The 45560-nt window shown below is 61.2% G+C and carries 41 protein-coding genes and 1 pseudogene (1 of these 42 only partly in view); 27 read left to right on the top strand and 15 right to left on the bottom strand.

The features are described from left to right. Positions 1–819: 819 nt before the first annotated feature. Both GIW28_RS10540 and GIW28_RS10535 read right to left on the bottom strand, forming a co-directional pair. On the bottom strand, positions 820–1227 hold the full coding sequence (locus GIW28_RS10540; protein ID WP_017136715.1) for a response regulator: 408 nt from the start codon (positions 1225–1227) through the stop codon (positions 820–822). Positions 1228–1287: 60 nt separating this feature from the next. Then, a complete protein-coding gene (locus GIW28_RS10535; protein ID WP_017136716.1) occupies positions 1288–1482 on the bottom strand; it encodes a Flp family type IVb pilin in 195 nt (64 codons plus the stop codon). A 331-nt stretch (positions 1483–1813) separates the two neighbouring features. Between GIW28_RS10535 and cpaB the strand changes: the two genes are divergently transcribed. The 8 genes from cpaB to GIW28_RS10495 are packed head-to-tail and all read left to right on the top strand — an operon-like array spanning position 1814 to position 9226. After that, positions 1814–2740: a Flp pilus assembly protein CpaB gene (cpaB, locus tag GIW28_RS10530; RefSeq protein WP_099488030.1), complete on the top strand. Its 927-nt coding sequence runs from the start codon at positions 1814–1816 to the stop codon at positions 2738–2740. Between the two features lie 15 nt (positions 2741–2755). Then, complete coding sequence (locus tag GIW28_RS10525; protein WP_236446654.1) at positions 2756–3976, top strand: type II and III secretion system protein family protein; 1221 nt, start codon at positions 2756–2758, stop codon at positions 3974–3976. Beyond that, positions 3973–5166: a pilus assembly protein gene (locus GIW28_RS10520; RefSeq protein WP_138449927.1), complete on the top strand. Its 1194-nt coding sequence runs from the start codon at positions 3973–3975 to the stop codon at positions 5164–5166. Before GIW28_RS10525 ends, GIW28_RS10520 begins: the two co-directional genes overlap by 4 nt. Then, positions 5163–6425 (top strand): CpaF family protein, encoded by a 1263-nt coding sequence (locus GIW28_RS10515; protein ID WP_017136720.1) that lies wholly within the window; start codon positions 5163–5165, stop codon positions 6423–6425. The genes GIW28_RS10520 and GIW28_RS10515 overlap by 4 nt, the downstream gene beginning before the upstream one ends. Positions 6426–6444: 19 nt before the next feature. After that, positions 6445–7326, top strand: a complete 882-nt coding sequence (locus GIW28_RS10510; protein ID WP_026013678.1) for a type II secretion system F family protein — start codon at positions 6445–6447, stop codon at positions 7324–7326. A gap of 1 nt (position 7327) precedes the next feature. Continuing rightward, complete coding sequence (locus GIW28_RS10505; protein WP_236446653.1) at positions 7328–8221, top strand: type II secretion system F family protein; 894 nt, start codon at positions 7328–7330, stop codon at positions 8219–8221. Positions 8222–8231: 10 nt separating this feature from the next. After that, positions 8232–8954 carry a tetratricopeptide repeat protein gene (locus GIW28_RS10500; protein WP_017136723.1) on the top strand — a complete coding sequence of 241 codons (723 nt, stop codon included), beginning with the start codon at positions 8232–8234 and terminating at the stop codon, positions 8952–8954. A gap of 2 nt (positions 8955–8956) precedes the next feature. Then, positions 8957–9226 carry a DUF3613 domain-containing protein gene (locus tag GIW28_RS10495; RefSeq protein WP_017136724.1) on the top strand — a complete coding sequence of 90 codons (270 nt, stop codon included), beginning with the start codon at positions 8957–8959 and terminating at the stop codon, positions 9224–9226. Positions 9227–9414: 188 nt separating this feature from the next. Here the strand turns inward: GIW28_RS10495 and GIW28_RS10490 are convergent, their stop codons facing one another. Both GIW28_RS10490 and GIW28_RS10485 read right to left on the bottom strand, forming a co-directional pair. After that, positions 9415–10197: a response regulator transcription factor gene (locus GIW28_RS10490; RefSeq protein WP_017136725.1), complete on the bottom strand. Its 783-nt coding sequence runs from the start codon at positions 10195–10197 to the stop codon at positions 9415–9417. 126 nt (positions 10198–10323) lie between these two features. Then, entirely contained in the window at positions 10324–10797 is a 474-nt protein-coding gene (locus GIW28_RS10485) for a prepilin peptidase (RefSeq protein ID WP_138449923.1), read from the bottom strand. 72 nt (positions 10798–10869) lie between these two features. On the opposite strand from GIW28_RS10485, the gene GIW28_RS10480 reads away from it, so the two are divergent. After that, positions 10870–11310 carry a TadE/TadG family type IV pilus assembly protein gene (locus tag GIW28_RS10480; RefSeq protein WP_017136727.1) on the top strand — a complete coding sequence of 147 codons (441 nt, stop codon included), beginning with the start codon at positions 10870–10872 and terminating at the stop codon, positions 11308–11310. Beyond that, on the top strand, positions 11307–14036 hold the full coding sequence (locus GIW28_RS10475) for a PAS domain-containing sensor histidine kinase (protein ID WP_236446650.1): 2730 nt from the start codon (positions 11307–11309) through the stop codon (positions 14034–14036). Before GIW28_RS10480 ends, GIW28_RS10475 begins: the two co-directional genes overlap by 4 nt. On the opposite strand, the gene GIW28_RS10470 is transcribed toward GIW28_RS10475, so the two are convergent. The 5 genes from GIW28_RS10470 to GIW28_RS10450 form a co-directional block, all read right to left on the bottom strand. Further along, positions 14033–16009 carry a pilus assembly protein TadG-related protein gene (locus GIW28_RS10470; protein ID WP_236446648.1) on the bottom strand — a complete coding sequence of 659 codons (1977 nt, stop codon included), beginning with the start codon at positions 16007–16009 and terminating at the stop codon, positions 14033–14035. The genes GIW28_RS10475 and GIW28_RS10470 overlap by 4 nt on opposite strands. 418 nt (positions 16010–16427) lie before the next feature. Beyond that, positions 16428–16985 (bottom strand): DUF4136 domain-containing protein, encoded by a 558-nt coding sequence (locus GIW28_RS10465; RefSeq protein WP_099548144.1) that lies wholly within the window; start codon positions 16983–16985, stop codon positions 16428–16430. Between the two features lie 45 nt (positions 16986–17030). Next, positions 17031–17633 carry a DUF4136 domain-containing protein gene (locus GIW28_RS10460; protein ID WP_138452494.1) on the bottom strand — a complete coding sequence of 201 codons (603 nt, stop codon included), beginning with the start codon at positions 17631–17633 and terminating at the stop codon, positions 17031–17033. A 24-nt stretch (positions 17634–17657) separates the two neighbouring features. Continuing rightward, positions 17658–18407 (bottom strand): methyltransferase, encoded by a 750-nt coding sequence (locus tag GIW28_RS10455; RefSeq protein ID WP_017136731.1) that lies wholly within the window; start codon positions 18405–18407, stop codon positions 17658–17660. Beyond that, a complete protein-coding gene (locus tag GIW28_RS10450; protein WP_017136732.1) occupies positions 18400–18708 on the bottom strand; it encodes a MazG-like family protein in 309 nt (102 codons plus the stop codon). The genes GIW28_RS10455 and GIW28_RS10450 overlap by 8 nt, the downstream gene beginning before the upstream one ends. A gap of 154 nt (positions 18709–18862) precedes the next feature. On the opposite strand from GIW28_RS10450, the gene GIW28_RS10445 reads away from it, so the two are divergent. The 4 genes from GIW28_RS10445 (at position 18863) to GIW28_RS10430 (ending at position 22725) form a co-directional block, all read left to right on the top strand. After that, complete coding sequence (locus GIW28_RS10445; protein WP_017136733.1) at positions 18863–19156, top strand: hypothetical protein; 294 nt, start codon at positions 18863–18865, stop codon at positions 19154–19156. A 3-nt stretch (positions 19157–19159) separates the two neighbouring features. Further along, complete coding sequence (locus GIW28_RS10440; RefSeq protein ID WP_017136734.1) at positions 19160–20509, top strand: MATE family efflux transporter; 1350 nt, start codon at positions 19160–19162, stop codon at positions 20507–20509. A gap of 124 nt (positions 20510–20633) precedes the next feature. Further along, positions 20634–22166, top strand: a complete 1533-nt coding sequence (locus tag GIW28_RS10435) for a M91 family zinc metallopeptidase (RefSeq protein ID WP_236446646.1) — start codon at positions 20634–20636, stop codon at positions 22164–22166. A gap of 130 nt (positions 22167–22296) precedes the next feature. Further along, positions 22297–22725 (top strand): hypothetical protein, encoded by a 429-nt coding sequence (locus GIW28_RS10430; protein WP_099548141.1) that lies wholly within the window; start codon positions 22297–22299, stop codon positions 22723–22725. An 8-nt stretch (positions 22726–22733) separates the two neighbouring features. On the opposite strand, the gene GIW28_RS10425 is transcribed toward GIW28_RS10430, so the two are convergent. The 5 genes from GIW28_RS10425 to GIW28_RS10405 all read right to left on the bottom strand — a co-directional run bounded on the left by GIW28_RS10425 (position 22734) and on the right by GIW28_RS10405 (position 27987). Next, positions 22734–23597 (bottom strand): alpha/beta hydrolase, encoded by an 864-nt coding sequence (locus tag GIW28_RS10425; protein ID WP_017136737.1) that lies wholly within the window; start codon positions 23595–23597, stop codon positions 22734–22736. A 181-nt stretch (positions 23598–23778) separates the two neighbouring features. Next, complete coding sequence (gene speA, locus GIW28_RS10420) at positions 23779–25692, bottom strand: arginine decarboxylase (RefSeq protein ID WP_017136738.1); 1914 nt, start codon at positions 25690–25692, stop codon at positions 23779–23781. Positions 25693–25904: 212 nt separating this feature from the next. After that, the gene (locus tag GIW28_RS10415; RefSeq protein ID WP_012722004.1) at positions 25905–26276 is read right to left on the bottom strand and encodes a translation initiation factor Sui1; all 372 of its coding nucleotides are present in this window, start codon (positions 26274–26276) and stop codon (positions 25905–25907) included. A gap of 194 nt (positions 26277–26470) precedes the next feature. After that, positions 26471–27007 carry an NUDIX hydrolase gene (locus GIW28_RS10410; RefSeq protein WP_026013681.1) on the bottom strand — a complete coding sequence of 179 codons (537 nt, stop codon included), beginning with the start codon at positions 27005–27007 and terminating at the stop codon, positions 26471–26473. A gap of 2 nt (positions 27008–27009) precedes the next feature. Then, entirely contained in the window at positions 27010–27987 is a 978-nt protein-coding gene (locus GIW28_RS10405; protein WP_370589438.1) for a DUF2333 family protein, read from the bottom strand. A 389-nt stretch (positions 27988–28376) separates the two neighbouring features. On the opposite strand from GIW28_RS10405, the gene GIW28_RS10400 reads away from it, so the two are divergent. From GIW28_RS10400 to GIW28_RS10340, 13 genes and pseudogenes are all read left to right on the top strand, one after another. Next, the gene (locus GIW28_RS10400; RefSeq protein ID WP_017136741.1) at positions 28377–30047 is read left to right on the top strand and encodes a response regulator; all 1671 of its coding nucleotides are present in this window, start codon (positions 28377–28379) and stop codon (positions 30045–30047) included. A 1499-nt stretch (positions 30048–31546) separates the two neighbouring features. Beyond that, positions 31547–32062: pseudogene (locus tag GIW28_RS30775) on the top strand (methyl-accepting chemotaxis protein); the annotation flags it as partial. Positions 32063–32334: 272 nt separating this feature from the next. Further along, positions 32335–32790, top strand: a complete 456-nt coding sequence (aroQ, locus tag GIW28_RS10390; protein ID WP_017136743.1) for a type II 3-dehydroquinate dehydratase — start codon at positions 32335–32337, stop codon at positions 32788–32790. Positions 32791–32814: 24 nt separating this feature from the next. Further along, positions 32815–33276, top strand: a complete 462-nt coding sequence (gene accB, locus GIW28_RS10385) for an acetyl-CoA carboxylase biotin carboxyl carrier protein (RefSeq protein ID WP_017136744.1) — start codon at positions 32815–32817, stop codon at positions 33274–33276. Between the two features lie 17 nt (positions 33277–33293). Continuing rightward, positions 33294–34655 carry an acetyl-CoA carboxylase biotin carboxylase subunit gene (gene accC / locus GIW28_RS10380; RefSeq protein ID WP_017136745.1) on the top strand — a complete coding sequence of 454 codons (1362 nt, stop codon included), beginning with the start codon at positions 33294–33296 and terminating at the stop codon, positions 34653–34655. Between the two features lie 198 nt (positions 34656–34853). Next, the gene (gene prmA, locus GIW28_RS10375; protein WP_017136746.1) at positions 34854–35732 is read left to right on the top strand and encodes a 50S ribosomal protein L11 methyltransferase; all 879 of its coding nucleotides are present in this window, start codon (positions 34854–34856) and stop codon (positions 35730–35732) included. 30 nt (positions 35733–35762) lie between these two features. Beyond that, entirely contained in the window at positions 35763–36977 is a 1215-nt protein-coding gene (locus GIW28_RS10370; protein WP_236446644.1) for a DUF3426 domain-containing protein, read from the top strand. Between the two features lie 185 nt (positions 36978–37162). Beyond that, the gene (gene dusB, locus GIW28_RS10365; protein ID WP_099548135.1) at positions 37163–38176 is read left to right on the top strand and encodes a tRNA dihydrouridine synthase DusB; all 1014 of its coding nucleotides are present in this window, start codon (positions 37163–37165) and stop codon (positions 38174–38176) included. After that, positions 38173–38493, top strand: coding sequence for a DNA-binding transcriptional regulator Fis (gene fis / locus GIW28_RS10360; RefSeq protein ID WP_003221275.1), 321 nt, complete (start codon positions 38173–38175; stop codon positions 38491–38493). The genes dusB and fis overlap by 4 nt, the downstream gene beginning before the upstream one ends. 81 nt (positions 38494–38574) lie before the next feature. Continuing rightward, on the top strand, positions 38575–40182 hold the full coding sequence (purH, locus tag GIW28_RS10355; protein WP_236458937.1) for a bifunctional phosphoribosylaminoimidazolecarboxamide formyltransferase/IMP cyclohydrolase: 1608 nt from the start codon (positions 38575–38577) through the stop codon (positions 40180–40182). A 125-nt stretch (positions 40183–40307) separates the two neighbouring features. Beyond that, a complete protein-coding gene (gene purD, locus GIW28_RS10350; RefSeq protein ID WP_017136750.1) occupies positions 40308–41600 on the top strand; it encodes a phosphoribosylamine--glycine ligase in 1293 nt (430 codons plus the stop codon). A gap of 115 nt (positions 41601–41715) precedes the next feature. Then, the gene (locus GIW28_RS10345; protein WP_099548133.1) at positions 41716–44487 is read left to right on the top strand and encodes a hybrid sensor histidine kinase/response regulator; all 2772 of its coding nucleotides are present in this window, start codon (positions 41716–41718) and stop codon (positions 44485–44487) included. A gap of 162 nt (positions 44488–44649) precedes the next feature. Beyond that, positions 44650–45246, top strand: a complete 597-nt coding sequence (locus GIW28_RS10340) for a MarC family protein (RefSeq protein ID WP_017136752.1) — start codon at positions 44650–44652, stop codon at positions 45244–45246. Here GIW28_RS10340 and GIW28_RS10335 read toward each other — a convergent pair. After that, positions 45243–45560, bottom strand: the end of a protein-coding gene (locus tag GIW28_RS10335; protein ID WP_017136753.1) for a hypothetical protein. 459 nt of this gene lie beyond the right edge of the window; the window shows 318 of its 777 coding nt (coding positions 460–777); its start codon lies beyond the right edge, outside the window; its stop codon occupies positions 45243–45245. The genes GIW28_RS10340 and GIW28_RS10335 overlap by 4 nt on opposite strands.

The following is a 45560-nucleotide window of genomic DNA, read 5'->3' as shown; positions in this document are numbered from 1 at the left end:
GGGGGGCCGCCGCGATGGGCCATCCTTGGCCCAGCGCGGCTAAACCGGCATCCCTGCCGGTTTACCCCCCAAATCCCTGTCAGATTCCGGCCATCGTGTTTGACGGGGCGATTTCAGATCAAGATCACGATCAAAAGCTCAGATCAAAAGACCGCTGACTTCGTCAGCGAAAAGGATGTAAGAGCCGGAGCAACAGCAACAGCAACAGCAACAGCAACAGCAACAGCAACAGCAAATCCATGCTCGGTCTAATGTGGGAGCTGGCTTGTCGAATCGTCGCACCGCTGCGATGGCATCAACTCGGTGTGCCTGATGTACCGAGGTGTCTGCATCGCAGGCAAGCCAGCTCCCACAGAAAAGCAGCTCTTCAGTGTATGCAAATCCGCAGCCGACCTCATATTCAAAACTGCATGCGCTCCCACATTCAGACCGAGTTGTATCAAGTAGATAGGCTTTGGCTTTGCACTTGATCTGGCTTTTGCTTCAACCACTCAGGTCGGCTTTCAGGCCGCCGTGCTCTGCTTTTGATCTTGCTTTTGATCTGAGGCGCCCCGTTAACCACGATGGCCGAACGCAGGCTTGAATCTGTGGGTAACCCGGCAGGACGCCGGGTTAGCCGCGCTGGGCCAAGGATGGCCCATCGCGGCGGCCCACGGATTCAAGCCGGAGTGAGGGCACACCGAGCCTAAGCGAGGTGCCGAGTGGTGGGGCACAGACCTTTTGGTTACTTTTGGGGCGTTTGCCAAAAGTGACCCGCTGTAAGAGCGGAACCATAGGCCGCCGTTACCGCAGCAACGGATATGTACTCAACAACCCCCGCTACAACCGAGACTTGCGCAAAGGAAAAAGACTGTTAAGCGTATCAATCAAGCGCACCAGATAAATGGGCTTGCGAAACAAATCCAACACCTGCAACCGCAGCATGTCACTCACATCATCCATCTCCGCATGCCCAGACATCACAATCACCGGCAAATGCTGACGATCCGTGTGCTCACGCAAGCGCTTGATCAACGATATCCCACTCTCCTCTGGCATACGCAGGTCAGTGATAACCAGGGCAATGTCAGGATTCAGCGTCAGTTCCTGCAATGCGTAAGTCACAGAGCTGGCGGTAAAACAAACGAAGCCCTCGTTCTCCAGCGACTCCGCCAGTTCTACGAGGGCATCTTCTTCGTCGTCCACCAACAGGATTTGTTGACGGAAAGGTACAGCTGCAGCATTCATGGGCACTACCTGATGTCACCACTCAAAACCATCTGAAATCAACAGCAGGCCGTCCCAAACTCACAACGCGGTGATCGCCGCCTGAATTCTGGCAAAGAAGGCCGTAATCTGAGGCCCCAGCGTCGTCCCGGCTGCCAGTATCACCAATGCTACAATCGCCACGAGAATGAGGTACTCAATCGCGGTCGCGCCCTCTTTGCGATGAAAAAGTAGCTGAAGTTGAACATGGAGTTTAATCAACAGTTCGAGGATCATCGTACTACTCCTATGGGCGACCAGACGCCCTAGCTCGGTGCTGCACAGTAATTGCCATGTGCCACCTGAGCATTGTCAACAAACCCCACCCTCACAACTGTAAGAACTGATTAATCACAAAGTAGTGGTCGTTTTGCTGGCGCCTGAATCCCTTGTTTTCAAGGCTATCGAGGCGCGCCACGAAGAAATCTTTCTGTCAGTAATGGCATTTTGTCCTAGCTGAACTACCTTCAAATAGCGAAATAGTTAGTCACTGTTCATAGCAGCCGAGTTGCGGAATTAGCCTGTTGGGATCGACGGGTTTTGGTGCAACAGGAAAAGGAGAGCCGTCATGAACACGCGTCTCAGCATGGTACTTGCCGGTGTGCTCTTGGTCGGTGCGCTGTTTGCCGGTTATTGGGGGTTGGTGCTCAGCCGCGAACCTGCCCCGGCGCCGCCACCGCCGCCCACCGCACCGGTAGAAAAAGCCGTCGCCGTGGTCGAGGACCAGACCCGCCAATCGGTGGTGGTGCTGGCCCACGATGTACCGCCCTTTATTGCCCTGACCGCCGCAGACCTGAGCATCGAAAAACTGCGCACAGCGCCAGCGGGCAGTATGACCAGTGTTGACCAGGCCATCGGCCGCACTCCGTGGCGCGCCTTGCAGGCCGGCACCTGGCTCAACGATGAGAGCTTCAGCCCCGGTGGCCCACTGGCCCGCATGATCCGCCCAAACGAACGCGCCCTCGCGGTTGCCGTCGATGAAGTGATTGGCGCTGCCGGCCAATTGAGCCCAGGCGACTATGTGGACGTGTTGCTGTACCTGCGCCAGGACGTCGCCAACGTCGAACAATCCGCTCAAGTGGTGATCCCTGCCATGCGCCTGCTCAGTGTCGGCGATCAAATGGGCCTGACCAACGACGGCGTTCCCGCTTCACCACCAGCAATGACCGCCGAAGAAAAAGCCCAACGCCATGCCCCCTCTCGCACCGTGGTGCTGGCGGTGCCCGAACAACTGCTGAGCCAACTGATGCTGGCGACCCAGGCCGGCACCTTGCGCCTGGCGGTGCGCAGCGCCGATGAACGCTTGCTGAGCCACTACTGGGCCGGTGAGAGCGATGCACCGGGCAAGCTGCAAAGCGCTAACCGCGACCTCTACCAATTCACCCAGTTGGCCTTCGTCCAGGCGCCCAAAAAAGTCGCCCAGGGTGGCCCCGCGCGCCGCACCGGTGTTGAGGTGATACGCGGTAATCAAGCAACCCAACAAACACCCGACTGAACAAGGATGCTGTGCATGAACCGACGTTTCGCACCGGTGTTCACGCTGAAAATCGCCTGTGCCCTGATGCTGTCGAACTTGTCTGTGGGGCTCGTTGCAGCCGCCCCGGGCAACTGCGGCAGCCTGGGCCAATTACCCGCAGCACTGTCGGTGGGCGAGGGCCTGCAACAGGAGCTGCAATCCCCTGTCGCCATCACACGCCTGGCCATTGGCGACCCGAAAATTGCCGACGTACACCTCAATGGCGATCGCGGTTTCCTGCTCACCGGCGTGGCCTCCGGCACCACCAGCCTGATGGTCTGGACCGCCTGTTCGAACACGCCGCGCCAGAGCATGGTGTTCGTCAAAGGCAAGGCTACCTCGGCATTGACCAGCCTGTCGCTGTCGCCGTCAGAAGACCCGACGCTGCCCAGCCAGGTACAGACCGATATCCGCTTCGTCGAAGTCAGCCGCTCCAAACTCAAGGAAGCCAGCACCAAGATCCTCGGCATCGGCAGCAACTTTTTCCTTGGTAGCCCAAAATTGCTCTCGCCTACCGTCGACACGTTCAAGCTGCCGGTGAGCACCACCAACTTCAATATCGGCTTTGGCGGCGGGCGGGTTTCTGCCCTGATCAATGCTCTGGAAAGCAGTGGTTTTGCCTACACCCTGGCGCGCCCAAGCCTGGTGGCCATGAGCGGGCAAAGCGCGACGTTCCTGGCCGGCGGCGAAGTGCCGATCCCGGTGCCCAGCAGCGGCAGTAACAACATCTCGATCGAGTACAAAGAGTTCGGCATTCGCCTGACACTCACCCCGACCGTGATCGACCACAACCGCATTTCCCTCAAGGTAGCGCCGGAAGTCAGCGAGCTGGACTACACCAACGCCGTGGTCATCCAGAACATCCAGGTGCCGGCGCTGACCATCCGCCGCACCGACACCAGCGTGTCACTGGCCGACGGCGAAAGTTTCGTGATCAGCGGCCTGATCAGCAGCACCAACACCACCAATATCAGCAAGTTTCCAGGCCTGGGCGATATCCCGATTCTTGGTGCGTTCTTTCGTGATTCCTCGGTCAACCGCCAGGACAAAGAGCTGCTGATGATCGTCACCCCGCACCTGGTGCAGCCGCTGGCCGCCAACGCCCAACTGCCGTCCTTGCCCGGCGAGAAGCTGCGCAACTACGACCCGAACTGGTACCGCCTGTACTTCCTGGAAAACGGCAATTTCGACCGACTCAATGGGTTGTCTCAATGAGCGATAGCCTGAGCCAGACGTTTCTGGCAATCACCCGCAACAGCACCGACCTGGAATGGCTGCAGGGCGCGCTGGCACCGCTTGGCCAAGTGGTCAGCGCCGGCAGCGGCACCCTCGACGAGCTGCTCGCGCTGGTGGACGTGACCTTCGCCAACCTGGTGTTTATCGGCCTCGACCGCGAACACGTGGTGGCCCAAAGCGCGCTGATCGAAGGCGCGCTGGAGGCCAAGCCGATGCTCGCCATCGTCGCCCTCGGCGATGGCATGGACAACCAGCTTGTACTCAATGCCATGCGCGCCGGCGCCCGCGATTTTGTCGCCTATGGCTCACGCTCCAGCGAAGTCGCCGGGCTGGTACGTCGCCTGAGCAAACGCCTGCCGCCGGTGACCACCAACACCCAACTGGGTGGCCTGACCGTGCTCTACGGCACCCAGAGCAATGCCGACGGCGCATTGCTGACCAGCCACTTGGCGCTGGTGGTGCAAAAGAGCGGCCAGCAAACCCTGTTGCTAGACCTGGGCCTGCCGCGCGGTGACAGCCTGGCGTTGCTGGGGCTGGAAAGCTCGTTCAATTTCGGCGATGCCTTGCGCCACCTCAGGCGCCTGGACAGCACCTTGATCAACAGCGCGTTTACCTGCGCCGAAGAGGGCCTGCGCATCCTCGCCTACGCCCCCAACGACGAGCCCCTGGCACAGACCAGCGCGGCCGAGCTGTACATGCTGCTCAGTGCCTTGCGCCAGCACTTCCAGCACATCGTGGTGAACCTCGCCGGCCAGCCCGACAGCGAAGCGCTGCGCACCTTTGTCAGCCATTGCGACAAGCTGTTGTGGTGCACCGACCAGAGTGTGCTGGACTGCCGTCGCAACCTCGGCGTGCTGAACCAGTGGCGCGAAAAAGGCATGAAGCTGGAACACGCCAAGCTGCTGGTCGACCGCTACATCAAAGGTTGCGCGCCCGACGCCGAAGCCCTGGGCAAAAGCTATGGGCTGGAGGTGATCGCGGTGCTGCCGCTGAGCCCGGAGGTGCGCCTGAATGCCAAGAACCAAGGGCAAACCCTGTTCGCCCTGGCCCCACGCGAAACCCTGACCCACAACCTCAAAGCTTTGGGCGAGCGCCTGGCAAAGCGCTCCGAAGGCATGAAGCAACCCTCGCACACCTGGTTTGAACGCCTGCTGAGGGCTGGCAAATGAACGGTGAAAAACTCTTCGGCGCCCCCGCTCGCGGCCTCGGTGGCAACACTGACCACGACGGGCTCAAGCTTGTGCTGCATCGCTACATCATCGATGCCATCGAGGAGTCAGGCAAAAACTTGCTGGAGGGGTCACGCCCGCTGTTGGCGCAGTTTGTCATCGACAAAGTGGCCGAATACATCAACCGCATGCACCTGGCGATTTCCCGTTATGAGATGGAGCGCCTGGCCGAAGAGATCGTCGATGAACTGACCGGTTTCGGCCCGCTGGAAGTGCTGCTGCGCGACCCGTCAGTGACCGAAATCCTGGTCAACGGCCCGCACCGGGTGTTTATCGAACGTGACGGTTTGCTGCATCAAAGCGACCTGCGCTTTATCGATTCGCACCACGTTGAACGCGTGATGCAACGCATCCTCGCACCGCTGGGTCGGCGCCTGGATGAATCGTCGCCGATGGTCGACGCACGCCTGCCGGATGGCAGCCGGGTCAATGCAATCATCCCGCCGATTGCCCTGGACGGGCCGTGCCTGTCGATTCGTAAGTTTCGCAAGGACATGCTCAAAAGCAGCGACCTGGTGGCGATGCAGACCATCGACCAGAACATCTTTGACTTCTTCCAGGAAGCCGTGGGCAAGCGCTGCAATATCCTGATCAGCGGCGGTACCGGCACCGGTAAAACTACGCTGCTCAATATTCTCAGCCAACTGATCAACCCCCATGAACGCCTGGTCACCATCGAAGACGTGGCCGAGCTGCAATTGGGCCACCCCCACGTGGTGCGCCTGGAAACCCGCCCGCCGAATGCCGAGGGCCACGGCGAGGTCAAGGCCAGCGACCTGATTCGCAACGCCCTGCGGATGCGCCCCGACCGCATCATCCTTGGTGAGATCCGTGGCGTGGAAGTGCTTGATGTACTCACCGCCATGAACACCGGCCACGACGGTTCCATGAGTACCGTGCACGCCAACAACGCTGCCGATGCATTGCTGCGCCTGGAAACCCTGGTGGGCTTGACCGGCCGTGTGGTGGCGGAGAAAACCCTGCGGCAAATGATCTGCGCGGCGCTCGATGTGGTGATCCAGTTGACCCGTTTGCCGGACGGGCGTCGTTGCGTCAGCGAAGTGGTGGAGGTGGTGGGTATCCGCGAAGACGTGTACGTGACCAATACCCTGTTCCGCCATGACCGGCGCACTGGCTTCGGCTTCTTGCGCGAGGCGGTCAACCCTGCCGGCGATAAACTGCGCCGCGAACCGGCTTAGCCTTGAAAGGGACATGACCATGACCGGGGCCATCCTGCTACTCATCTGTTTGATCCTGATCGGCCTGTCGATCCGCTCCTTTCAGAACGGCCTGCGCCGTGCCCAGACCGAGCGGGTACTGAGCCGGCTCGCCGAGGGCCAGCCGCAGCTCACCGAAGAAGCCAACCAGTGGAGTGGCGTGGAGCGGATGTTTCTGCGCGCAGGCCTGGGCAAACCCACGGACAGCCTGGGCCTGTGGCTGGCGATCTGGGCCCTGGGCGTGGCGTTGGGGCTGCTGGTGGCCGGCTGGCTCGGCCTGCTGGTGATGCTGGTGCTGCCGCCGGTGCTGCTGCGCCTGTACATCGCCTGGCGCTACCAGCGGCGCATCAAGCGCATGATCGAACAGCTGCCGCAATTGCTCGACCACACCGTGCGCAGCCTCAAGGCCGGGCGCACCCTGGCCGACTCGGTGCTGGGCGGTATCGAGATCACCGAAGACCCGCTGCAACAGGCCATGGGCCGTATCCAGCGCAATGTGCAGTTGGGCGTAAGCCTGCCGGAGTCGACCCACGACTTTGCCGAGTTCTACGAGCGTGATGAGTTTCGCCTGTTTGCGCTGGGCTTGAAGATCAACCATCGCTATGGCGGCAATGCCAGCGAACTGTTGGAAAACCTGATCAAGATGATCCGCGAGCGCGAGCAGGCCGCCCGCCAGTTGCGCGCCCTGACCGGCGAAACCCGCGTGACCGCCTACGTGCTCGGCGCCCTGCCCATCTCGATGATCGGCTACTTCCTGGTGGTGAACCCGGCATACCTGATGACCATGTGGAACGACGGCACCGGGCGCACGCTGTTGTTCGTGGCACTCGGCATGCAACTGCTGGGCTGCTTCACCTTGTGGCGCATGCTGCGGAGTGTATGAGATGGCTATCCCACTGCTGATCAGCGCCGTAATGCTCCTGGCCGCCCTGGCGCTGGTGCTGGCCAACCTGCTCAAACACCGGCGCGGCCAGCGCCTGGTCGCCCAGCGCTTGCAGGGCCAGATGGGCCGTGAACGCACGCTCAATACGTTGATGCGCCAATTGGGCAACAGCCCTATCGCGCAACGCTCGGTCAGTCTGGACAACGAAACCCAACTGCTGCTCAGCCGCGTCGGTTGGCGCCAGGCCAGCCAACGTTCCATGTTCGCCGCCCTTCAGGTCGGCACGCCGCTAGTGGCGCTAGGCGTGGTGCTGTTGGGCCAGGAGCTGCTGTTTCCCCGCACGGCCTCGCCGTGGCTGGCGCCCGCAATCGGTATGGGCATCGGTTACCTGTTGCCCAAACGCATCCTGGCCTGGGCCGCCAAGGCGCGTCAGCAGCGCATTTCCCGTGAGGTCTCGACCTTCATTCCGCTGCTGCGCATCCTGTTCGAGTCCGGCATGGCGGTTGAACAAGCGCTGCGCGTGCTGAGCATTGAAGCGCAGCGCCTGCTGCCGGACCTGACTTATGAACTGCGCCTGATCCTGACGCGTGTCGACTCCGGCCTGGAGCTGAGCGAAGAACTGGGCAAGACCGCACGGATGCTGGCCGTGGATGAATTCACCGACACCTGCACCATCCTCCAGCAACTGGTGCAGCAAGGCGGCGGTGCGATGAAATCGCTGCTGGCGCTCAAGCAATTGCTCGACGACCGCCGCCTCACGCGCATTCAGGAATTCGTGTCGAAGATGTCGGCAAAGATGTCGGTGGTGATGATGGTGTTCCTGTTTCCCGCCCTGCTGATCGTGCTCGGGGGGCCGGCGTTCATCGGCATCTCCCGGGCCTTGAGTAACTTATGAGGACCGCCCGATGAAAGCCTTGATAGCCGGTTTGAGCCTGTTGCTGCTCGGGGGGTGTGCCACCAACGGCCAAACGCCGTGGGCGGCCCTGACAGCGGGCGGCAGTTGCCCCAAACCTGGGTCGGACCAGGAACTGGCGCTGAACCTGGCCGATGAAATGGCCGGCGACGGCAAGCTGCACGCCAGCCTGGCGAACCTGCAGAGCCTGCCGGCCAACCTGCCCCAGGTGCGCCTGCGCCAGGCCAAGGCGTATCGCCTGCTCGGGCGTAGCGAGGCACAGCCGCTTTATCAAAGCCTGATCGGCACCTGCATGGCGGCTGAAGGCGAACACGGCCTGGGCCAGTTGGCCTCGGCCAAGGGCGACAACGGCCAAGCCATGGCGCACTTGCAACGCGCGGCCCGGTTGGCGCCGACGGATGAAAAAATCCGCAATGACCTGGGCGTGGTGTACCTCAACCAACTGCGCCTGGAAGACGCACGCTTCGAGTTCATGACTGCCATGGAGCTCAAGCAGAGCGACCCGCTGGCGGCGATCAATCTGGTGACCCTGATGATCTATCAGGACAACTGGAAGCAGGCCGCGCAGGTGGCCAGCCAAATGAACCTGAGCCCTGAACAAGTTACCGACGCCCAGGCCCGCGCCGAGAAACTCAAAGGCGCCAGCGTTCCCGTCGCCAAGGTCAAAGACCAGGTGGCTACCATGAGTGATGCCGCAAGCACCCCGAGGAATTGATCATGAAAATGCTATATCTCACCAGCCTCGCCGTGCTGGCACTGCCCCTCAGTGTCATGGCCATTGAGCCCGGCCCGTCATCGCCGCAGCAGGCGGTGACCGAAAGCTGGCTGACCTTGCAGTCCAGCGGGAAAGCGGCCTCAAGCACCCAGCAAAAAGCCTCAGCCGCCGAGCGTGACCTGGCGGCGCAACGCTTGCTGGAAAGCTACAAGCACCCGATTCCGGAGTACTTCGATCAGAAGGCGGGCGGGACAGCCCAGGGCGGTAGTTGATAGCAGGACGCGGAGCGTCCTGGGCGGCATTCCCACGCAGAGCGTGGGAACGATCATTCAGACACAAGCGGGCTTTCTGTGGCGAGCAAGCTTGCTTGCGCTGGGGTGCGAAGCGCCCCCAAAAAAGCCGGGGACTGCTGCGCAGTCAACGGGAGCAAGCTCCCTCGCCACAGCAAGCCCGCTCCCACTCAGTGGGCGGTGACTCGCTGGCGCATCGCCGAGTTGTTAGGCGACAACGCCAGCGCCAACTGCGTGCGGTTATGCATGTGCGTCAGGCGCAGCACCTGGGACACATACAGCTTCACGGTGTTCTCGGTAATGCCCAGCTCACAGGCAATCTGATAATTGGTCTGCCCCTTGCCCACCAGCCGCGCAACATCCAGCTGACGTGGCGACAGTTGGTTGAAGATCGCCGGAATCTCCACCGGCCCGGCCTCCTCGGCCGACGCCTCGTCATTCTCATGCCCTGGCGGGCTGCGGCGGGCTTTGTCGAGGTCCTGGTACAGGTCGTTGATGGACTCGGAAAGAAATTGCAGCTTCTGGTTCAAGTGCCCCAGTTGCAGCTCTTTCTTGCGCTCCTCCAACGCCGCTTCCTGGCGCTGCAAGCCTTCGAGCAGCTCATCGAGGTTGATTGGCTTCTGGTAGTAATCCGCGATCCCCGCACGCAGCGCCTTGATCACATCCTGCTTGTCCGCACGGCCGGTCAACATGATCGCCTCAAAGGCGCGCTGCTTGCCCGCAACCTTCTGCAGGGCCTGGACCAACTCGATGCCGTCCATGTCCGGCATATGCAGATCGCACAGCACCAGGCCAATCTCGGCGTCTTCGGTAAAACGCTTCAAGGCCTGCTGGCTGGATTCACACGGGACGCAGCGGAAACCGCTGCTTTCAAGAAATTCACAGAGCTCTTCCACGATCAGCGGTTGATCGTCGACCACGAGCACTTTTACTGCAGAGGTAAGCTTGTTCACGCGCTACTCCATGCATTGCAAGCCAAAAGTTTGACTAATCCTTCACCACGAATATTCCCGTACATCTACGTATTAAACGTAGACGTACTTTCCGACTATGTACATAGCGTTAATACCCTCAGACGATTAATGGATCCAAAACCAGGTGGCGGCGAACCCCACCAGTAAAAACGGCGCAAACGGCAGTTTTCTTGACGGGTCCGGCGCCAGATAACCCAGATGCTTTTTAACCCCTTGACTCATAAGCGGCCAAAGCTTTGGCGCTGCCAATAGCCACAGCAAATTGGCGATCGCGGCCCCCACAAATGAACCCAGCAAATAGTCGGCATTGGAGGCCAGCGCCAAGGCCGCGAGCAGCTTTACATCCCCCGCTCCAAGGCGGCCCAGGGCGTAACCGGGCAAGGTCAGCAGCAGCGCCAGGAAAAACGCCCACAGCCCCTGCCCGACGGAGGCGCCGAGCCAGGTGTTGCCCGTCCACACGAGGTAGATCAACGCCAACAACGCCGCGCCCAGCGTCAGGCGATTGGCAAGCAAGCGCTGGCGAACGTCCTGCACGGCACACAGCCCCAACCACAACAGCACCACTGCACTATGGATCACGTAAAAAACATCCCTTTTCGCCGATTGATTCTATGCTGATATCAAGTAGTAGCCGTCAGGGTAGACGCGGTGATGAAAACAAGCCTCCCGGAAAAGCAAAAAGGCGCGGCAGCCATCGAGTTCATTGCCGTGTTTGTGATTTTTTTTGCCGTGTTCTACGGCACGGTCAGCTATAGCCTGCCGCTGCTGCTGTTGCAGTCGTTCAACCAGGCCACCGCCGAAGCCGTGCGCCAGAGCGTAGGGCTGGACCCGAATATGCAAGGCTACCCCGCCGCCGTACAGGCCACTGCCAAAACGGCGGTCGCCAACCGTTTGGGGTGGATTCCCAACGCCTACAAATTCGACGCTTCCACCCAAGTCACCACCACCTTCACCAGCGGGCTGTTGTCGGTGCAGATCAACTACCCGTCGGCCAACCTCCAGGCGGTGCTGCCCTTTATTGTCCTGCCGGGCATCGGCACCGTGCCGCAGTTACCGGCAACTCTGCAGGCCCAGTCGAGCCTGCAGTTTTGACTTCGGGGGACAGACTTTTCGGGCGCTTGCTCGGTCGCAATGGCGCGCTGGAAATCGACACGCCCGCGCCGCCGTCTGCCGGGTTGCATGTGCAACTGGATAGCCAAGGCCGCGTGCTCGACCTCAGCGGCACGTTGCGCCCACAGTTGCCGCCACTGGTTAACTCGCCGCGTTTGCAAGAACTGCTGAGTGCCCATAGCGCCGTAACGGTTGAAGGCGTGCCCGCCGACTGGCAGCGCCACAGCCTCGACCTGGATTTTCACGGGATCGCCGGGCAAACCCTGCACACCCGCGGCACGCTTGAACCCCACGACAATGGCTGGCTGCTGCATGCCGTAGACATTGGTGATTTGCTCGGCGGCCGGCAATTGGCCGAGCAGCGCGAACAGAACCACCAATTGAGCAGCCGCGTCAGTGAGCAACTGCGCGTGTGCAGCCTCAGCCGCCTGCCCGAGGTGTTCAACGAACAGTTAAGCAGCGTGGCGCAGCGCTGGCGTATCCCCTGCGTGGCCCTGGCGCTGCTCGATCAGGAAGACCAGGGTTGGAGGGTCTACAGCCAGTACGCCAACCATGATGCACCGTTGTTCTGGCACACTGGGCAACGCCTCGGGACCTGCCTGGACAGCCTCAACGGCACCACGCCGCTGAGCCTGAAAGCGCCTTATGGGCGCGGCGAGCACCCGCGTTTGCACAGTATTTTCGGCAATGCCGATGGGTTCCTTGTGCCCTATCGCGATGGCCAAGGCATCGCCGCATGGCTGCTGTGCGGCGCGTACAGCGGCCAACTGCACAGCAACGACCGCGACTGGCTGAACCTCGCCGCCGCCCTCGCCGCCCCACTGCTCAGCCGCCTGCGCGAACACCGTCACCATCAACAACTCGAGCGCCAGGAAGCGTTGCAAGGCCTGCTGGGCACGGGCTGGTTTGAGTTATTGCCCGCCAGCGGCGAAATCCAGCTCGCCCCCCAATTGATGCGCAACCTCGACCCGGAAGACGGCCCAACCCGGCAACCCCTCGAAGCGTGGCTGAACCACATTCACCCCGCCGACCGCCAGGAACTGCACAGCCGTCTACGCGACCTGCAAACCCTCGGCAAACCCTTGCTCGCCAGCGCGCGCCTCAACCGTGGCGACAGCGTCGCGCCGACCTGGTATCGCGTGCAGGGCCAGGTGCTGGGCGCCGGTGAACAGCGGCGCTGGGTCGGTTTTATGCTCGACATCAGCGACATCCAGAACCAGCAGCTGCAAGCCGATGCCGCCCGCGCCCGCCTGGATAACCTGATTGCCAGCTCACCGGCGGTGATCTATGTGCAGCGCTATGTGAATGGCGCGCTGCAGCCGGTGTTTTTCAGTCACAGTCTGCTGCCCTTGCTCGGTCGCACCCTGGCCGAATGCACCCATGACAACCTGGTGCAATGGGTACACCCGGACGACCGCGACCTGTACTTCCAGCGCACCCGCCAATTGCTGCGTGAAGGCAGCGTGCGCAGCCGTTACCGCGTGCAAGACACACACGGGGATTACCACTGGCTGCTCGACGAAGCCAAGCTGCTGCGCGACGACTTGGGCGTGCCGGTCGAAGCGGTCGGCCTGTGGCTGGATGTGACCGAGGCAACCTTGGCCGCACAGCAGGTCAAGGACAGTGAGGAGCGCTATCGCATCCTTGTGGAAGACTCCCCGGCAATGATCTGCCGCTACCGCCCGGACCTGACCCTGACCTTCGGCAACACGCCGCTGGCCAATTACCTGGAGTGCCTACCTGCGCAGTTGCGCGGGGTCAACCTGGGTGAATGGCTGTCGACCGAACAGCGCGAAGCGTTTGTGCAGCGCATACAGCAGTTGACGCCGGAGTTCCCGGTGAGCACAGCCGAAATCAGCCTGCAATTGCCCGGCCGCGAACATGCCTGGTGGGTGTGGTCGGACCGAGGCGTCTTTGATGAGCACGGCACCCTTGTGGAAGTGCAGGCCGTGGGCCGCGATAACACCGAAGTGCGGCGCTCCCAGCAGCAACTGACGCAAAGCGCGAAAATGGCCACCCTCGGTGAAATGGCCACGGGCCTGGCCCATGAGATCAACCAGCCGCTGAACGTGATGCGCATGGCCATCGTCAATGTGCTCAAGCGCCTGAGCAATGGCGACGTGCAGATCGACTACCTGACCGAAAAACTCCAGCGCATCGACGCCCAGGTACAGCGTGCGGCGCGGGTGGTCGACCATATGCGTGTGTTCGGCCGCCGCTCGGAGGTCGAGCAGCAACCTTTTGACCCGGCGCAGGCGTTGGAGGGCACCTTGTCGTTGCTCAGTGAAGGCCTGCGTGGCAAAGGTGTTGAAGTGCGCCTGACCCAGGCGGATATCCCGGTGCAGGTCAAAGGCTACGTCGACCAGCTTGAGCAAGTGCTGATCAACCTGATGGTCAACGCCCGCGATGCGCTGTTGAGCCAGCGCGAAAAGAACCCCGAGCTGCGCCCGTGGATTGCCCTGCACACCGAACACGACAGCCGCCACGTGCGCATCTGGGTCGAAGACAACGGCGGCGGCATCGACCCGCGCTTGCTGGAACGCATCTTCGAGCCGTTTTTTACCACCAAGCCGATTGGCGTGGGCACCGGGTTGGGCCTGTCGGTGAGTTACGGCATCGTCGAGAACATGGGCGGGCGCCTGAGCGTCAGCAACGGCGAACACGGCGCACGGTTCTGCGTGGAACTGCCCAGGGCCATCGACGTTTAAATCACCAGGTAAGCCTCGCCGGTCTGGCCACAGGTGAGGTTGGCGCCGACGTTCACATTCACCAGGCTGATGCCGAGCATACTCAGCAGGTTGTTAAGGATCGGGTTGAGCAGCGGGCCGAGCAAGCCATCCACCACCGGCGTGACAATCGCGCTGACGGCACTGAGCAGCGCTGTGACCGTAGGCGCCAGAATGCCCAACGGGCTTCCTCCGGACGGTTGGTAAGCCGTGATGCCCACGCCATTGAGCGTGGTTGAAAGGCTGCTCACCACATTGGTGGCGGGTGCCGCAGCCTGATAGGTCGGCGCAAGGCCCACGTTCGGCGGCGTGGCAAACGGCGTGGTACTGGAGAACACCAGGGTTTGATTGCTCTGCGCAATCGGACTGACCACCTTGATCGCGATGCCACCACCGGCAAACGGCACGCGCGGGTCACAGCTGCCGATGCCGAGTATCTTGTGGCAGGTCTTGGTACCAATATCGATCAGGGGTAACGGCGCTACCGTCATCGGCAAGGTGGTGGAAAACGCATTGGTAATACTGCCCACATTCAACGACGCCAGCGAGGTGGTGGTGTACGCCGTCAGGCTCTTGGTGCCCGCGTTGCCGGTGGGGCAGCTGTAGGCGGTGACGTAACTGCTCGCGGCCCCGGCATCCAGTACGATGTTAATCGGCAGGTTGCCGGGTAGCACCAGCAAATCCGCCTGCTGGCAACCAGCGCCCAGCAAGCACAAGGCCGAGTTGATCGTGCTCACCAGGTTCAGGTTCAGCAGGCTGCCGAGCACCGGCGTCAGTGGACCCAACAAGTCGTTTACCGCCGTGTTCAGCCCCGACAACGCACTTAATACCGGCAAGCTCACGGTCACTTCAGTGCGCACCTGGGCGGTACGTACGTAAATTTTATTTGGCCCTGTAGGGTTGGCCGCCGCCAGCACCGGGTTGCCGATCGCTGACAACTGTGGCGGTTCGATCACTTTGACTTGGGTGGTGATATTGGCCAGCCCCAGCACACTAATGGGCAAGGTCGCCGCCGCCGCGCTCTGGCTATTGGACAGTTGCACCACGCCCTGGATCAGCTGGAACACCTGCAAGTTGGCATTCAGCGCCGCAGCGGTGGTGCCGGTCTGCAATTGCAGAATCTGCCCGACGGTCAACGGTGCCTGGTTGATCGCGGCGACTTGCAAGCTGCCCAGGGCGGTGATCACGTCCGCCGTTGCGCCGTTGGCGGTCAGTACGGTGACCGCGGCCTGGATCAACTGCGCGGCGGTGACGTTGGTGTTGAGCAGCTGGGTGTAGTTACCGGCGGCCACGTTGAGGTTGACCGCCAGTTGGTTGAGGTAACTGAGCAGGTTGATATTGGTATTGAGCAAACCATTCCACCCGGCGACCGTCAGGTTGACGTTACCGCCGAGCAAGCCACTGAACAGCGGGTTCAACAGGCTCGCACTTGCGGTGTTGACGCTGGCCAGGGTGCTGTTGATGGTCAGTTGGGCCGAAGGTGGCGTGGGCACCGCCGCTACGGCGGTCGCGGTCAATACGGTATTGATGCTCACCGGATTGCCGGAGAACAACGCCCAAACCCCGGCGGCCACGCTGGTGGTCACGGTTTTGCTCACCACCACTTGAATCGCCGATGACACTGCAGGGTTGGCACTGAACATGCGTCGGCCCGACGCGCCGGTGGTCACGGTGCCGCATTGGGTCACCAGGGTATTGCCGCTGCCCACCACAAAATGATTGCGCGCCACACTCTGCCCGGCAAACGCTGCCGCGCTCAACCCGCTCAGGCACGTGCCGCTGCGGCTCACCGCTTCCAGCGCCGCCGTATCTGCCACGCCTTGCAGCTTGCGCTTCTCCAGGTACAGGCGGCCGCTGTCGATCATCAACAATGTAAAGGCCAGCGCCACCGCCAACACGCCGGCGGCCATCAGGCCGATTGCGCCACCTTGCCTGGAACCAAGTCGGGGAGACATCGAGCACTCCTGTGCCGGCGAGTTGCCGAGCGCTTACTCTCCTGGGATGCAATTGAGTGTAGACAAGGGCTGGAGGTGGTGAAGATCAAAAATGTGGGGCTTGCCCGCGATGGCCATCGATATCTATACAACCGGTTAGTGGCAAGTGGACTGTTGTGGCGAGCAGGCTTGTCCTGCGTTGGGTCGCGAAGCGGCCCCAGTATAGGCACTGCAGTTTTCCTGAAAGAACTCAGCGTCCGGGTTTGGGGCTGCTTCGCGACCCAACGCAGGACAAGCCTGCTCGCCACAGGAGAAATTGGCTGCCTTCAAACGTTGTGTAGATACCTGTGCCACGATGGCGGTGGATCAGTCAGTGCATCGGTGACTGACAGACCGCTATCGCGGGCAAGCCCGCTCCCACAGGGTTTGGCGGTGGTCTTTAGTGCGGAGGGTAGTTGGAGAGGATCCTGGTCACCGTGCTGCGAATGGCATCACTGCGATCCTGCGGGTTCGGCGTGCTGGCCATCATCTGCTCGTCGCTGCCACGCCATACCAGTTTGCCGTCCTTGCCGTCGAGCAGGTCGATCTGGATGGTCGCCACTTTGTAGGTGATGTTGCGCGTTTCGTTGTACATCGGCCCGCCCCAGTAGCCATTCCACGGGCCGCCCCAGGCGCCGCCGTAGTTGGTGGTGACTTGTTGCTGGCGCTCTTCGACGATCAGGTAGGCCTGTACATTCAGGTCGGCCCTGGTGCCTGCGGCTGCGGGGCGCAGGCCGCGCTGGTCGAGTTGCTCGCCCACGGCCTGGCGAATGCGTTGCTCGGTGAGGTCGCTCTTGATCCGTGGATCATCCGGGCGGTATTGCAGGGCAGGGTCTTTCCAGGCCCAGTTGCGGTACGCGCCAAAATCGCGGCTGGCATCAAAGTCATGGTTGACCTGGCTGGTCTGGCAGCCACTCAACAAGACCACTACAGCGAGTGCAGCAAGGCGACGAAGCATGGGGGTTCTCCAAAAAATGGAATAAGCCTGAGATGAGAATAGCTGCTAACTGGGTGGATAAGCGCTCATTGCCTTCTGCATCGCTTCGCGCAACGCATCAGCGCGTTCGCTCAGGCTACCCTGGCTGGTGGTTTCGGCGCTGGTGCTCCATACCGGCTGGCGCGTGCGGGCATCGAACAGGCTCACGCGGGCCACCGCAACTGTCACTTCATAGGTGCGTACCACCGGCACCGTGTTGTACATGCCGTAGCCATTGCCATAGCGGTTATAGCCACCGTAGCCGTAGCCATAGTCGTCCTGCACCTGGCGCAGGCGTTTTTCCAGACGCACGTCGGCGGTTACCAGCAGGTCGGGGGCGCGGCTGTCATGCAAAGGGCGCAAGCCGCGCTGATCTAGAGCGCCGCTGACCGCTTCGGCTATTTGCGCCGAATCCGCCCAGGCCGTCCCCGCGGGCAACTGGCCGTTAAGCCAGCCCCAACTGCGGTAGGCGCCATAGTCGCGCATCGGCGCCGGGTAGGCGCTGGCATCAAAGGTGTTCGCCGCCTGGGCCGGAGCCGGTGGCATCGGCACCGAGGCGGCCACGTAGGGGTTGGGCGTGGAACAGGCACCCAAGCCGAGGGATAACAGGATCAAACAGAGACGACGCATTTCGACCTCCGCAGACTGGGCCGCTTAAACCGGACGGCAGATCCAGTGCAAATAACGCCCAAGTCCGGCAAAGCTTGGGTGACGACGGTGAGCGAGTTCCATCTCCAACAAGTCCTGCAGATTGGCGCGGGCCTGGAATTCCATCGGCATATAGTCGTGGAACACCCGCACGCCACTTTGGCTTTCGACCTGCCAAAGCCCCTCGAGTTGCGCCGCCAGTTCCCGTGGGTCGAGCGGTTGTTGCGGGGTAAGGCTCTGCTTCTCGCCGGCCATGTCGTTCTTGCGCATTTTGCGGAAGTGGCCTTTGAGCAGGTTGCGGTAAATCAGCGCATCACGGTTGTAGAACGCCAGCGACAACCAGCCGCCGGGCACCGTGAGCTGGTGCAGCACCGGCAGGATCGCGTGAGGTTCGGCCAGCCATTCGAGCACGGCGTGGCACAGGACCAGGTCGTAGGGCTCGGTGAGTTGGCCGAGCAATTGCTGCCAGGGCGCATGGATAAAAGTCGCGGTCTGCCCGGCGTCGGCAAACCGCTGACGGGCGCCTTCAAGCATCGGCTCGGCGGGCTCGGCCAGGGTCACTTGATGGCCACGCTCGGCCAGCCACAGCGACATATGCCCCAGGCCCGCGCCGATATCCAGCACGCGCAAAGGGCGCTCGGGCAAGGCTTCAGTCAGGTCGGCCTGCAACACCGCCAGGCGGATCGCGCCTTTGGCGCCACCGTAGATCTTTTCGGCAAAGCGCGTGGCCAACTGGTCGAAGTGACGGTCACTCATGGGCAAACCGCCGTTCGCTGTCGGCCAGTTTGGCGCGTACCACTTCGTTCATGTCCAGGCCCAGCTCACTGCACAGCAACAGCAGGTACAGCACGATATCGCCGACTTCCTGCCCGGCGTGGGTGAGTTTGTCCGCCGGCAGTTGGCGCGACTGGTCTTCGGTCAGCCACTGGAATATTTCCACCAGCTCGGACATTTCCACACTGGCGGCCATGGCCAAGTTTTTAGGGCTGTGGAAGCGCTTCCAGTCGTTGGTATCGCGAATACGGTGCAAGCGTTCGGTGAGGTGTTCGAGGTTCATGCGGGGGCTCCTGAAGGTGTATAGCTTCGGGCGGATGCCGGGCGAAGGCAAGTGAATCCCTGTAACGCGTAAACCTCTATGCTAAAAGGGAACTCGCTTGGTGTAATAACGACCAAAGGCTCAGCGACGCCCACCTCTTCATCAGGACACACACATGCAGGTAGAAAGCTTTTTCGAATGGTTGGGCCAGGCACTGGGGTCCGTCATCCGCTTTATCGTCGACGGGCTCAGCGGGCTGTTCGGCGCCTTGACCCACGCGGGCGGCAACTTTATTGAAGGCCTGTCGCGCACATTGGGCATGGACACCTCGATCATCAGCATCGCCGCCCTCATCATCGGGTTGATGTTGCTGTACTCGGCGGTGCGTGCGTTTATGCGCGCCTCGATCATTATGGGAATTATCTGGTTGATGCTGGGTTTGTGGTTGCTCAGCTGGGTTGTGCATTAATACTTGAAAACACTCACCCTGCTGACAGATTGGCGCGACCGCCGCACCCATCGCCGCGTCTGGGCATTGGCGGCGCCGATGATCTTGTCGAACATCTCGGTGCCGCTGGTGGCCCTGGTGGACAGCATGGTCATCGGCCACCTGCCCCACGCCCATCAACTGGGCGCTGTGGCCGTGGGCGCCAGCCTGTATACCTTCCTGGCCTGGGCCATGGGCTTTCTGCGCATGGGTTCCACCGGGTTTGCCGCACAAGCCGCCGGGCGCGGGGATGGCGCGGCGCTCAGGCAAATCCTGCTGCAAGGTTTGTTGCTGGCGCTGGGGCTGGCCATGCTGCTGGGCACGGTGGGCATTCCGCTGAGCCATCTGGCCCTGGAGTGGATGCAGCCCTCGCCCGAGCTGAACCAACTGACCCGCGATTTTTTCCACACCCGCTTGTTCGGCCTGCCCGCCGCGCTGGCCAGCTATGCCTTGGTCGGCTGGTTCCTCGGCACGCAAAATGCCCGCGCACCACTGGCTATCCTGCTGACCACCAACCTGGTCAACATCGCCTTGAACCTGTGGTTTGTACTCGGTCTGGATTGGGGTGTGGTCGGCTCAGCACGCGCCTCCGTTATCGCCGAATGGACCGGCGCCCTGCTCGGCCTGGCCCTCACGCAAAAAGCCCTGCGCGCGTATCCCGGGCATATCGCCTGGGCCGCTTTGCAGCGGTGGCAAAGCTGGCGGCCGCTGTTGGCGGTGAACCGCGATATTTTTATCCGTAGCCTGGCGCTGCAGTCGGTGTTTTTCATGATCACGGTGCAAGGCGCACGCCTGGGCGATGCCACCGTGGCGGCCAATGCGCTGCTGCTCAATGGTCTGCTGTTGACGGCCCACGCCCTCGACGGTCTGGCCCACGCAGTCGAAGCGCTGTGCGGGCACGCCATCGGCGCCCATGATCGCCAGGCATTGCGCCGCTCGCTGGTGGTCGCTTGTGGCTGGTCATTGATCGCCAGCCTAGGGTTCGCCCTGCTGTTCACCTTCGCCGGGCACTTGTTTATCGCCATGCAAACCGATATCCCCAGCGTGCGCGAAACCGCCGATATCTACCTGCCTTACCTGGCCGTACTGCCGTTGATTGCGGTGTGGAGCTATTTACTGGACGGCCTGTTTATCGGTGCAACCCGCGCGCGGGAAATGCGTAACGGCATGCTGTTGACGGTGGTGATTGTGCTGCCATTCGCATGGGCCTTGCAGGGCTTGGGCAATCATGGGCTGTGGGTCACCTTCCTGCTGTTCATGGCCCTGCGCAGCCTGACACTGTGGGCAATTGCCTGGCGCCTGAACAAACAGGACCGCTGGCTCAGCGCCCGTTAGTAAAGAATGGCCGGTTTGCAGCGTAAGAAAAACTCACAACTGCGCGTGGAGCCTTTGCAAGGGCTACAACCACAGAGGATCCGCCTGGCCCACTCTCGCGAGCCAGAAGGAAACAGGAGCCTGCGTGAACACAGTACTTCCCCGCATTCCCCTCGGCGCATCCGACGCTCCGACATTGGCACCCCAGCCTGAAACGCCCAGCCCGTCGGCACCCACGCCTGACATTGGGCAACAGACACATACGTTGTTCAACGAAGCCAATGTACTGATCAAACGCGAAGTGGAAACCTGGCAAGACAGTGCCGGCAACTATCACTCAGCCAGCATGACTCACATCGTCACCGGCGATCAGGCAGACAATATAAAGATCACAGCCCATGACAGCAGGACATTGACGGCCATCATCAATGGGAAAACCTACCCCTTCCCAATGCCCGAAAGCACAGACCTGCACATGATAAATATTGAGACCCAGGGCGGAAATGACTCGGTGGTCATTGGCCCTGGCGTTAAGGCACCTGTTCGGATCATCACGGGCGACGGCAATGACCGGGTCAAGACCGGCGCCGGCTATGCACGGGTCAATGGCGGCAGCGGCAACGACTCCATTCACCTGGGTAGCGGCGGCGGAATCGCCTTGGGTGGTGACGGCGATGATCGGATGCGCGCAGGCACGGGCAGTGCCGTGCTGAGGGGTGGCAAAGGCAATGACGTGCTGCATGCAGGCAAGGGCGCCAATCACCGACTGGTGTATTTGAACGGCGACCAAGGCAATGACCAGCTGTATGCAGGCGCAGGCATCAACGTTTTAAATGGAGGCCGCGGCGACGATAAACTGGTGGGCGCCCGCAAGACCACGTTTTACGCAGGCGCAGGCCATGACGTGATTCACTCCACGAGTAAAAAAGATCGCATTTACGCCAAAGCGTCCGACAAGATTCATCACAATGGGCCTTCAAACGTCACGTTTATGGAGGTCAAGGACGTCGGGAGAAAAGGGCTGAAGATAGAAGGCAAACCCGAGTTCATCGACGCCGTGCAAGACGTTCTCGACCAGCTTCGAGGTTCGCCTGTCGGCCAGCGGATGCTTGAGCAAATGGACGACTTCGTGGACGACATAAGGTCTCCCGTCACCCTGCGAGAGTCTGCCGACATGAACGCCAGTTACTACTACTTCCGCAACGCCTACAGCGACGCGCTTTCCGCTTGGCAAACTTCGCAGTTTCAAAGCGAATCAGAATTGGGCTACATCAAAAATGAGGTGGCCGGTGCAGTCGCCACTCACGCCGAAATAGAGCTTCAAACCTTCCACTTCGGCCAACAGCTGTCGACCACACCGATGCTTGCACTCCAGCACGAGTTGGCCCATGCCTTCAATGGCGCCACTGGCACCTACCAACCCGGAAACCAACAGGCTTTTGGCCTCGATGGAAACCCCATTGAGCGCTACGGTCAGCCGGTTTTCGTTAATAACGTCGAGTACCAAGCACTCGGCCTCGCCATTGAGGACGGGGAGCTGTTCGATCACGACAACAACCCGCTCACCCGGCCAACCACCCTCAATCCATCGCCCTTCACCGAGAATGCGCTACGCCAGGAAATGGGCGTGCCCTTGCGTGATCGCTACCTATGGGATGAGGCGCCGCACGCAGTTTAATCAATGGGCGGGAGCCAACCTGTCAGTTCTCACAGGTTACAAACCCGACTTTCCGGCGTTGAATGGAGATCGCCGCTGAAGAGCCTTCAGCTTAAGGCTGCGATCTTATTGCACTCAAGGAAGAACCCACATGAGTAACAACACCTACTTGCTTATCGGCGCGTTGATAGTGGTCGCATTGATCGCCGCCGCTGTTATTCGCTCGTCCAAGAAGAAACAAGCCAAGCCCCCTGTCGAAGCCGTCGCCGAGCCGTCCGTTCAGGTTCCCCCCGTCACTCCGGACACGGGCGAATGGACACTCAAACTGGACGACGCTCCGTCAACACTCCCAGCGCAGCCCGCCATCCAGAAAGGCGTGGAGGTTTGGAATCAAACGGATTTCCACTTCTTCGTGACACAACAAGGCATAAGAGCGACGCTGCCACCCCAGGGTCGAACACTGATGGACAATAGCGCTAGTCTGACAGTCAGCCCTTCAGCGCAAAACACGCTGCAGTCTGTAGCGCTGGAGGAAACCAGCCCCGAGAGCTCAGCGCAGTACACCCTGATAATCCGGTAAAGCCAGCCTCACTGGCCTGGAGTGGAGCGAATAAACGCCGTGACCCGATCCAGCACCGGCGCCAGCCAGCGCAATGGCTTGGCAATGGATGCCACTAATGTCGCGTGGCTGGTTCTGGTGAAATAAAACGCCTCGACCGGCACCCCCGCTTCGTGCAGCTTTTTCGCCAGCCCGCCCGTGTTGCGTGTGGGGTTGACCAGCGTGTCGCTCTGCGAGGCGATCAACAGGCTCGGCGGTGCATCATGACTGACGTGGTTGATCGGCTGGGAATCGGGCGGTGAGTCCGGGAAGAAAAACACAGGGCGCACATCGCGGTTTTCAATCGGCAGGAAGTCATAAGGCCCGGCCAGGCCGATCCAACCCTTGAGCATCGAGGGTGACAGGTTCACTTCTTTGAGCCAACGCGCATCCAGCGCCAGCATCGAGGCGTTGTACGCGCCGGAGCTATGGCCCATCAGGTAGAGCTGCTTGGGGTCGGCGCCATATTCGGCGATGTGCTGATGAGTCCAGGCCACCGCTTGGGCGCCGTCCTGGAGAAAAGCGGGGTAACGCACTTGCGGATAGAGCCGGTAGTCCGCGACGACCACCACAATGCCGCGTGAAGCCAGGGCTTCGCCAACGAAACCGTAATCATCCTTGGAGCCGCTGTTCCAGCTGCCGCCGTAGAAAAACACCACGACCGGGGCGTTGGGCAAGGCGGTGACAGGGCGATAGACATCGAGCCTCTGGCGCGGGTCAGGGCCGTAGGCAATCGATGAGGTTTTGGTGAACGTGCTGGAAGGGGTCAGTGCGTTGAGCACTTTGATCGGCGAGCAGGCCGAGAGGAATGCGGCGACTGCCAGGGTTAACGCTTGCAGCCATTTGCTCGACATCGTTCAGACCTCACACAGAAGGTACGACCAAACGAAAATCCAAATGTGGGAGCTGGCTTGCCTGCGATGGCGGTGTGTCAGCCCTGAATGTGCGGACTGATACACCGCCATCGCGGGCAAGCCCGCTCCCACACTGGATCTCAGTCACTTTGAGATCCTTGTCAGCCTGGGAGCAGTGTACTTACGAGGACAGGTAGGACGAACGCGTCAGCCCCAGACGCAACGCATCCAGGAACTGCGTACGCTCGCTGGCACTGATCTTCGCGCTGGCGCACTTGTCGCGGTAGTGCGTCATCAACTCCTCCGGCGACAAGTGCACGTAGCGCAGCATGTCTTCGATGGTGTCGTGGGTCTCGATCCCGGCGCTGTACACCGAACCGTCTTCACGCTGGTAGATGTTTACCGAGTCGGTGTCACCGAACAGGTTGTGCATGTCACCGAGAATTTCCTGGTAAGCGCCCACCAGGAAGATGCCCAGCAAGTAGTCTTCACCTTCGTTCAAGCCATGCACCGGCAGGCTGGTCTCGATGCTCTGCTCGTCGACGTATTGCTTGATCTTGCCGTCGGAGTCGCAGGTCAGGTCTTGCAGCACGGCGCGGCGCAGCGGCTCTTCGTCGAGACGGTGCAGCGGCAGAATCGGCAGCACCTGGCCGATGGCCCAGGTGTCCGGCAGGCTCTGGAACACCGAGAAGTTGCAGATGTATTTGTCGGCCAGCTTGTCGTTGAGCTCATCCAGCACTTGGCGATGCGAGCGCTGGCGGGCTTTGAGCGAGTTGTGCAGGCGGCGGCACACAGCGAAGTAGCACTGTTCGGCCAGGGCTTTTTCGGCCAGGGTCAGCTTGCCGTCGGCGTACTGGGTGGCCACGTCGCTCATGTAGTGAGTGGCGCGCCAATACGTCTCGGTGACCATCTCGATGTCGGTCGGGCCCAGCAGGTCCACCAGCCATTGCACGGTTTCCGGCAGGCTTTCCTTGTTCTCGATCTGCGGCACGTCGTCGTTGTGTTTTTCGACGTCGGTGACCTGCACCACCAGCATGGCGTGGTGGGCGGTCAGGGAGCGGCCGCTTTCGGAGAAGATGTGCGGGTGCGGCAGGCTCTGCGCGTCGCAGAATTCCTTGAGCATGCCCACGACCACACCGGCGTAATCGTCCATGTCGTAGTTGATCGAACTGGCGTTACGCGAGTGCGTGCCGTCGTAGTCCACGCCCAGGCCACCGCCCACATCGATGTGATCGACCGGCAGGCCGAGGTTGCGCAATTCGCCGTAGTAACGAATGGCTTCCTTGAAACCGTGCTGGTAGTCGGCCAGGTTGGCGATCTGCGAACCCATATGAAAGTGCAGCAGGCGGATGCCCTGGTCCAGGCCGGCAGCGCGGAAGCGCTCGACCACCGACAGCAATTGCGCCGCCGACAAACCGAACTTGGACTTCTCGCCACCGGTGTCGGCCCATTTGCTCGACGCCAGCGACGACAAACGCACACGCAGGCCAACCTGCGGCTTGACCTTGAGGCTCGCAGCCTCTTCGATCACCAGGCCGACTTCGGATTCTTTCTCGATCACGATAAACACATTGTGACCAAGCTTCTGGCCCATCAGCGCGAGGCGGATGAACTCACGGTCCTTGTAACCGTTGCAGACGATGGTGCCGCCCTTGGGTGCCAGGGCCAGCACGGCCAGCAGCTCGGGCTTGGAGCCGGCTTCCAGGCCGATCGACACGTTCTGGGTGGCGATGATGTTCTCGATCACCGCTTCCTGCTGGTTCACCTTGATCGGGTACAGTGCGGTGTACTTGCTCTGGTATTCCAGGCGCTCGATGTTCGAATCGAACGCACCGGTCAGCTGGCGTACACGGTCTTGCAGGATGTCGGGAAAACGCACCAGCAGCGGCAAGGACAAACCGCTTTTGCGCAGCTCGTCAACTTGCTCGTACAGATCAACCGGTGTGCTGTTCGGGCCGTTCGGACGGACTTCAACGCGACCGGCATCATTGATCGCGAAATACCCGGCCCCCCAATGGCGAATCCCATAAACACTGCGGCTGTCCGCAACTGTCCATTGGCTGCCATCGTCTTTGCGTGTGCGTCGTACGGACATCGAAGTCCCCTATATAAAGTCGAAGATCACCACGCCCTTCTTGCAAGGCTGGCGAAGTCTAAAGAATGAAAATGACGATTTGCCTGTAAGGAAGGTAGACCCCACTCGCAGGACAGAGTTTAGACACCGGTCAGGAACAGGCTCTGTGAAAACCATGGAGACGACAGTTCGCGTTCAGCAAAGGGCCATCGGGGTGGGTTTCACAGAGGCTGCTAGCCGCCGGATTTCTTCGCTTTGTAACCCAGCTTGATCAGCTCGGCCAACAGCAACTCGACGTGATCACCCTGGATCTCGATGACACCGTCTTTCAACGCGCCACCGGTGCCACAGCGCTTTTTCAGCGTGGTAGCCAGTTCCTTCAGGGCTTCTTCAGCCAAGGGCACGCCAGTGATGGTAGTCACCGTCTTGCCGCCACGGCCTTTGCTCTCGCGTCGTACGCGGGCAATGCCGTCGCCTTCAGGGATCAGGGTCTGTTTGCAGGTACACGAATCCACGGGCTGACGACAGTCCGGGCAGTGTCGACCTGCGTCGGTGGAAAATACCAGGCCACCAAGGGCGGCGAAGGATGCGGCTTTTTTGGCCACCGGCAATCCTCTTGGGAGGACAAAGACTGATCGGAACCCGGCTCTCGTTACAAAAGGCAGCTTACCGACCGCGAAGCCCCACTCAGGCAGGGGCAGCGCTACCGAAACGCCAAGGCGGTTCGGGTGAAAAGGCGCGCAGTGTAACGGCAAAAAGCCGGCTTGCTAAGAGCCAAATAGCGCCAATTTATGCAACTTTAGCGACGTGAGGCCAGATAGCGCCGCAAGCCCTCTTGAGCATCCGGGCAGTAAGGCTTTTGTTGAGCTTCCTGCAGGACCGTTTCAAGGGGCAGAAACCGCGCTTCCATGACCTCCTCGGGCTGCAAGCGCAATGGGCCATCCCAGACTGCCGAGTAAGATTTGCACCACAGCCGGCTGCCCTCCTCCTCAAAGTAGAAGTGGTCGTGCTCGACCAGTTCCACACCGCCCACGCCGAGTTCTTCTTCCAGCTCACGGGCAGCCGAAACCGCGTAGGTCTCGCCCGCCGCCACCATGCCACCTGCCGCCGTGTCCCAAAAGCCGGGATACAGGGCTTTGCTCAGGGTGCGTCGGTGCACACACAGTTCACCGGCGGAGTTGAACAGGAAGATAAAGGTGCAACGGCCGATCAGGCCGCGCTGGCGCAGGTCGGACCTGACAAGGTCGCCGAGCAGGTTGTCCTGCTCGTCCACCCAGCAGATCAGTTCAGCATCAGAGGCCTCACGGTGTGCGACCTCCTTTTGAGAAGCGTCCATCATTACCCTTGGTTGAGGAGCTGACGCAAGTCGATCACTGCAGCGTTTGCCCGGGAAATATAATTGGCCATGACCAGCGAGTGGTTGGCGAGGATGCCAAAGCCACTGCCGTTAAGAATCATAGGGCTCCACACCGGCTCCTGCGAGGCTTCCAACTCGCGAATGATCTGACGCACGCTGACGGTGGCGTTTTTCTTGGCCAGCACGTCGGCGAAGTCGACTTCAATCGCGCGCAACAGGTGAGACAAGGCCCACGCCTGGCCACGGGCTTCGTAGAACACGTTGTCGATCTGCATCCATGGGGTTTCCACCACTTCTTCATCGACCTGCGGCACTTCACCCGGCGCCAGGGCCTCGGTTTTCAGTGCGGTGTTGAGCTTCACCCGACCCACACTGGCCGACAGGCGTTGCGACAACGAACCCAGGCGCGTGGCGACATCACCCAGCCAGTTGTTCAGGTTGTCGGCGCGGGCATAGAACAGCGCGCCCTTCTGGTTCGGGTCGGACAGTCGTGCCTCGTAGCGGCTCAGGGAGTTGATGCCTTCCTGGTATTCCGACTCGCTGGACGGCAGCACCCAGCTCTTGTTGTCGAAGTTAAAGCGCGGTTCAGCCTTGGCCAGGTCCGCGTCTTCAGCCGACTGCGACTGTGAACGGGCGAAGTCTTTACGCAAGGCGCGGGTCAGGTCACGCACCTGCACCAGCACGCCATATTCCCAGCTCGGCATGTTATCCATCCACAGGCCTGGCGGGAAACGGTCGTTGGAAATGTAGCCACCAGGCTTGTTCAGCAAGGTGCCGACCACGGTCTTGAGGGTTTCGACGGTGGTGTAGCCAATCACCATCTGCTTGCCTTCCTTCTCGGCGGCAAGCTGGGCGTTTTGCTGGACCGGGAACAGCGCCGGCTCTTCGCTCCAGTACCAACCCAGGCCGCCGGTGACCAACAGGTACAAGGCCAGCACGCTGAGCAGCGCTTTGCTCATCAGCAGGTTACGAAAGTAGCCGCGTTGGGTCGACTTTGGCTCAGGGGCGGGGCCTTTGGCACTGCCTGCACGGTTTTTCCAGTCCAGCATGGCGATATCCTTTCAATCACTTGAGTTCATGCACGTCAATTGTCCGGGTGCGGTCAAACACTCCGACCACAACCCTACCCCATCGTGCCCATCGGCGCGGGGCTTTTAACCGAAAGTGGCAGGTGGGAGACGTTCGACTATAAAGGATGCACGCTTTTTACGCAGCGTGACCATTGGGTCGGTAACTGAATCCCCAAGACTTGCACTTAATTGACGTATGACACTCATGCAACAGAAAAGAGGTGCTAGCATAGAGCCATCAGTCGACCTCAGCATGCACCCTCACTAGTAGTCAGGATATGACCGAGCCAGAAGACCCCAGCCGTGAGCGTCTCAAGCACCATTTTGCCCAGCGGGTAATTCATCAGGCACGTCAAATTCTTGAGATCTGGCAACGCCTGCAACGCAGCGAATGGTCGAACACCGATTTGTCCGAACTCAGCGAAGCCAACCTGCGCCTGCTGCGCTTTGCCGAGCGTTTCGAACAGCCGGAACACGGCCAGCTGGCACGACACATCGGCGAATCGCTCAAGGTGGTGGACGAAAATCGCGGCCGGCTGAGCAGCCAGGTCATCACCGAACTCAACCGCCTGATGCAACGCCTGTCCCGCACCGGTCTGCGCCAGGGTGATCAGCTGGAACAAACCTTACTGCCGCCGATGCGCAAGCCCATCTACGTGATGCTGGCCGATCACGACCGCGCCGAACGCCTGGCCAAACAGTTGGAATTCTTTGGCATGAGCGCCCAGTCCCTGGACAGTGTGCCGGCGTTTCGTGCCTCCCTCGCAGAGCGCCTGCCGTCGGCGATTGTGATGGATGTGGACTTCTGCGGGGCGGGCCTGGGCCTCAAGCTGGCCGCCGAAGCCCAGGAAGGCCTCGAGCAAAAGCTGCCGCTGCTGTTTTTCAGCTTGCACGAAACCGACACGCCAACGCGCCTGGCCGCCGTGCGCGCCGGTGGCCAGGAGTTCCTCACCGGCACCCTGGAAGCGTCGAGCCTCTTGGAAAAGATTGAAGTGCTGACCTGCGTCGCGCAGTACGAACCTTATAAAGTGCTGATCATCGATGACTCGCGGGCACAAGCGCTGCACACCGAGCGCCTGCTCAACAGCGCCGGCATCGTCACGCGCACCTTGATCGAACCGATCCAGGCCATGGCCGAACTGGCGGATTTCCAGCCGGACCTGATCATCCTCGACATGTATATGCCTGCCTGTACCGGCACCGAACTGGCCAAGGTGATTCGCCACAACGACCGGTACGTCAGTGTACCGATTATCTACCTGTCGGCCGAAGACGACCTGGATAAACAACTGGACGCCATGAGCGAAGGCGGCGACGACTTCCTCACCAAGCCGATCAAGCCGCGCCACCTGATCACCACCGTGCGCAACCGAGCCGCCCGTGCCCGTAACCTCAAGGCGCGAATGGTGCGCGACAGCCTGACCGGGTTGTACAACCACACCCATATCCTGCAATTGCTCGAAGACTGCAGCTTCCGCGCCCGCCGCGAGAACAAGCCACTGAGCTTTGCGATGCTCGACATCGACCACTTCAAGCGCGTCAACGACAGCCACGGCCACCCCATGGGCGACCGCGTGATCAAGAGCCTGGCGCTGTTTCTCAAGCAACGCCTGCGCAAGACCGACTACATCGGGCGCTACGGCGGCGAAGAGTTCGCCATCGTGATGCCCGACACCGACCTGGAGTCGGCCTGCAAGGTATTGGACGAAATCCGTGGGCGCTTTGCCGAAATTCACTATCCGGCCCAGCCGCAGGATTTATGGTGCACCTTCAGCGCCGGGCTGGTAGAGCTGTGCGACGGCTCCGACAGCCTGATGATGGCTGCCCAGGCCGACGAGGCGCTGTACCGCGCCAAGGACGCAGGACGCAACCGCGTGCAAGCCGCTCGTACATCAAAGCAAAGTGCCACCTTTTCACCGGAATCCACCGAATCCGTCATAACTTTGTAATGGAAACGCAATAACTTCAGGCACTTATCTTTTGCTGTCGGTTGAAACCACGCATGCGCCTGAAGCTGCTGACCAATCTCAATACCCTTCTGCTGGTGGCCGTGTGCCTGGCCCTTGGAGCGACGCTATGGTGGTCGCAACGTGCGCTGGAACGGCCTTATCTGCTGATGGAACGCTACCTGGGCCTGTCGCAGACCTTTCAGAACCAGGCCGCACGCAACATTGATGATTACCTCTCCAGCGGCGATGCCCTGCGTTTGAGCAGCGCCAGTCAAAGCCTGGAAAACCTGTTGCAGCACCTTGACGAATTGCCGGCAGAACTTGGGCAAAACCTGCGCCCCAGCCTGGTGGATCTGGACACCTTCAGCAAAACCGACCTGCTCGCCGCCGGCAAACTGGCGGGCGACCCGCAAGCCCTGTTGCTGCAAGCCGAACGTGAGCTGGGCGCGAACCTTGAGCAACTGAGCCAATACGCCACGGGCGTCAACTCACCAGACGCCGCTCGCTACCTGCCGCCCTTGCTGGCCGCGTCCCAGCACCTGGGCAAACTGTCCCTGGCCCGCGACAAACTGGTCAGCAGCGGGCGCGCGGAGTTGGCCGATGACGTGGAGCGCGAGGTCGCCAGTATCCGCACTCAGGCCGACGTGTTGGCGGGGTTGCCATTGCTTGGTGTCAAGGCCAGCAGTGAATCCAGCGCCGATGATTTTTCCGCCATGATGGGCCTGGAAAACAGCGAGAAAGCCGAAGTTCAGGACACCGGGGTCGACCTCAAGCGCGAACTCAACAGCCTGTTGACCCGCTACCCCGCCGAACTCAAGCGTACCCGCGAGCAAATCCAGCAGCGCACCGCACTGGCCGCCGCCACTCATTTAAAAATCGCCGCCGTGCAACAGGCCATCTCCGGCCTGGAGCCGGTGGTACGCGCCCAACACGCCAGGATCCAGGGCGAAGTTCGCCTGTTACAAGGCGTGATGATCGGCCTGATCCTGCTGATTGCCCTGCTGATCGACACCCTGCAACGGCGCCTGGCGCGGGTGCTGACCAACCTCGCGCCCGCCCTGTCGACCTGGGCCGAAGGTGATTTCAGCCAGCCGATTGCGCTGGGCAAGACCAACCGCGAACTGCACGATATTGAAGCCTCGCTGAACCGCTTGCGCGCTTACCTGGTGGACCTGGTGGGCACCATTCGCGCAAATGCCGAACAAGTCGCCGGCAGCAGCCGCGCCCTGGCCGAGCTGAGCAGTGGCCTGCACGACGGGGCCGAGCGTCAGGCCGGCGATACCGCGCAGATCCGCGATTCCCTGGGCGAGCTGGAAGCCACCATTCAGCAAGTGGCCGGCGATGCCAGCCAGGCCGCCGGTGCCAGCCGCAGTGCAGGCCTGGCCGTGGAACAGGGCCAACGGGTGATCGGCCTGAGCCTCACCGGCTTGCACGCACTGGTGGGTGAAGTGCAGCAAAATGCGCAGATGATCGAGAAACTCGCGGAAGAATCCGCCACCATCGGCGGCGTGCTCACCGTGATTCGCTCGATTGCCGACCAGACCAACCTGCTGGCCCTCAACGCCGCCATCGAGGCTGCGCGCGCCGGGGAAGCCGGGCGTGGGTTTGCCGTGGTGGCTGACGAAGTGCGCACCCTGGCCCAGCGCACGGCGGGCGCCACCGCTGAAATCCAGGGTTTGATCACCGGCCTGCAAAGCGCCGCCCATCAGTCGGTGCAGGGCATGCGCGCGCAGGTCGAACACGCCGAAGCCACCGCCCAGCAGGCCCAGGCGGCCGACGGCGCGCTGGATGAAATCGTCGGGGCGATCCAGACCATTTCCGACACTGCCGTGCGCATCGCCGATGTGACCGCGCAGCAGAGTGGCGCCGTCAGTGAGATTCGTGACAACAGCGAGCGGATTCACCAGCTGGGCGAGGATAATCTGCTGCGAATCGGCCAAGGCCGCAGCCAGGGTGAGCATCTGTTGGAACTGGGTGGGCAACTGAACACTGCCGTGCAAGCGTTTCGCGTCTAATGCGATCGAGATCGTGCCCACGCTCTGCGTGGTCATGCATCCTGTGACGCTCCGCGTCACGACTTTAGAGCGGGACTCGGAGCGTCCGGGGCGGCATTCCCACGCGGAGCGTGGGAACGATCAATCACTGACCAAATCCAGCCTCACAGTCACAAATTTTGCGCAATCATCGCTAATCGTGCCGCCTACTGCATAGAACTGGACAGTCACAAAGGCTTTGCGGCATAGTCGCCGGGTTCTGACGCACCCACATCAATAACAAGGAACAGCCGATGGCGACCTTACTGGTTCTTCACGGACCCAACCTGAACCTGCTCGGTACCCGTGAACCGGGTGTCTACGGGGCGGTGACCCTGGAACAGATCAACCTTGATCTGGAACGCCGGGCGCGTGAAGCCGGCCACCATTTGCTGTACCTGCAAAGCAATGCCGAGTACGAATTGATTGATCGCATCCATGCCGCGCGTGGCGAAGGCGTGGACTTTATCCTGATCAATCCCGCCGCTTTTACGCATACAAGTGTTGCATTACGTGACGCGCTGCTGGCGGTGAGCATCCCATTTATCGAAGTGCATTTGTCGAACGTGCACAAACGCGAAGCTTTCCGCCATCACTCCTACTTCTCCGACGTAGCAGTAGGTGTGATCTGCGGCCTTGGCGCCAGCGGTTACCGACTGGCCCTGGAGGCCGCCCTGGAACAACTTGAACAACCGGCCAAGCGCCCCTGACCGACCCTTGGGAGTTGATGATTCATGGATATCCGTAAAGTTAAGAAACTGATCGAACTGCTGGAAGAATCCGGTATCGACGAGCTGGAAATCAAGGAAGGCGAAGAGTCCGTACGGATCAGCCGCCACAGCAAGACCCCGGCTCAACAGTTCTACGCGCCACAGATGCAAGCACCTGCTCCGGCTGCCGCACCTGCCGCCGCCCCGGCTGCTGCCGCTGCACCTGCCGCCCCAGCCGCGCCTGCGCTGAACGGCTTCGTGGTCAAGTCGCCAATGGTCGGTACTTTCTACCGCACCCCGGCACCGACCTCGCCAGCCTTCGTTGAAGTCGGCGCAACCGTGAAAGTGGGCGACACCATCTGCATCGTTGAAGCGATGAAAATGATGAACCACATCACCGCTGAAAAAGCCGGCGTCATCGAATCCATCCTGGTAGAAAACGGTCAGCCGGTTGAGTACGACCAGCCGCTGTTCACCATCGTTTGAACCGCGGAGCGCCTTCGATGTTGAAACCTGCGAAGAAACTGCAAAAAGTCCTGATCGCCAACCGCGGCGAGATCGCGCTGCGTATCCTGCGCGCCTGTAAGGAAGAGGGCATCAAGACCGTCGCTGTTTACTCGACGGCCGATACCGAATTGATGCACGTGAAACTGGCGGACGAAAGCATTTGCATCGGCCCGCCACTGGCCACGAACTCGTACCTGAAAGTCTCGAACATCATCGCGGCCGCTGAAGTGACCGGCGCTGATGGCATCCACCCAGGCTACGGCTTCCTCGCGGAAAACGCCGATTTCGCCGAACAGGTGGAAAAATCCGGCTTCGCCTTTATCGGCCCTAAAGCCGAAACCATCCGCCTGATGGGCGACAAGGTTTCGGCCAAGGACGCCATGATCGCAGCCGGCGTGCCAACCGTTCCAGGTTCCGACGGCCCACTGCCGGAAGACGAGGCAACCGCCCTGCGCATTGGTCGCGAAGTCGGTTACCCGGTGATCATCAAGGCCGCCGGTGGCGGTGGTGGTCGCGGCATGCGTGTGGTGCACAAAGAAGAAGACCTGATCGAAGCTGCCAAGCAGACCCGCTCCGAAGCGGCTGCCTGGTTCGGCAACCCGATGGTCTACCTGGAGAAGTACCTGACCAACCCACGTCACGTGGAAGTGCAGGTACTGTCCGACGGCCAGGGCCACGCCATCCACCTGGGCGACCGCGATTGCTCGCTGCAACGTCGTCACCAGAAGGTACTGGAAGAGGCACCGGCACCGGGCCTGGACGAAACCGCGCGCCAGGAAGTACTGGCTCGCTGCGTCAAGGCGTGCATCGACATCAACTACCGTGGCGCCGGTACCTTTGAGTTCCTCTACGAGAACGGCCGCTTCTACTTCATCGAGATGAACACTCGTGTGCAGGTAGAGCATCCGGTTTCGGAGATGGTCACCGGTATCGACATCGTCAAGGAGATGCTGAGCATCGCCGCCGGCAACGTGCTGTCCTTCACCCAGGACGACGTCAAGATCCACGGCCACTCCCTGGAGTGCCGGATCAACGCCGAAGACCCGAAAACCTTTATCCCAAGCCCTGGCCTGGTCAAGCATTTCCACGCGCCGGGCGGCAACGGCGTGCGTGTGGATTCGCACCTGTACAGCGGCTACAAGGTTCCGTCCAACTACGACTCGCTGATCGGCAAGCTGATCACCTGGGGCGCCACCCGCGACGAGGCCATGGCCCGTATGCGCAATGCCCTGGACGAAATCGTGGTAGACGGCATCAAGACCAACATCCCGCTGCATCGGGATCTGGTACGCGATGAAGGCTTCTGCGAAGGTGGTGTGAACATTCACTACCTGGAACACAAGCTGGCCAACCAGTAAGTGCTCCACCCAACAAAGCCGCCTTCGGGCGGCTTTGTTGTTTGTGGGCCCGCAAGAACACCGCCGCCCCCATGTGTGCGGGCTTGTGTGGGAGCTGGCTCCCACATAAGCCCGCTCGCCACAAACTCGCCGCTCGCGTAAACTTGCGCGCTTTCGCGACCCAGCCGTCGCACACTCATTTTTTCAAAGGTGCCCGCCATGCCTTGGCTGCAAGTCCGTCTCGCCATCAGCCCAGAACAAGCCGAAACCTACGAAGACGCTTTCCTCGAAGTCGGCGCCGTGTCGGTGACCTTCATGGACGCCGAAGACCAGCCGATCTTCGAACCGGAACTCAATACCACGCCGCTGTGGTCCCACACCCATCTGCTGGCCCTGTTCGAAGACGGCACCGATGCCGCCGCCGTGCTGGCCCACATGGAACTGCTCACCGGCAGCCCGCTGCCCGAGCACCACAGCGAAGTGATCGAAGACCAGGATTGGGAACGCAGCTGGATGGACAACTTCCAGCCGATGCGTTTCGGCCAGCGCCTGTGGATCGTGCCAAGCTGGCACGCCGCGCCTGAGCCGAATGCCGTCAACTTGCTGCTGGACCCGGGCCTGGCGTTCGGCACCGGCACCCACCCTACCACCGCGCTGTGCCTGGAATGGCTGGACGGCCAGGACCTGAGCGACTGCAACGTGCTGGATTTCGGCTGCGGCTCAGGGATCCTGGCGATTGCCGCGCTGCTGCTGGGCGCCAAGGAAGCGGTCGGCACCGATATCGACGTACAAGCCCTGGAAGCTTCCCGTGATAACGCCGGGCGCAATAACATTGCTGAAGGCAAATTCCCACTCTACCTGCCGGAAGATTTGCCCCAGGTGCAGGCCGATGTGCTGGTGGCCAATATCCTCGCCGGCCCGCTGGTGTCGTTGGCGCCGCAGCTGTCGAGCCTGGTCAAGCCGGGCGGGCGCCTGGCGCTGTCGGGCATCCTCGCCGAGCAAGGCGAAGACGTGGCCGCTGCCTACGCCAAGGATTTCGAACTGGACCCGATCGCCAACCGTGATGGCTGGGTACGCATCAGTGGTCGTCGGCGCTAGAATGAGCGCTTGCCTGAATCGGATGGCCGCATGACCGACAGTTTCGTCACCCAGTGCCCACACTGCCAAGCCCGTTTTCGCGTCAGCCACGCACAACTGAGTGTGGCCCGCGGCGTGGTGCGCTGCGGCTCGTGCCTGCAAGTGTTCAACGCCGCTCGCCAGTTGCTGGAGCAGCGCGGCCAGGTGCCTGCGCCTGAGCAGCCGGCCGTTGCCGAGAAGGCCACTGAGCCGACCGCCGAGGCCCCACGGGCCATCAGCCAGAAGCAGTGGAACGCCGAAGAACTGGACCTGGACAACCTGGACCTGGACGAAGAACTGGCCAAGCTGGAGCGTCGTCAGGCACCCGCTGACCGTCGCCAGCCTGAAGATGCCCTGAGCGCTACGCGCGGCACTGCCAAGGCCGAAGAAGAACAGTGGGCCGCCAGCCTGTTCAGTGAACCGCCCGAGGAGCGCACCCCAGCGCCCGAGGACGAGCCAGAGCCAGAGCCGGCCACTGCGACACGCCAGCGCACCGAACCCTCCATGTCGTTTCGCCTTGACGACATCGACGATGAACCGCCACTACGCTCGGCGCCCCACGTTGAAGATGACGATATCGACCCGCCGTTCACGCCCTTGACCCAGGCCCTGGACGAACCGGAACCCGAAGATCGCCCGCAACCGCGTCGCAAGCGCGCGCGCCCCGAGGCAAGTGTTCACGATGACGTACTCCAGGACCTGGAAGACGACCCGCTGCACCTTTACGCCCAAAAGCGCCCGTCCGGCTGGGGCCGCCGCCTGATCTGGATGCTGCTGGTGCTGATCGCCGCCGCAGGCCTTGCAGGCCAGTACATCGCGTATCAATTCGACGACCTGGCCCGCCAGGATGCCTACCGCCCATGGTTTCAGCAGCTATGCCCGTCACTGGGTTGCACGGTGCCGTCGCGGGTCGATATCGCCCATATCAAGAGCAGCAACCTGGTGGTGCGCAGCAACCCGGAGTTTGCCGGGGCGCTGGTGGTGGATGCGATCATCTATAACCGGGCGACGTTTTCGCAGCCCTTTCCGTTGCTGGAACTGCGTTTCGCCGACATGAACGGCAATCTGATCGCCAGTCGTCGCTTCAAACCCGGCGAATACCTGAGCGGCGAATTGGCCGGCGTCAGCGAAATGCCATCGCAGACACCGATCCACATCTCCCTGGATATCCTTGACCCAGGCAATAAAGCGGTGAATTACAGCCTGAGTTTTCACTCGCCCGAGTGAACCGGCGCAGGCTCTGAGGTTTGACGGCAAATTATTGACTTTGCGCTGCGCAACCAAACCGGCGGCGATAAAGAAATAACTGTTCAGATTTTATCCAATTCAGCCTTTATCCAGTCATCGAGAGCGGGTATCATGCCAACCCTTTTTCGAACTCTAATGATCCGGCCCCACAACAGGGAAGTCCTATGTCGGCGGTACGCATCGGCCCATACACATTGCAAAACGGCTTGATCCTCGCCCCGATGGCGGGCGTCACCGACCAGCCCTTTCGTCAGCTGTGCAAGCGTTTGGGCGCGGGTCTAGTAGTCTCTGAAATGGTCACCAGCGACATGAGCTTGTGGAACACCCGCAAATCGCGGATGCGCATGATCCACGAAGGTGATCCCGAGCCCCGCTCGGTGCAGATCGCCGGGGGTGATGCGCAAATGCTGGCAGATGCGGCCCGAGCCAACGTGGAGTTGGGCGCACAGATCATCGACATCAACATGGGCTGCCCGGCCAAGAAGGTCTGCAACAAGGCCGCCGGTTCCGCATTGTTGAAAGATGAGCAGTTGGTAGCCGAGATCCTGCAGGCCGTTGTCGCCGCAGTGGATGTGCCGGTCACCCTGAAAATTCGTACCGGCTGGGACCGGGACAACAAAAATGGCCTGACAGTGGCGAAGATCGCTGAACAGGCCGGGATTACAGCGCTGGCGGTGCATGGCCGCACCCGCGCAGACCTTTACACAGGTGAAGCCGAGTACGACACCATTGCCGCGATCAAGCAGGCGGTGTCGATGCCGGTCTTTGCCAATGGCGATATCGACTCAGCCGAGAAAGCCCGGCGCGTGCTGCACGCAACCGGCGCCGATGGCTTGTTGATTGGCCGGGCCGCCCAAGGGCGGCCATGGATTTTTCGTGAGATCGAACACTTTCTGCGTACCGGCGAAGTCTTGCCGGCACCGGAGTTGATCGAGGTGGAACGTATTCTGCTAGAGCATCTGGCCGCCCTGCACGCCTTCTATGGAGACGTGATGGGAGTACGCATTGCTCGCAAGCATGTCGGCTGGTATCTCGCCACCTTGCCGGGCGCCAAGGAATTCCGCGCTCAGTTCAATCGTTTGGATGAAACGCAGGCACAGGTCGCCACCGTTCGTGAGTTCTTCGCCGAACGTGACAAGAGCCTGGGAACAGGGGATGGAGAGGGGGTGGCCGCATGACGATGATGACCGAGACTTTAGTGAGTGGAACAGCACCCGTGAGCGACAACGTCAATTTGAAACAGCACCTGAACACGCCGAGCGAAGAAGGTCAGACCCTTCGTGGGAGTGTCGAGAAGGCGCTGCACAATTATTTCGCCCACCTTGAGGGCGCTTCCGTCACGGACGTGTACAACCTGGTGCTCTCCGAAGTCGAGGCGCCGTTGCTCGAAAGCGTGATGAACTACGTCAAGGGCAACCAGACCAAAGCCAGTGAGCTGCTGGGCCTCAACCGTGGCACCTTGCGCAAAAAGCTCAAACAATACGATTTGCTGTAAGCATTCAATCAAACCAGAAAGGCGCCCGCGTAAAAACGGTCGCCTTTTTTGCTGACTCCTTTGCTTTTGATGGAAATTGAAATGACCGACCAGACCACCCGCCTGCCGATCCGCCGCGCCTTGATCAGTGTCTCCGACAAGACCGGGATCCTCGAATTTGCCCGGGAGCTGGAAGCCCTTGGCGTGGAAATCCTCTCCACAGGCGGGACCTTCAAACTGCTGCAGGACAACGGCGTGGCCGCAGTAGAAGTCTCGGACTACACCGGTTTCGCAGAAATGATGGACGGTCGGGTCAAGACCCTGCACCCGAAAATCCACGGCGGGATCCTCGGTCGTCGCGGTATCGATGACGCCATCATGAGCGAACACGGCATCAAGCCGATCGACCTGGTAGCCGTTAACCTTTACCCGTTCGAAGCCACCATCAACAAGCCAGGCTGCGACCTGCCGACCGCCATCGAGAACATCGATATCGGCGGCCCGACCATGGTTCGCTCCGCTGCCAAGAACCACAAAGACGTGGCCATCGTGGTTAACGCCAGCGACTACGCGCAAGTATTGGAAAGCCTGAAAGCCGGCGGCCTGACCTACGCCCAGCGTTTCGACCTGATGCTCAAGGCGTTCGAACACACCGCCGCCTACGACGGCATGATCGCCAACTACATGGGCACCGTGAACCAGGCCGCTGAAACCCTGAGCACAGAAGGCCGCAGCCAGTTCCCGCGCACCTTCAACAGCCAGTTCATCAAGGCCCAGGAAATGCGCTACGGCGAGAACCCGCACCAGAGCGCGGCGTTCTACGTGGAAGCCAAGCCTGCCGAAGTCGGCATCGCCACCGCGACCCAGCTGCAGGGCAAGGAGCTGTCCTACAACAACGTGGCCGACACCGACGCCGCGCTGGAATGTGTGAAGAGCTTCGTCAAGCCAGCCTGCGTGATCGTCAAGCACGCCAACCCGTGCGGCGTGGCTGTGAGCCCGGACGCTGAAGGCGGCATTCGCCAGGCCTACGAACTGGCCTATGCCACTGACACTGAATCCGCGTTTGGCGGCATCATTGCCTTCAACCGTGAGCTGGACGCCGAGACCGCCAAGGCGATCGTCGAGCGCCAGTTCGTTGAAGTGATCATTGCCCCATCCGTCAGTGAAGAAGCTCGCGCCATCGTCGCCGCCAAAGCCAACGTGCGCCTGCTGGCCTGCGGCGAGTGGTCAGCAGACCGCGCCGCTGCCTGGGACTACAAGCGCGTCAATGGCGGCTTGCTGGTACAGAGCCGCGACATCGGCATGATCGGCAGCCAAGACTTGAAGGTCGTGACCAAGCGCGCCCCGACCGAGCAAGAGATCAACGACCTGATCTTCGCCTGGAAAGTCGCCAAGTACGTTAAGTCCAACGCCATCGTCTACGCCAAGAACCGCCAGACCATCGGTGTCGGCGCCGGCCAGATGAGCCGCGTGAACTCGGCGCGTATCGCCGCGATCAAGGCAGAACACGCAGGCTTGCAGGTCGTGGGTTCGGTGATGGCTTCCGACGCGTTCTTCCCGTTCCGTGATGGCCTGGACAACGCCGCGAAAGCCGGTGTTACCGCCGTGATCCAACCGGGTGGCTCGATGCGTGATGCTGAAGTGATCGCGGCCGCTGATGAAGCGGGCATCGCGATGGTCTTCACCGGCATGCGCCACTTCCGCCACTGATTGATCGTTCCCACGCTCCGCGTGGGAACGCAGCCAGGGACGCTCCGCGTCCCTCGGACGCAGAGCGTCCGTAGAGGCATTCCCACGCAGAGCGTGGGAACGATCATCCTAACGAGGGTTTTGAAATGAATGTTTTGATCATTGGCAGCGGTGGCCGCGAACACGCCCTGGCCTGGAAAGTTGCCCAGGACCCACGCGTTCAGAAGGTTTTCGTCGCCCCCGGCAACGCCGGCACCGCCATTGAAGCCAAGTGCGAAAACGTCGCCATCGACGTGCTGGCCCTTGAGCAGCTTGCTGATTTTGCCGAAAAAAATGTTTCCCTGACCATCGTCGGCCCGGAAGTACCGCTGGTTGCCGGCGTTGTGGACCTGTTCCGCAGCCGTGGCCTGGACTGCTTCGGCCCAACCGCCGGTGCCGCCCAGCTGGAAGGCTCCAAAGCCTTTACCAAGGATTTCCTGGCTCGCCACAAGATCCCGACGGCGGACTACCAGAACTTCACCGAGATTGAGCCGGCCCTGGCTTACCTGCGTGAAAAAGGCGCACCGATCGTGATCAAGGCCGATGGCCTGGCCGCCGGTAAAGGCGTGATCGTCGCCATGACCTTGCAGGAAGCCGAAGACGCCGTACGCGACATGCTCGCCGGTAACGCGTTTGGTGATGCAGGCTCGCGTGTGGTGATCGAGGAGTTCCTCGACGGCGAAGAAGCCAGCTTCATCGTGATGGTCGATGGCAAAAATGTGTTGCCGATGGCCACCAGCCAGGACCACAAACGTGTTGGCGATGGCGACAGCGGCCCGAACACCGGTGGCATGGGTGCCTACTCCCCTGCCCCGGTCGTCACCGCCGACGTGCACAAACGCGTGATGGACCTGGTGATCTGGCCAACCGTGCGCGGCATGGCCGACGAAGGCAATGTGTACACCGGTTTCCTCTACGCTGGCCTGATGATCGACAAAGCCGGCAACCCGAAAGTCATCGAGTTCAACTGCCGCTTCGGCGACCCGGAAACCCAACCGGTGATGCTGCGTCTGCAATCGAGCCTGGTGCTGCTGGTGGAAGCCGCATTGGCCCAGGCCCTGGACAAGGTTGAAGCACAGTGGGACCCGCGCCCGAGTGTCGGCATCGTACTGGCGGCCGGTGGTTACCCTGCCGACTACGCCAAGGGCGATGTGATTGAAGGCCTGGATGCGGCTGCTACGCTGGAAGGCAAGGTGTTCCATGCAGGCACCGCGCTCAAGGACGGCAAAGTTGTAACCGCAGGTGGCCGTGTATTGTGCGCCACCGCAATGGGTGCCAGTGTCGACGCCGCGCAGCAACAGGCGTACAAACTGGCGGCAAAAATCGACTGGAAAGGTTGCTTCTACCGCACGGACATCGGCTATCGCGCCATTGCCCGTGAACGCGGCGAGAACAACTGAACAGCTACGCTTGCGTAGCTATCCGTTCGGCTAGGTAAGGGCCTCTGGCCCTTGCCGTACCCATGTCGCCCCGCGCATAGTTAACCCGTGCATCAACCTACGAAGGGATTTCGCCGTGCGCTGGCTCAGGATCGCCATAGGTTTTACAGTCAGCTTGCTGACCCTGCTCTGCTTGTTCCCGGCCCAGGCCGCCGCGCAAGGCAGTGGCTGGGCAGTATTGCTTGATGAACAGGCCGACCTGCAACTGAGCGACATCCGCTCCGCCCGCTACACCAATCAATTCAGCCCCATCGAACTCGACCGGATTACCGCTGCGCAGCCGGACGGTGCGTTGTGGGTACGCTTCAAGCTGCAACCCGGCAAGCACGAACAAGTGCTGCGGGTATTCGCCCCGGACCTGTCGCACCTGAACCTGTATGTGCTCGACGGCGACATGCTGGTGGAGCAGCAAAGCACCGGTACCCGCCAGCCCCAGGCGGAACGCCCGCTGCCCAGCAGCGATTTCATGCTGCCGATGCCCCAGAGCCAGAAGCCCCTTGAGGTGTACCTGCGCCTGGTCTCGGAACACGAACTGCGCCCCTACATCACCCTGGAACCGGCCGTGCTCGCCGCCGCCGACCAGACCCAGACGCTGATCTACGGCCTGCTGTTCGGCTGCCTGCTGATGCTGATCCTGCACAACCTCACACGCTTCGCCTATCACCGCTCGCGCAGCAGCCTGTGGCTGGCGGCCTGCGAAGTGCTGTTGATGCTGAGCCTGGCGCTGTTGCTCAACCTGGTGGGGCCGTGGCTGCCAAACTGGCACGCGGTGCAGACCCCGGGCGCCTACCTCGCGCTGCTGCTGACTGCGCCGTGCGGGCTGATGTTTGCCTATCGCTTCTTCATGCCCTTGGGCCCGCACCCACTGAACAAGCTGTTGATGGCCGACATCCTGCTGATCGTGCTGTGCGGCCTGCTGCTGTTGTTCGTCAACACCTTGCCGCTGAACATCATCACCTACGCGCTGGTCGCCCTGGCAGGCTTGAGCATGTTGTTTATCTCGGCTTACCACTGGCAGAAAGGCTACCGACCGGCGCGCTTGTTTGTGGTGGCGATGGTGGTGTTCAACATCGGCACCCTGATCATCCTGCCCGCCCTGCTGGGCCTGACGCTGGTGGCACCGCAAGGCTTGATCGTGACCCTGCTGAGCTTTATCTGCCTGAGCGGCCTGCTGATGAGCCTGGCCCTGGGCGAACGCCAGCGCGCCATTGTCGAAGCACGCTTCAGCCTCAGCCGCGACCTGGCGGCCAGCAATGCCGAGATCGCCGCCAAGGCCGAATTCCTGGCCAAGATCAGCCACGAAATCCGCACGCCCATGAACGGCGTGCTGGGCATGACCGAGTTGCTGCTCGGCACGCCGCTGTCGGTCAAGCAGCGTGACTATGTGCAGACCATCCACAGCGCCGGTAATGAACTGCTGACGCTGATCAACGAGATCCTCGACATCTCCAAGCTCGAATCCGGGCAGATCGAACTGGACGACGTGCAATTTGACCTCAACGCGCTGATCGATGACTGCTTGAGTATCTTCCGCGCCAAGGCCGAACAGCAGAACGTCGAGCTGATCAGCTTTATCCAGCCGCAGGTGCCCCGCGTGATCAGTGGCGACCCCACGCGCCTGCGCCAGGCGCTGTTGAGCCTGCTGGAAAACGCCCTGCAAAAAACCGATGAAGGCGAAGTGCTGATCGTGGTCGCCCTGGACGAACGCAGCACCAAGCCACGCCTGCGCATCGCCGTACAAGACAGCGGCCTGCCGATGGATGCCGCCGAACGCGACGCGCTGCTGCACAGCGAACTGCACAGCAAGAACTTCCTCTCGGCTACGCGCCTGAGCGGCCACCTGGGCCTGGTCATCGCCCGCCAGTTGATCCTGTTGATGAACGGCGAGTTCGGCATCAAGAGCGGCAGCCACCAGGGCAGCACGCTGTGGCTGACCCTGCCACTGGACCCGGAACGCCTGGAGCACCCGACGTCCGACCTCGACGGGCCGCTCAAAGGCGCGCGGGTGTTGGTGGTCGATGACAACGACACCTGCCGCAAAGTGCTGGTGCAGCAATGCACCGCCTGGGGCTTGAACGTCAGCGCTGTGCCGTCCGGCAAAGAAGCCCTGGCGCTGCTGCGCACCAAAGCGCACCTGCGCGACTACTTCGACGTAGTGCTGCTGGACCAGAACATGCCCGGCATGACCGGCATGCAACTGGCGGCGAAGATCAAGGAAGACCCGAGCCTGAACCACGACATTCTGCTGATCATGCTCACCGGCATCAGCAATGCGCCGAGCAAGATCATCGCGCGCAACAGCGGGATCAAACGCATCCTCGCCAAGCCAGTGGCCGGCTACACACTCAAGACCACCCTGGCCGACGAACTGACCCAGCGCAGCAAGGGCACAATTGCGCCGCGCCCTGCTCTCAGCGCGCCGGCAGCAGTCACCGTGCCCAGTGATTTCAAGATCCTGGTGGCCGAAGACAACAGCATCTCCACCAAAGTGATTCGCGGCATGCTCGGCAAGCTCAACCTCAACCCGGACACCGCCAGCAACGGCGAGGAAGCGCTGGAGGCGATGAAAGCCCAGCGTTACGACCTGGTGTTGATGGATTGCGAAATGCCGATCCTCGATGGCTTCTCTGCCACCCAGCAATTGCGCGCATGGGAAGTCAGCCACCAGCGTATTCGCACGCCGGTGGTGGCGCTGACGGCGCATATCCTGTCGGAACATAAAGAACGCGCACGCCAGGCCGGCATGGATGGCCACATGGCCAAGCCGGTGGAATTGTCGCAGTTGCGTGAACTGGTGGAGTTTTGGGTGGCGCAGCGTCAGCAACGCCCGGAGCACGCCCCGTCGTGACCTTGAATGCAGCCTCCTGTGGGAGCTGGCTTGCCTGCGATGGCGGAGTGTCAATCACACACCCTTTGTCTGCTCCACCGCTATCGCAGGCAAGCCAGCTCCCACATTTGCCCGGTTGCGCCTGATAGACTCCGCAAACCTCTCCTATCGCGAGCCGCGCCCATGCTCCACGTGTTATTCAGCGTCTACCTGAAAATGCTGGTGCTCTACAGCCCGTTCTTTGTGCTGTCCTGCTTTATCAGCCTGACCCGTGGTTACTCCAGCAAAGAACGGCGCCGGCTGGCCTGGAAGGTCGCGTTGGCCACGCTGGTGTCGAGCGTGTTGCTCTACCTGTTCGGCCGAGTGATTTTCAGCGTGTTCGGCATTACCGTGGATGCATTTCGCATTGGCGCCGGCAGCGTGCTGTTTATCTCAGCCCTGGGCATGGCCCAAGGCAAGTCGGCGGTGCAGACCGACAATGTGCAGCAGGACGTGACCATCGTACCGCTGACCATCCCGCTCACGGTCGGCCCCGGCACCATCGGTGCACTGTTGGTGATGGGCGTGAGCCAGCCCCACTGGGATGACAAGTTCATGGCCATCGTCAGCATTGCCCTGGCCAGCTTCACGGTCGGTGTGGTGCTGTATTTGTCCAACCGTATCGAACGCATTCTGGGTGACCAGGGCTTGCAGATTGTCAGTCGGTTGATGGGGTTGTTCGTGTGTGCGCTGGCCGCGCAGATCATCTTTACCGGCGTGCGCGGTTATCTGGTGCCTTAAATCCGGTACTTCGCGATTGCCAGTTGCACCTTGTCGCCGGCACTCTCGCGCATCAGCTGGATGGTTTTTTCATTGACCACAGAGGTGTTGAGCACCAGGCAAGTCTGGCCGCTGAAAGCCTCGACCGAAGAGCTGTCCCACTCCAGAAACGGCAGGCCCAGCTGTTTGCTCACACCGTGGGTGCTGTAAGTCACCAGCACCATCATCACCTCTCCCGCCGTTTCAGCACAGGACGCCAGGCCGAAATCACCGCCCTGATGCACGGTGCTATTGCGCTTGAACAGCTCAAACGAGGCAGGCTGTTGCTTCAAGGC

Origin of the sequence: Pseudomonas sp. PA-5-4B, assembly GCF_021606215.1 — a bacterium.
Lineage (GTDB): Bacteria > Pseudomonadota > Gammaproteobacteria > Pseudomonadales > Pseudomonadaceae > Aquipseudomonas > Aquipseudomonas edaphica.
Note: the sequence above shows the minus strand (reverse complement) of the source record. Positions and strands in the feature narration are given on the sequence as shown.

Excerpts from the sequence above, each read along its gene's own strand:
- GIW28_RS10370 (WP_236446644.1), top strand. The coding sequence starts at position 35,763 with ATGACCGACAGTTTCGTCACCCAGTGCCCACACTGCCAAGCCCGTTTT.
- GIW28_RS10470 (WP_236446648.1), bottom strand. The coding sequence starts at position 16,009 with ATGTCTCCCCGACTTGGTTCCAGGCAAGGTGGCGCAATCGGCCTGATG.
- prmA (WP_017136746.1), top strand. The coding sequence starts at position 34,854 with ATGCCTTGGCTGCAAGTCCGTCTCGCCATCAGCCCAGAACAAGCCGAA.
- cpaB (WP_099488030.1), top strand. The coding sequence starts at position 1,814 with ATGAACACGCGTCTCAGCATGGTACTTGCCGGTGTGCTCTTGGTCGGT.
- GIW28_RS10540 (WP_017136715.1), bottom strand. The coding sequence starts at position 1,227 with ATGAATGCTGCAGCTGTACCTTTCCGTCAACAAATCCTGTTGGTGGAC.
- speA (WP_017136738.1), bottom strand. The coding sequence starts at position 25,692 with ATGTCCGTACGACGCACACGCAAAGACGATGGCAGCCAATGGACAGTT.
- GIW28_RS10510 (WP_026013678.1), top strand. The coding sequence starts at position 6,445 with ATGACCGGGGCCATCCTGCTACTCATCTGTTTGATCCTGATCGGCCTG.
- GIW28_RS10525 (WP_236446654.1), top strand. The coding sequence starts at position 2,756 with ATGAACCGACGTTTCGCACCGGTGTTCACGCTGAAAATCGCCTGTGCC.
- GIW28_RS10495 (WP_017136724.1), top strand. The coding sequence starts at position 8,957 with ATGAAAATGCTATATCTCACCAGCCTCGCCGTGCTGGCACTGCCCCTC.
- GIW28_RS10480 (WP_017136727.1), top strand. The coding sequence starts at position 10,870 with ATGAAAACAAGCCTCCCGGAAAAGCAAAAAGGCGCGGCAGCCATCGAG.
- GIW28_RS10430 (WP_099548141.1), top strand. The coding sequence starts at position 22,297 with ATGAGTAACAACACCTACTTGCTTATCGGCGCGTTGATAGTGGTCGCA.
- fis (WP_003221275.1), top strand. The coding sequence starts at position 38,173 with ATGACGATGATGACCGAGACTTTAGTGAGTGGAACAGCACCCGTGAGC.
- GIW28_RS10535 (WP_017136716.1), bottom strand. The coding sequence starts at position 1,482 with ATGATCCTCGAACTGTTGATTAAACTCCATGTTCAACTTCAGCTACTT.
- dusB (WP_099548135.1), top strand. The coding sequence starts at position 37,163 with ATGTCGGCGGTACGCATCGGCCCATACACATTGCAAAACGGCTTGATC.
- accB (WP_017136744.1), top strand. The coding sequence starts at position 32,815 with ATGGATATCCGTAAAGTTAAGAAACTGATCGAACTGCTGGAAGAATCC.
- GIW28_RS10465 (WP_099548144.1), bottom strand. The coding sequence starts at position 16,985 with ATGCTTCGTCGCCTTGCTGCACTCGCTGTAGTGGTCTTGTTGAGTGGC.
- GIW28_RS10405 (WP_370589438.1), bottom strand. The coding sequence starts at position 27,987 with ATGAGCAAAGCGCTGCTCAGCGTGCTGGCCTTGTACCTGTTGGTCACC.
- GIW28_RS10505 (WP_236446653.1), top strand. The coding sequence starts at position 7,328 with ATGGCTATCCCACTGCTGATCAGCGCCGTAATGCTCCTGGCCGCCCTG.
- GIW28_RS10460 (WP_138452494.1), bottom strand. The coding sequence starts at position 17,633 with ATGCGTCGTCTCTGTTTGATCCTGTTATCCCTCGGCTTGGGTGCCTGT.
- purD (WP_017136750.1), top strand. The coding sequence starts at position 40,308 with ATGAATGTTTTGATCATTGGCAGCGGTGGCCGCGAACACGCCCTGGCC.
- GIW28_RS10515 (WP_017136720.1), top strand. The coding sequence starts at position 5,163 with ATGAACGGTGAAAAACTCTTCGGCGCCCCCGCTCGCGGCCTCGGTGGC.
- GIW28_RS10520 (WP_138449927.1), top strand. The coding sequence starts at position 3,973 with ATGAGCGATAGCCTGAGCCAGACGTTTCTGGCAATCACCCGCAACAGC.
- purH (WP_236458937.1), top strand. The coding sequence starts at position 38,575 with ATGACCGACCAGACCACCCGCCTGCCGATCCGCCGCGCCTTGATCAGT.
- GIW28_RS10500 (WP_017136723.1), top strand. The coding sequence starts at position 8,232 with ATGAAAGCCTTGATAGCCGGTTTGAGCCTGTTGCTGCTCGGGGGGTGT.
- aroQ (WP_017136743.1), top strand. The coding sequence starts at position 32,335 with ATGGCGACCTTACTGGTTCTTCACGGACCCAACCTGAACCTGCTCGGT.
- GIW28_RS10445 (WP_017136733.1), top strand. The coding sequence starts at position 18,863 with ATGCAGGTAGAAAGCTTTTTCGAATGGTTGGGCCAGGCACTGGGGTCC.
- GIW28_RS10425 (WP_017136737.1), bottom strand. The coding sequence starts at position 23,597 with ATGTCGAGCAAATGGCTGCAAGCGTTAACCCTGGCAGTCGCCGCATTC.
- GIW28_RS10410 (WP_026013681.1), bottom strand. The coding sequence starts at position 27,007 with ATGGACGCTTCTCAAAAGGAGGTCGCACACCGTGAGGCCTCTGATGCT.
- accC (WP_017136745.1), top strand. The coding sequence starts at position 33,294 with ATGTTGAAACCTGCGAAGAAACTGCAAAAAGTCCTGATCGCCAACCGC.
- GIW28_RS10455 (WP_017136731.1), bottom strand. The coding sequence starts at position 18,407 with ATGAGTGACCGTCACTTCGACCAGTTGGCCACGCGCTTTGCCGAAAAG.
- GIW28_RS10450 (WP_017136732.1), bottom strand. The coding sequence starts at position 18,708 with ATGAACCTCGAACACCTCACCGAACGCTTGCACCGTATTCGCGATACC.
- GIW28_RS10340 (WP_017136752.1), top strand. The coding sequence starts at position 44,650 with ATGCTCCACGTGTTATTCAGCGTCTACCTGAAAATGCTGGTGCTCTAC.
- GIW28_RS10400 (WP_017136741.1), top strand. The coding sequence starts at position 28,377 with ATGACCGAGCCAGAAGACCCCAGCCGTGAGCGTCTCAAGCACCATTTT.